Annotated in this window: 47 protein-coding genes (2 of these 47 running past the window's edge); 28 read left to right on the plus strand and 19 right to left on the minus strand. The window is 62.5% G+C overall.

The genetic code is table 11. The annotated features are described in order from the left end of the window. On the minus strand, positions 1-730 hold the 5' portion of the coding sequence (locus tag QMG80_RS11350; RefSeq protein ID WP_158658855.1) for a rhomboid family intramembrane serine protease. Its footprint begins 77 nt before the window's first position; 730 of the gene's 807 nt are visible here — the first part of the coding sequence; the start codon lies at positions 728-730; the stop codon falls past the left edge of the window. A 159-nt stretch (positions 731-889) separates the two neighbouring features. Between QMG80_RS11350 and QMG80_RS11355 the strand changes: the two genes are divergently transcribed. Further along, complete coding sequence (locus tag QMG80_RS11355) at positions 890-1,513, plus strand: PAS domain-containing protein (RefSeq protein ID WP_158658856.1); 624 nt, start codon at positions 890-892, stop codon at positions 1,511-1,513. Positions 1,514-1,726: 213 nt separating this feature from the next. On the opposite strand, the gene QMG80_RS11360 is transcribed toward QMG80_RS11355, so the two are convergent. Further along, on the minus strand, positions 1,727-2,134 hold the full coding sequence (locus QMG80_RS11360) for a winged helix-turn-helix transcriptional regulator (protein ID WP_085772924.1): 408 nt from the start codon (positions 2,132-2,134) through the stop codon (positions 1,727-1,729). A 97-nt stretch (positions 2,135-2,231) separates the two neighbouring features. Here QMG80_RS11360 and QMG80_RS11365 point away from each other — a divergent pair, with 97 nt between their 5' ends. The 8 genes from QMG80_RS11365 to QMG80_RS11400 all read left to right on the plus strand — a co-directional run bounded on the left by QMG80_RS11365 (position 2,232) and on the right by QMG80_RS11400 (position 11,938). Next, entirely contained in the window at positions 2,232-2,840 is a 609-nt protein-coding gene (locus tag QMG80_RS11365) for an FMN-dependent NADH-azoreductase (RefSeq protein ID WP_085772925.1), read from the plus strand. Positions 2,841-2,855: 15 nt separating this feature from the next. Next, positions 2,856-3,218, plus strand: coding sequence for a DoxX family protein (locus tag QMG80_RS11370; RefSeq protein WP_085772926.1), 363 nt, complete (start codon positions 2,856-2,858; stop codon positions 3,216-3,218). A gap of 479 nt (positions 3,219-3,697) precedes the next feature. Then, positions 3,698-5,986, plus strand: a complete 2,289-nt coding sequence (locus QMG80_RS11375) for a transglycosylase domain-containing protein (protein WP_085772927.1) — start codon at positions 3,698-3,700, stop codon at positions 5,984-5,986. Between the two features lie 761 nt (positions 5,987-6,747). Further along, entirely contained in the window at positions 6,748-7,614 is an 867-nt protein-coding gene (gene coxB, locus QMG80_RS11380) for a cytochrome c oxidase subunit II (protein WP_085772928.1), read from the plus strand. A gap of 56 nt (positions 7,615-7,670) precedes the next feature. After that, positions 7,671-9,347: a cytochrome c oxidase subunit I gene (gene ctaD, locus QMG80_RS11385; protein ID WP_085772929.1), complete on the plus strand. Its 1,677-nt coding sequence runs from the start codon at positions 7,671-7,673 to the stop codon at positions 9,345-9,347. A gap of 131 nt (positions 9,348-9,478) precedes the next feature. Then, complete coding sequence (locus QMG80_RS11390) at positions 9,479-10,078, plus strand: cytochrome c oxidase assembly protein (RefSeq protein WP_085772930.1); 600 nt, start codon at positions 9,479-9,481, stop codon at positions 10,076-10,078. A 34-nt stretch (positions 10,079-10,112) separates the two neighbouring features. Continuing rightward, a complete protein-coding gene (locus QMG80_RS11395; RefSeq protein WP_085772931.1) occupies positions 10,113-11,021 on the plus strand; it encodes a cytochrome c oxidase subunit 3 in 909 nt (302 codons plus the stop codon). Positions 11,022-11,194: 173 nt separating this feature from the next. Then, on the plus strand, positions 11,195-11,938 hold the full coding sequence (locus QMG80_RS11400) for an SDR family oxidoreductase (protein WP_085772932.1): 744 nt from the start codon (positions 11,195-11,197) through the stop codon (positions 11,936-11,938). Between the two features lie 70 nt (positions 11,939-12,008). On the opposite strand, the gene QMG80_RS11405 is transcribed toward QMG80_RS11400, so the two are convergent. The 6 genes from QMG80_RS11405 to QMG80_RS11430 all read right to left on the minus strand — a co-directional run bounded on the left by QMG80_RS11405 (position 12,009) and on the right by QMG80_RS11430 (position 18,167). Further along, positions 12,009-12,239 carry a hypothetical protein gene (locus QMG80_RS11405; protein WP_158658857.1) on the minus strand — a complete coding sequence of 77 codons (231 nt, stop codon included), beginning with the start codon at positions 12,237-12,239 and terminating at the stop codon, positions 12,009-12,011. A gap of 66 nt (positions 12,240-12,305) precedes the next feature. Further along, positions 12,306-12,929, minus strand: coding sequence for a molybdenum cofactor guanylyltransferase MobA (mobA, locus tag QMG80_RS11410; protein WP_085772933.1), 624 nt, complete (start codon positions 12,927-12,929; stop codon positions 12,306-12,308). Positions 12,930-13,016: 87 nt separating this feature from the next. Then, positions 13,017-13,667, minus strand: a complete 651-nt coding sequence (locus tag QMG80_RS11415; RefSeq protein ID WP_085772934.1) for a hypothetical protein — start codon at positions 13,665-13,667, stop codon at positions 13,017-13,019. 628 nt (positions 13,668-14,295) lie between these two features. Beyond that, positions 14,296-14,670 (minus strand): transposase, encoded by a 375-nt coding sequence (locus tag QMG80_RS11420; RefSeq protein ID WP_085772935.1) that lies wholly within the window; start codon positions 14,668-14,670, stop codon positions 14,296-14,298. Between the two features lie 541 nt (positions 14,671-15,211). Next, on the minus strand, positions 15,212-16,312 hold the full coding sequence (locus tag QMG80_RS11425) for a GNAT family N-acetyltransferase (RefSeq protein WP_085772936.1): 1,101 nt from the start codon (positions 16,310-16,312) through the stop codon (positions 15,212-15,214). Positions 16,313-16,964: 652 nt separating this feature from the next. Continuing rightward, the gene (locus QMG80_RS11430) at positions 16,965-18,167 is read right to left on the minus strand and encodes a pyridoxal phosphate-dependent aminotransferase (RefSeq protein ID WP_085772938.1); all 1,203 of its coding nucleotides are present in this window, start codon (positions 18,165-18,167) and stop codon (positions 16,965-16,967) included. Positions 18,168-18,707: 540 nt separating this feature from the next. Here QMG80_RS11430 and QMG80_RS11435 point away from each other — a divergent pair. Beyond that, positions 18,708-18,947 carry a hypothetical protein gene (locus tag QMG80_RS11435; RefSeq protein ID WP_085772939.1) on the plus strand — a complete coding sequence of 80 codons (240 nt, stop codon included), beginning with the start codon at positions 18,708-18,710 and terminating at the stop codon, positions 18,945-18,947. A gap of 685 nt (positions 18,948-19,632) precedes the next feature. Next, positions 19,633-19,902, plus strand: coding sequence for a hypothetical protein (locus tag QMG80_RS11440; protein ID WP_245299977.1), 270 nt, complete (start codon positions 19,633-19,635; stop codon positions 19,900-19,902). Positions 19,903-20,078: 176 nt separating this feature from the next. Here QMG80_RS11440 and QMG80_RS11445 read toward each other — a convergent pair whose 3' ends face one another. After that, positions 20,079-20,690 (minus strand): L,D-transpeptidase, encoded by a 612-nt coding sequence (locus tag QMG80_RS11445; protein WP_085772940.1) that lies wholly within the window; start codon positions 20,688-20,690, stop codon positions 20,079-20,081. Between the two features lie 112 nt (positions 20,691-20,802). Continuing rightward, complete coding sequence (locus QMG80_RS11450; protein WP_245299978.1) at positions 20,803-22,293, minus strand: SGNH/GDSL hydrolase family protein; 1,491 nt, start codon at positions 22,291-22,293, stop codon at positions 20,803-20,805. Positions 22,294-22,316: 23 nt separating this feature from the next. Between QMG80_RS11450 and QMG80_RS11455 the strand changes: the two genes are divergently transcribed. The 4 genes from QMG80_RS11455 (at position 22,317) to QMG80_RS11470 (ending at position 26,862) form a co-directional block, all read left to right on the plus strand. Then, positions 22,317-22,799 carry a hypothetical protein gene (locus tag QMG80_RS11455; protein ID WP_085772941.1) on the plus strand — a complete coding sequence of 161 codons (483 nt, stop codon included), beginning with the start codon at positions 22,317-22,319 and terminating at the stop codon, positions 22,797-22,799. Positions 22,800-22,819: 20 nt separating this feature from the next. Continuing rightward, positions 22,820-23,647 (plus strand): 23S rRNA (adenine(2030)-N(6))-methyltransferase RlmJ, encoded by an 828-nt coding sequence (locus QMG80_RS11460; RefSeq protein WP_085772942.1) that lies wholly within the window; start codon positions 22,820-22,822, stop codon positions 23,645-23,647. Between the two features lie 378 nt (positions 23,648-24,025). Beyond that, positions 24,026-25,810, plus strand: a complete 1,785-nt coding sequence (locus QMG80_RS11465; protein WP_158658858.1) for a ribonuclease H-like domain-containing protein — start codon at positions 24,026-24,028, stop codon at positions 25,808-25,810. Next, entirely contained in the window at positions 25,792-26,862 is a 1,071-nt protein-coding gene (locus tag QMG80_RS11470; RefSeq protein ID WP_085772944.1) for an adenylosuccinate synthetase, read from the plus strand. The genes QMG80_RS11465 and QMG80_RS11470 overlap by 19 nt, the downstream gene beginning before the upstream one ends. A 7-nt stretch (positions 26,863-26,869) precedes the next feature. Here QMG80_RS11470 and QMG80_RS11475 read toward each other — a convergent pair whose 3' ends face one another. After that, complete coding sequence (locus QMG80_RS11475) at positions 26,870-28,006, minus strand: dCTP deaminase/dUTPase family protein (protein ID WP_158658859.1); 1,137 nt, start codon at positions 28,004-28,006, stop codon at positions 26,870-26,872. Between the two features lie 123 nt (positions 28,007-28,129). Here QMG80_RS11475 and rlmJ point away from each other — a divergent pair, with 123 nt between their 5' ends. Then, on the plus strand, positions 28,130-28,297 hold the full coding sequence (rlmJ, locus tag QMG80_RS11480) for a 23S rRNA (adenine(2030)-N(6))-methyltransferase RlmJ (RefSeq protein ID WP_085772945.1): 168 nt from the start codon (positions 28,130-28,132) through the stop codon (positions 28,295-28,297). Positions 28,298-28,378: 81 nt separating this feature from the next. Here rlmJ and ppa read toward each other — a convergent pair whose 3' ends face one another. Beyond that, on the minus strand, positions 28,379-28,921 hold the full coding sequence (gene ppa, locus QMG80_RS11485) for an inorganic diphosphatase (RefSeq protein ID WP_085772946.1): 543 nt from the start codon (positions 28,919-28,921) through the stop codon (positions 28,379-28,381). A gap of 107 nt (positions 28,922-29,028) precedes the next feature. Then, on the minus strand, positions 29,029-29,961 hold the full coding sequence (epsC, locus tag QMG80_RS11490) for a serine O-acetyltransferase EpsC (protein ID WP_085772947.1): 933 nt from the start codon (positions 29,959-29,961) through the stop codon (positions 29,029-29,031). A 475-nt stretch (positions 29,962-30,436) separates the two neighbouring features. Here epsC and QMG80_RS11495 point away from each other — a divergent pair, with 475 nt between their 5' ends. From QMG80_RS11495 to QMG80_RS11525, 7 genes are all read left to right on the plus strand, one after another. Beyond that, positions 30,437-30,994, plus strand: a complete 558-nt coding sequence (locus QMG80_RS11495) for a helix-turn-helix domain-containing protein (protein WP_245299980.1) — start codon at positions 30,437-30,439, stop codon at positions 30,992-30,994. A 242-nt stretch (positions 30,995-31,236) separates the two neighbouring features. Beyond that, entirely contained in the window at positions 31,237-32,184 is a 948-nt protein-coding gene (locus QMG80_RS11500) for a family 2A encapsulin nanocompartment shell protein (protein WP_085772949.1), read from the plus strand. Between the two features lie 166 nt (positions 32,185-32,350). Next, a complete protein-coding gene (locus QMG80_RS11505) occupies positions 32,351-34,624 on the plus strand; it encodes a family 2A encapsulin nanocompartment cargo protein cysteine desulfurase (RefSeq protein ID WP_085772950.1) in 2,274 nt (757 codons plus the stop codon). A 605-nt stretch (positions 34,625-35,229) separates the two neighbouring features. Then, entirely contained in the window at positions 35,230-36,207 is a 978-nt protein-coding gene (gene cysK / locus QMG80_RS11510; RefSeq protein WP_085772951.1) for a cysteine synthase A, read from the plus strand. Between the two features lie 70 nt (positions 36,208-36,277). After that, on the plus strand, positions 36,278-37,465 hold the full coding sequence (locus tag QMG80_RS11515) for a 3-phosphoglycerate dehydrogenase family protein (RefSeq protein WP_085772952.1): 1,188 nt from the start codon (positions 36,278-36,280) through the stop codon (positions 37,463-37,465). 90 nt (positions 37,466-37,555) lie between these two features. Then, a complete protein-coding gene (locus QMG80_RS11520; RefSeq protein WP_085772953.1) occupies positions 37,556-38,041 on the plus strand; it encodes an RrF2 family transcriptional regulator in 486 nt (161 codons plus the stop codon). A 39-nt stretch (positions 38,042-38,080) separates the two neighbouring features. After that, positions 38,081-38,677 (plus strand): glutathione S-transferase, encoded by a 597-nt coding sequence (locus tag QMG80_RS11525; RefSeq protein WP_085772954.1) that lies wholly within the window; start codon positions 38,081-38,083, stop codon positions 38,675-38,677. Positions 38,678-38,723: 46 nt separating this feature from the next. Here the strand turns inward: QMG80_RS11525 and lysM are convergent, their stop codons facing one another. Together lysM and QMG80_RS11535 are read right to left on the minus strand one after the other, a co-directional pair. Then, positions 38,724-39,287, minus strand: a complete 564-nt coding sequence (lysM, locus tag QMG80_RS11530) for a peptidoglycan-binding protein LysM (RefSeq protein ID WP_085773835.1) — start codon at positions 39,285-39,287, stop codon at positions 38,724-38,726. 229 nt (positions 39,288-39,516) lie between these two features. After that, complete coding sequence (locus QMG80_RS11535; RefSeq protein ID WP_085773836.1) at positions 39,517-40,197, minus strand: outer membrane beta-barrel protein; 681 nt, start codon at positions 40,195-40,197, stop codon at positions 39,517-39,519. A gap of 326 nt (positions 40,198-40,523) precedes the next feature. Between QMG80_RS11535 and QMG80_RS11540 the strand changes: the two genes are divergently transcribed. The 4 genes from QMG80_RS11540 to lexA all read left to right on the plus strand — a co-directional run bounded on the left by QMG80_RS11540 (position 40,524) and on the right by lexA (position 43,524). After that, the gene (locus QMG80_RS11540) at positions 40,524-41,291 is read left to right on the plus strand and encodes an SDR family oxidoreductase (RefSeq protein ID WP_085772955.1); all 768 of its coding nucleotides are present in this window, start codon (positions 40,524-40,526) and stop codon (positions 41,289-41,291) included. A gap of 56 nt (positions 41,292-41,347) precedes the next feature. After that, on the plus strand, positions 41,348-41,899 hold the full coding sequence (locus QMG80_RS11545; RefSeq protein WP_085772956.1) for an NADPH-dependent FMN reductase: 552 nt from the start codon (positions 41,348-41,350) through the stop codon (positions 41,897-41,899). 133 nt (positions 41,900-42,032) lie between these two features. Then, complete coding sequence (locus tag QMG80_RS11550) at positions 42,033-42,572, plus strand: restriction endonuclease (RefSeq protein WP_085772957.1); 540 nt, start codon at positions 42,033-42,035, stop codon at positions 42,570-42,572. Between the two features lie 244 nt (positions 42,573-42,816). Next, positions 42,817-43,524, plus strand: a complete 708-nt coding sequence (gene lexA / locus QMG80_RS11555) for a transcriptional repressor LexA (RefSeq protein ID WP_085772958.1) — start codon at positions 42,817-42,819, stop codon at positions 43,522-43,524. A 28-nt stretch (positions 43,525-43,552) separates the two neighbouring features. On the opposite strand, the gene QMG80_RS11560 is transcribed toward lexA, so the two are convergent. Next, positions 43,553-44,473, minus strand: a complete 921-nt coding sequence (locus tag QMG80_RS11560) for a hypothetical protein (RefSeq protein WP_158658860.1) — start codon at positions 44,471-44,473, stop codon at positions 43,553-43,555. A gap of 392 nt (positions 44,474-44,865) precedes the next feature. Here QMG80_RS11560 and QMG80_RS11565 point away from each other — a divergent pair, with 392 nt between their 5' ends. Beyond that, complete coding sequence (locus QMG80_RS11565; RefSeq protein ID WP_158658861.1) at positions 44,866-48,405, plus strand: YhdP family protein; 3,540 nt, start codon at positions 44,866-44,868, stop codon at positions 48,403-48,405. Between the two features lie 119 nt (positions 48,406-48,524). Here QMG80_RS11565 and tyrS read toward each other — a convergent pair whose 3' ends face one another. The 3 genes from tyrS to QMG80_RS11580 form a co-directional block, all read right to left on the minus strand. Next, positions 48,525-49,787 (minus strand): tyrosine--tRNA ligase, encoded by a 1,263-nt coding sequence (gene tyrS / locus QMG80_RS11570; protein WP_085772961.1) that lies wholly within the window; start codon positions 49,785-49,787, stop codon positions 48,525-48,527. A gap of 66 nt (positions 49,788-49,853) precedes the next feature. After that, positions 49,854-50,798, minus strand: coding sequence for a hypothetical protein (locus QMG80_RS11575; RefSeq protein WP_085772962.1), 945 nt, complete (start codon positions 50,796-50,798; stop codon positions 49,854-49,856). A gap of 7 nt (positions 50,799-50,805) precedes the next feature. Further along, positions 50,806-51,010, minus strand: the end of a protein-coding gene (locus QMG80_RS11580) for a class I SAM-dependent methyltransferase (RefSeq protein ID WP_085773837.1). The gene runs 533 nt beyond the window's last position; 205 of the gene's 738 nt are visible here — the last part of the coding sequence; its start codon lies beyond the right edge, outside the window; the stop codon is at positions 50,806-50,808.

Below are 51,010 nucleotides of genomic sequence, written 5' to 3' on the forward strand. Positions count from 1 at the left end.
GGTGCGCCTCCCAGGCGATGGGGCCTGCGCCGCCGGGCGCCGTCGAGAGCGTTCCGAACAGAACATTGGCGAGGAGCCAGGTCGCAACGAAGATCGCCGCCCGCCGATTGTCGAGAAGCCCTTGCAGCGGTTGTGTGTCGCCGCCGGCGCCCGCGCGCCCCCAATCCTCATGGAGCGCGCCGCCCGGCGCGAAGGCGAAGCGCGCGATCGCCCCGATCGCGCCAGAAATCCCCGCCGAGGCGCCGACCACGGCCTCTAGCGAGAAAGGATGCGTCGCAAGATGCGCGAGCGCGCCGCCGACGGCGGTCGCTATGAAAAACAAGAAGAAGCGCCGCGATCCGAGCCTTTTCGCCACCGGCGATCCAAAGGCCAAGAGAGACACTGCGTTCACGCCGACATGCGTCCAATTGGCGTGAAGAAACGCGTAGCTCGCCATGGTCGAGGTCACGAGAGGGCCGCGATCGAAAAGCCCCGTCAACTCGTCCGCATCGAGGTCTGCGAGGTCGCGAAGCGTCGCGGCCGGCGCGAGGAGAAAGCTCACGCGCGCGGGGATGAAGGCGAATTCTCCAAACAGCCACAGCCCGAAGGGCTGCGGCAGGAGCTCGGCGGCGAGCTGAACGGCGACGATGACGGCGACGATCGCGACGATCACCGAAGGGATGTTGAAAATCGGCTCCCGCTTCACCACGCCTCCTTGCGCGACGGCCGCGTCGTTCCCTGCGCTCCGCACGCGCCGCCGCCTTACCACATTATGTTTGGAATGCGAGCTTTTGAGCAGAGCGGAACTCTGGCGCGCCAACTGCAGCTTTAGAGCCGAAGCGCCCCTCTGGCGCTTCCGTCGTGCCGAAACGATGCGACTTTGTTTCAAATTTCGGAACGGGGACCGCGCATGAGACATTCGATCAGCAAAGATCTTTATGCTTATTGGGACAGGCTGCGCGGGGCGCGCGCCGCTCCCGATCGCAACGACATTGATCCCGCCGCCATTCGTCATCTGCTGGCTGACTGCTTCATCGTCGAGATCGATCAGGCCTGCCTCTTGCCGCTCAGGCTCTCGGGGACACGACTCAACGCGCTTTGGGGCGGCGAGGGCAGGGGGGCTCCCTTCCTCGGCATGTGGCGGGAGGCGGATCAGCGCGAGCTTGCGGCGGCGGTGTTGACGGTCATTGACGGCGCGACGCCGATCGTCGGAGGCGTCAAAGCGCGCGCGCGGGCGGCTGACTCCGAGGAGGCCGACCCGTCGCGCCGCGCGCTCGACCTCGAGCTGCTGCTCCTGCCGCTGCGCCATTTCGGCAAGACGCGCTCGCGTGTTCTCGGCTCGCTCTCCCCCCTCGGCGAGGTCGATTGGTTTGGCCGCGTCCCGGCCGCCAAGATCGAGATCGTCTCGCTGCGCACGATGAACGCCAGGGAGCGCGAAGGCTTCGGCGCGCGCCCGGAAAGGCCCCCGTTCCCGCCAGTCGAGATCGGCGGCCGCCGCTTCATCGTCTACGAAGGCGGAAAAGCCCGCGCTTAGCGGGCGTCCCGATCGCATGGAATCACGTGATCGCAAGGGACGCGCTCCAAATCAACGCCCACCTCGACGCCTTTCGCATCATTCCGACTGACATCGGCATTGACCAGCAACGGCGTCTCGAGGAAGGGCGTTCTATTCGAGGGCTTGGCGAGCTTCCCGCGCTGCGACACGGCCGAGAGGCGGCTTGCTTTTCAAAGACCTTGAGAAGCGGCGTTATTTCGGGAGAGGCGGTGGGACGCCTTTGCGGTCGTCCTGCGCGTCGAACGCCTCTCTGGCCGCATCAATGTCGGCAATATGCATTTGCGCCCAGGAGCCGAGCGCGATGACGGGCTCGGTGAGCGAGCGCCCTAAGGCGGTGAGCTCATATTCCACCCGAGGCGGCATGACTGAATAAACCGTTCTCTTGATCAGCCCGTCGCGCTCCAATCCACGTAGGCATAGTGTAAGCATTCTCTGCGAAATTCCGTTAATTGTTCGCTTAAGTTCTGAAAAACGGCGGGGCCCATCCGCAAGAATCATAATAATCAAAACGCTCCATTTCTCGCCTACGCGAGCTAATACCTGTCCAATTTTTTGGCAGTCAGCGTGTTTGAGGTGTTCCCGTGTTTTAGTTACATCCATAATACCAGGTTACCTCAATGTGCCGTATTGCGTGGAGCCGGACCCTTGGTTACCTTGATAGCCAAGGTAACAATCTTATACCACGGAGCCCCGAGCCATGACACTCCTGCATATCGATTCCAGCATCTTGTCCGAGCAGTCGGTCAGTCGTCAGCTCACGGCGGCGATCGTCCAGCGATTGACCCATGCAAACCCCGGCCTCGCTGTCGTGCACAGCGACCTTGCGGCCGAGGCGATCGACCATCTTTCTTCCGCCGAGTTTCTCGCCTTCCAAGGCGTGGAGCCCCAGGATGACGCCGCCAAGCAGGCGGTTGCCCGAAACGCCAAAACCCTGGCCGATTTCCTCGCTGCGGATGTCATCGTCGTTGGCGCGCCGATGTACAATCTTTCCCTGCCTTCGCAACTCAAGGCCTGGCTCGACCGCCTTGCGGTTGCCGGTAAAACTTTCCGCTACACGGAAAATGGCGTCGAGGGACTGGCTGGCGGCAAGCGGGTGATCGTGGCCTCCACCCGTGGCGGCCTATACAGCACAGGCGCGCCAGCGGCTTTCCTCGACCATCAGGAAACCTACCTGCGCGGCTTTTTCGGCTTCCTGGGCATCACGGATATCACCTTCGTCCGGGCCGAAGGCCTGGCGCTCGGCCCGCAAAGCCGCACGGCGGCCGTCGATGCGGCCCTCTCCGACGTCCAGAAGCTCGCCGCCTAACGCCGGGAGGATAGAATGAACCTGTCTTTTTCCGCCGCCCCAAACAAAATGACCCTGTTTCTGTCTTGGGGGTTGAGGCTTGTCGCCGCCGCCGCCTTCCTCGCAGCAGGGGGGGCCAAGCTCGCGGGCGTCCCGATGATGGTCGAGAGTTTCGATCACATCGGCATAGGCCAATGGTTCCGGCTGGTCACGGGCCTCATCGAAGTCGTGGGCGCGATCGGCCTATTTTTTACGGCGACAGCCGCATTCAGCGGCTTGCTGCTCGCTGTCACCATGTTTTTTGCCGCGCTCGTCCATTTGTTCGTTATCGGCGGCAGCCCGATTCCGGCCGTCGTATTGCTGGCGATCACCGCCTCGATCGCCTGGCTGCACCGCTAGCGTGGATGAAATCAGGATGACGGCTGCCGGGCGCGGCCCCAGCCCGGGGGGGGGGGGGGCGGTGCGCTAGATCACGCTGCGTTCAGGCGGAATCGCCTGAACGCAAGACGCAAATTGAAACGGTAAAAGACGCTAATGCTAAATTTCCTGCTCTTATTTATTTTATGAGCGGTCGCCCTCGCGCGGACGGCGCGCGCGTTCCTAGCCGCCGCCCCACGCCGCATTTCCGTAACCAGCCCTTAAAGCGCCTGGGTTAACCCTTAGAACGCGCGATACGAAAAGCGGAAACCGGTTTTTCGCGCGAACCGCGCCGTAAAACTTTGGAATCGACCATGGTATCTGCGTTTGAGGGATTCCGCTCGAACGCAGCGAGATCTATCCGCTCTATCGCCGCAAGGCTCGGGAGGCGGTAGCGAATTCTGGTCGCAATAGTCTGGCGCCTGTTGCGGAATTCGCTCGAAGCGGCGCAGGGGAGGCCAATGGCGCGTAAGGACAACCGCCGCGAACCCTATTTCGAGGAGGCGCGGCGCGGGGAGCTTAGAGCCGATCCGCGCGATCGTCCCGACGCGCCGCGTTCCCGCAGCCGTTCCGCGTCGCCGCCAAAGGAGCCGCCGTGCAGGGAGCCTCCGAAGCCGCCGCGTGGGCGGGGGCGGGGGCCGTCGCGGTCTTCCTCCTCCTTGCTTGGGCGGCTCTTCTATTGGGCTTTCGTGCTCGGCATTTGGGGCGCGATCGGCCTCGCCGCGCTCGTGCTGTTCTATGGCGCGCGGCTGCCGCCCATCGACCAGCTCGCTGTGCCGAAACGTCCGCCCAATGTCGCAATTCTTTCACTCGACGGCGATCTCATCGCCAATCGCGGCGACATGGGCGGCGCGGCGATCAAGATTTCCGAGCTGCCGCCCTATCTGCCGAAGGCCTTCGTCGCGATCGAGGATCGCCGTTTTTATTCGCATTGGGGCCTCGACCCGCAGGGGCTCGCGCGCGCTCTCCTGCGCGATGTGCTCCATCGTGGCGGCATGCAGGGCGGCTCGACGCTCACCCAGCAGCTCGCCAAGAATCTCTTCCTGACCCAGGAGCGCACGCTCTCCCGCAAGATCCAGGAGGCGATTCTCGCGCTCTGGCTCGAGCGCAAATACAGCAAGGACCTAATTCTCGAGCTCTATCTGAACAGGGTCTATTTCGGTGGGGGCGCCTATGGCGTCGAGGCGGCGGCGCACCGCTATTACGGCCATGGCGCGCGCGAGATCACGCTTCCCGAGGCGGCCGTGCTCGCCGGGCTCATGAAGGCCCCGAGCAAGCTTGCGCCCGACCGCAATCCGCAAGGCGCTCAGGAGCGAGCGGAGCAGGTCCTGAATGCGATGCGCGAGGAGGGCTTTATCACCCCGGCCCAGCTGAAGGGGGCGCTCGCGAAGCCCGCGCGGGCCAAGCGCGACGACGGCGCTGGCACGATCAACTACGCCGCCGACTATGTGATGGACGCGCTCGCCGACAAGCTCGGCTCGATCGACGAAGATCTCGTCGTGACCACGACCATCGACAAGCGCTTGCAAAGACTGGCTGAGCAGGCGCTCACGGAGGAGCTCGACAAGAAGGGCGAGAAGTTCGGCGTCACGCAAGGCGCCGTGGTCGCGCTCGATCCCACGGGCGCGGTTCGCGCACTCGTCGGCGGCCGGGACTATGGCGAGAGCCAGTTCGACCGGGCCGCCTCGGCCAAGCGCCAGCCGGGCTCGGCCTTCAAGCCTTTCGTCTATCTGGCCGGCGTCGAGCACGGCCTGACGCCCGACACGGTGCGCGAGGACGGCCCCCTCAATGTGAAAGGCTGGCAGCCCGAGAACTACAGCCGCGAGTATTTCGGGCCGGTCACCCTGACGCGCGCGCTCTCGCTCTCCTTGAACACGGTGGCCGTGCGCGTCGGGCTCGAGGTCGGCCCCAAGGCGGTCGTCAGCACTGCGCATCGTCTGGGCGTCGCCTCGGATCTCCAGACCAACGCCTCGATCGCGCTCGGCACCTCCGAGGTGACTCCGCTCGAGCTGGTCTCGGCCTACACGCCTTTCGCGAATGGCGGAATTGGCGTGCAGCCGCACGTGGTCGCCAAGGTTCTCCGCGCAACCGATGGGCGCGTGCTCTATCAGTGGAAGAACGCCAGCAATGGCCGCGTCATCGAGCCGCGCCACGTCGCGATGATGAACACGATGATGCGGGAGACGCTCGTCACGGGAACGGCGCGAAAGGCCGAGCTGCCGGGCTGGCCGGCCGCCGGCAAGACGGGCACGAGCCAGGATTTCCGCGACGCCTGGTTCGTCGGCTATACGAGCCGCCTCGTGGCCGGCGTCTGGCTCGGCAATGACGACAACTCGCCAACCAAGCATGTCACGGGCGGCAATCTGCCCGTCGAGGTCTGGAGCCGTTTCATGCGGGAGGCCTTGCGCGGCGCGCCGCCGGCCGATCTCCCCGGCGGCTATTGGAACGCGTCCCAGGGCCTGTCCGCACCCGATCTCGTCGAGAACGTCTTGGACTTCCTGCGCGGCGGCGCGCCGCCGCCTAATCCCCCGCCGCCGATTCGGACGCGGGCGCTGTCGCCCGCGCCGGCCGAGAACCCGCCGTCGCCCGCGCCGGCCGAGGACCCGCCGCCGCCAAGCCCCGCGCCCAACGGCCTAACGCCCCCGGCGGACATCCCCTCCGCGCCTCCCAGTGGCGTTGCTCCCCGAAGGCCTCCGCAGACGCGACGCGAATCTGGCCAGGATTTTTTCGAAAGTCTGTTCGGCCGCTGAGGCTGTCCCGAAAGAAGTCTTGGCATGGAACAGGCCCCGCGCCGCCGTGTTGCTCGAAGAGGAAAACGCCGTCTGCTCAAGCTTTTTCCACGCATTCCGACTTTTCATTCCCTTCAGGGCTTGACAAGGACCCGTCCCTCGGAGGACTCTGCGCCCTGCGGCTCCGCTGCAAAAGAAGAAAGTCGCCACCTCAGTGGCGCATAAAACGGGAGGTTATAATGGGTTGGCTGATCCCCGGCTGCATGGTCGCCATGGTCGTGATTCTGGCCGTCACTCTGACGCGCCTTTGATCCGCAAGTTTCGCTAGGTATTGGCCCGCCGCTGCGAAACGAAAGTTTCGCGGCGCGGGATCTCTTGTTGAGAGAGTGTGCGGGACAGCGTTTACACTCGGTCTGGACGGCGTTGTTCACCACGGCCGTTTCTCGTAGCAGCGACGTGTCTTTATATTAAGTTACCGGATATTGCTGACGTCAACGCATGATGCGTGCGGCTGTTGATTTCTACGTATTTTTTTCTGGACTCGACCCGCGTTTGAGCCTATTCGGCGGCGCACTCTCGGCGCGACGATTTGTCCCCCCCAGTGCGACCTCGCGTCGATTGCGCCCCACTAAGGCTTGTGGTTTGAAGGGGGCCGGCACAAAGGTTGCGTCGCGCCGAACCATCTGGATCGCTTCAGCGTTTCGGCCGCCCGGGGGGAACGGGCGGCAGGTTCTGCGCGTAAAACCGCCACGATGGGCGGACCATCGACAACGGGGAACGACATGTCGAAAAAGACTTTGGCTTGCCTTTACGGCAAGGCCTTTTGCTGTGTCATTGCGGCCCTTGCCGCCAGTCAATCCGCATATGCTCAAGACGACATAGGGCGCCCGACGCCTGGCGGCATCGGTCTGCCGGCGATGGCGACGCCCGCCGGCCACGAGACCCAGGCCTTCTACAACGACGTGCTGCTGCCGATCATCACGCTGATCCCGATCTTTGTGCTGGGGCTTTTGATTTATGTGATGTGGCGTTTCAATGAGAAGGCCAACCCGGTCGCCTCGAAATACTCTCACAACCACTTGCTCGAGATCGTCTGGACCGCAATCCCCTGTCTCATCCTGATCGGCATCGCTTTTCCCTCGATGCATCTTCTGACGACGCAGGTCGTCGTCCCCGAGCCCTCGGTGACAATCAAGGTCACGGGCAATCAGTGGTACTGGAAATATGATTATCCGAAGGAGCAGGGCGGCGGCTTCTCCTTCGAGCAGCGGGGTAAGCCCGATTCCGATCTCCAGCCCGGCGAGTTGCGCATGCTGGCTGTCGACAACGAAGCCGTCGTTCCCGTCAACGAGGTGGTGAAGGTGCAGGTGACGTCCTCCGACGTGATCCACGCCTTCGGCATTCCCTCTTTCGCCGTGCGCATGGATGCGATCCCCGGTCGTCTGAACGAGACCTGGTTCAAGATCGACAAGCCGGGGGTTTATTACGGCGAATGCTACTTCATCTGCGGCAAGGACCACGCCTATATGCCGATCGCTATTCGCGCTGTCAGCCGGCCCGAATATGAAAAATGGCTCGCGGAAGCGAAGGAGAAATTCGCTAGCGGGGATGGCGCCGGGGCCACGGCCCGGGTCGCGGTCAATCCCTAATCCTTCCCCCCCCCCCGCAATACTCAGACAAGCCCATCCCGCAAGGACGACTCACAATGGCTCACTTGGACGGTCTGGTCGCGACCGCGACGCACGAACATCACGAAACGCCGACGGGGCTCAAGCGCTTCCTTTTCTCGACCAATCACAAGGACATCGGCACGCTCTACATCTGGTTGGGCGCGATCGGCGGCGTGATCGCCTTCCTTCTGTCGCTGGCGATGCGCCTTGAGCTCGCCCAGCCGGGCGTGCAGATCTTTCCGGCGCTTGCGCAGGTGATGCATGGCGCCGACGCCGACAGCGCGCTCGACGCCGGCAAGAACCTCTACAACATGTTCATCACCGTCCATGGCGTGCTGATGATCTTCTTCATGGCCATGCCGATTCTGATCGGCGGCTTCGGAAACTGGTTCGTGCCGATCATGATCGGCGCGCCGGACATGGCCTTTCCGCGCCTCAACAACATTTCCTTCTGGCTGCTCGTCACGGCGCTCATGCTCGCCGTGTTCTCGATGTTCGTCGAGGGAGCTCCGGGCATGAGGGGCTTCGCGGGCGGCTGGACGTTCTACCCGCCGTTGTCGAGCAACGCCGGCACGCCGGGCCCTGCGATGGATTTCGTGATCCTCTCCCTGCACGCCGCGGGCGCTTCGTCGATCCTTGGCGCCATCAACCTCATCACGACGATCTTCAACATGCGCACGCCGGGCATGGGTCTGATGAAGATGCCGCTCTTCGTCTGGTCGTTGCTCGTCACCGCCTTCCTCTTGATCATGGTGCTGCCGGTGCTCGCGGGCTGCGTGACGATGCTGCTGACCGACCGCAACTTCGGCACGAGCTTCTATGATCCGGCCGGCGGCGGCGATCTGCTGCTGTTCCAGCACCTGCTGTGGTTCTTCGGCCATCCCGAGGTCTACATCATCATTCTGCCGGCCTTCGGCATCGTCAGCCAAGTCATCTCGACCTTCTCCAAGAAGGCGGTGTTCGGCTATCACGGCATGGTTTACGCGATGCTCGCCATTGCGGTGATCGGCTCGGTGGTCTGGGCGCATCACATGTATACGGTGAACCTGTCGCTCACCGCCCAGCGCTACTTCGTGCTCGCGACGATGGTCGTCGGCGTGCCGACGGGCATCAAGGTGTTCTCCTGGATCGCGACGATGTGGGGCGGGTCGATCTCGTTCCGCACGCCAATGCTCTGGGCGATCGGCTTCATCTTCGTCTTCACGATCGGCGGCGTGACGGGCATCGTGCTCTCCAACGCCGGCGCCGACAGGCAGTTCCACGAGGGCTACTATCTCGTCGCGCACTTCCACTACACGCTGTCGCTCGGCGCGGTGTTTGGCATCTTCGCCGGCTTCTACTACTGGTGGCCGAAGATGACGGGCTACCTCTACAACGAGCGTGTCGCCGATCTGAACTTCTGGCTGATGTTCATCGGCGTGAACGTGGTCTTCTTCCCGCAGCACTTCCTCGGCCTCGCCGGGCAGCCCCGCCGCTACATCGATTATCCGGACGCCTATGCGCTCTGGAACCTGGTGTCGTCGACCGGCATGCTCTTCGTGACCGGCGCCCTCCTGGCCTGGGCCTATGTGATGATCGAGTCGCTCATCAAGAAGCGCGCGGCCGGCGACAATCCTTGGGGCGAAGGCGCGAACACGCTGGAGTGGACGCTCACCTCGCCGCCGCCGTTCCATCAGTTTCTCACGCCGCCGGCCCTGCCGGTGGTCGAGTAAGGCTGGACGGGCGAGAGAAAGAGCTGAACGGGTTTCGCCTTCGAATCCGAGCGCGAGACCCGTCTCTCCGAAAAGGCGCAAAATAGCAGCGAAGGCGCCTTGCGCGCCTAGCCAATTGAAAGGTCGCTCCCATGGAGCAACAGCGCGGGTACTCAACGCAATGGCGAACATGGCGCACGGCGATCGGCCTCGTGGCCTTTACCGTCGGGATGCTCGCGCTGTCCTTCATCGCAGCGCCGGCCTACCGCGCCTTCTGCACGGCGACGGGCATTGCGGGAGCGACTAAAAGGGCCTCGGTGGCGCCGACGGAAAGCATCGACCGGACGATCGTCGTGCGTTTCGACTCCAACACCTCTCCTGGCTTGACTTGGCGCTTCGAGCCGGAAGTCACCAAGGTCAAAATCCGCGTCGGAGAAGTGGCGACAGTCTATTACCGGGTCGAGAACCTCTCGGACCAGGAAACGCGGGGACTCGCCTCGTTCAACGTCAGCCCCGGCCAGGCGGGTCCCTATTTTAACAAGCTCGCCTGCTTTTGTTTCCAGGAGCAGACGCTCGGGCCGCATGAGAAGGCGGAGTGGCCGGTCGTCTTCTTCCTCGATCCGAAGCTGCAGGAGGAGCCGCTCATGGACGGAGTCGAGGAAGTCACGCTCTCTTACACTTTCTTCGCCGCGAAGGGGAAAACGGCGCAGGGCGGCGAAGGTGCTCAAGGCAAGAACGTCGGCTTGAATTAGCGAAAGCGCATTGACGCGCTAGAGGGGAACGCAAATGACGCATGAAGTGACGACAGGTCCTTCCGATAAAGACCGCAATTATTGTCTCGTCGATCCGAGCCCGTGGCCGATCGTCATGTCGTTCGCGGTGCTGATCCTTGCGACCGGCGCAGTGATCTGGCTCTCGGGTCATAAGGGCGAAGCGATCTTCCCTCATTCGAAGGAGATTGGCGCGGGCGGCTTTTTCCTGGGTCTCGCCGCCGTGCTCGCGACGATGTTCGTCTGGTGGCGCGACGTGATCAACGAGGCTAACCGGCCTGGCTGGCACACGCCCGGCGTGCAGAACGGCTTGCGCTGGGGCATGGCGCTCTTCATCTTTTCCGAGGTGATGTTCTTCGTCGCCTGGTTCTGGGCCTTCTTCGACTCCGCGACCTTCCCGAACGACGCCGTGCAATATATGCGCACGGAAGTTTTCGGGGGCCTCTGGCCGCCGAAGGGCACCATGGTCATCGACCCCTGGCACCTGCCCATCATCAACACGATTATTCTCGTGAGCTCGGGCGGAACGCTGATGTGGGGGCTGAAGGGCCTCAAGGAAAACAACCGCGGCCAGCTGATCAAAGGCCTGATGTTCACGATCGGCCTCGGCCTGCTGTTCACGACTCTCCAGGTCTACGAGTTCATCCACGCGCCCTTCGTCTTTGGCTACGATCCGCGTCACCCGACAGCCAACAATTACGGCTCGACCTTCTTCATGGCGACCGGGTTCCACGGCTTTCACGTGGTCGTCGGCACGATCTTTCTGTTTGTGTGCCTGCTGCGCGCGCGCGCCGGCGCCTTCTCGGCGCATAATCATCTCGGCTTGGAATTCGCGGAGTGGTATTGGCACTTCGTGGACGCGGTCTGGATCTTCCTCTTCATCTGCATCTACGTCTGGGGCAATTGGGGCGGCGTGATGGAGTGAGGGTGCGCGCCCCGCGACGGTTGCGTCGCGGCGCTTTCTCATGACGCAAGTGAACAGGGACTGGCGGACGCGGCTCATCGTCTTCCAGTCCCTTTGTTATTTGGACCGACGCAAGCCGTTCGGCTGATCGGGCAGGCGGTCGCAACCGGCTCTTTTGCGGAAGCGAGGCTTGGATGGATCTTCGGATCGATGGCAAAAGCGCGATCGTCTGCGGAGCTTCCCGCGGGCTGGGTCGGGCCTGCGCCGAAGCGCTCGCCGGCGAGGGCGCTCTTGTGACGCTCGTCGCGCGGCGGCTTCAGCCATTGCAAATAGTGGCTGACCGGATTGCGGGCGCGGGTGGAAGGCGGCCCGCCATCGTCGCGGCCGATGTCGCCACCGCGGAGGGGCGGGCCGCCGTAAAGGCGGCGAGCGCCGAGACCGACATTCTCGTAACCAACGCCGGTGGCCCGCCCGCAAAAGATTTCACGGAGTTGACGCTCGGGGACTGGGAGCGCGCGCTCGAAACCAATTTTCTTTCCGCTGTCGAGATGATCCGAGTCTTCGCGCCGAGCATGAGTAAGCGGCGCTGGGGGCGAATCGTCAATATCACCTCGGCGACGGTCAGAATGCCGGTGGAGAGACTCGATCTCTCCACGTCCGCGCGCCTCGCGCTGACAGGATATGTGGCGGGCGTTGCTCGGCAGATCGCCAAGGACGGCGTGACGATCAACAATCTGCTGCCGGGGACTGTCATGACCGAACGACTCGCGGAACTCGGCGCGACCGCGCAGGCCCTGATCGCTCGCGTGCCCGCAGGAAGGGCGGGGAAGCCGGAGGAGGTCGGAGCCGCTTGCGCGTTCCTGTGCAGCGAGCAGGCCGGGTTCATCACCGGTCAGAGCCTTCTCGTCGATGGAGGGTTATGCGCGCTGACGATCTGACCGCCGCTCGAAAATCTCCTTCGCGAATCGCATCGTTTCGCAAGAAAGCGCGGGGCGAGAAAAATGAAACTCACTCGTCGCTTGGCGTATAGGCGGCCCAGTAGATCACGCACCATCCCGCGGTGATGAGGCCGGAGCCCAAAAGCGTCGCGCTGACTCCCTCGTTCCTGACGTAGAAGCTCGCCACCGCCGCGAGCAGGCCGACGATCGCCACGACAAGAGGAGCCGGGCTGCGCTCTGAAGTCTCTTTGCGGGTGCGGTCTCTACGCATGAGTTTTGCGATCCGTCGAGGTCTCGTCATTCTCAACGATTTCTTGATTTATGGCCCGCGCGGGCGGCGTCGAGGGCCGAGCGGCAGGTTTTGCTATTATTGGAATAATACGTCCGCCTCGCGGGCCAGTGCTTCCGCCTCGGCCAAGTCCTCCGGTCGATTGACGTTGAAGAAGGGATCATAAGGCGTGGTCGGCCACTGCGCCGCAACATTCTCATAGCGCGCGATGAATCCGGAGACACGCCGCTCGCCGTCGGCGAGCGCCTGCCGGAGATCCCCGGCGAGAGACACAGGCCAGAGCGCCACGGCGTGGTGCGCGCGTCCAGCCGATGCGGCGACCGCGATTCGGGCGCCGGCGTCGGCGCGCGCCTCGATGAGCCGCGCCGCGAGATCGTTAGGGATGAAAGGCGTGTCGGCCGGAACGCTCAGCAGGTCGCAAGTCGATGGGAAGTGCGAGGCGGCATGCTCCATGCCCGCGAGCACACCCGCGAGCGGGCCGGCGAATTCCTCCCTCTCATCGGCGATGACAGAAAGGCCGAAGCGGGCGAAACGCGACGCGTCGCCATTGGCGTTGAGGAAGAGAGCAGCGCATTGGGGTCCAAGCCGCTCGATCAGACGCGCGAGGATCGGCCGGCCGCCGATCTCGATCAGCCCCTTGTCACCGCCGCCGAGCCGGCGCGCCAAGCCTCCGGCCAGGATGAGTCCGACTGGCTTCGTCATGAGAAAAGCCCCCGGAGCGATTTACGCTCCAGGGGCCCAGCGTTCAAGAGTAGGCGGCTGCGCGGCCGCAGACTCGCAGGTCTTAAATCAGCGAGCCGCCATCCGGTCACGCAATCTGAGCGCGGCGGCGCAGATCAGGAGGCCGGCGAGGCCAAGCAAGCCAGCGGCAGGCTTGGGACCAGCGGCCGGTGCGTCGATGAGGATAGCCGTTCCCTGGGAGACGATGGTGTGGTTGGATGTGTCGAGCGACTCGACATCGAGGACGACATTGCGTGAGTTGTTCGGCTGCTTGACGAACAGATCGATGACGGTATTGTCCGCGAGCTTGACGGCAAAGCCGCCCGAACCAAACCAAGTGGTGTAATCGTCCGAGGTCGGAAGAGTTGCCGGCACGTCGGGAGTGAATGTCTTAAGAACGTTGTCGTTCTGCTGGTTGGCGACGTTGCTGAAGCTTCCAGCCGGGACGATGCTGACAACGCTTTCCTTTACGCCGCTGTCGTTAAATTTGGAGGCATTGGTGATCACGTAGCTGTCCGTGACCGAGACGCTGCTGATCTCGCCCGGCAGACCCTGCTTGGTCCAGTCCGGAGCGGTGAAATTGATCACCCCCGATTGGGTCGCCGTCTTGAACTCGAGGGTATAGAGCATCGCCGCAGCCGGCGAGGCCGAGAGTAGAAGAGCAGCGGCGCTGACTGTGCCGACCAGAAGCTCTCTCGAGCGGGAAAAAATTAGGTTCATCGCAGCCTCACTTGTGTCAAGCTCCGATCGCATTGCGATCGACGCTCCGCCTCGCGGAGACTTTTGGACGCGGGGAGTAAAACACGGCCTCGAACCTATGTAAACTTACGTACGCGAAGATCCTTAAAAATACCTCAGCTATGGCAAAAATGACACAGCATGGGCTCAATATTGCCTAAAGCCAGCTTGTTCGTGTGAGCCACCACGATGCTTGCTGCCGGTTGGGAGGCGCTCGCGCAGTAATCAGACTTTCTCGGGCGACGTTCTTGGCTTCTCCGTCCGGCTACCAAAGAAGCAGCGACCGCCGGCCGGGCTGCCCCGGCTTAAGAGAGGTTTCGCGCATGCTCCGGACAGCCCTAACCTCGACGGCTGCGGCTGCAGCCGTTGGCGAAAGGCTCAGCGGAGGAGACCCTGCGCCGCTCGCCTGAGCAAGTAGCCTGCGTTAGCTGCGGAGTTCGCGCAGGAAAACAGAGATTATTTAAGCGGGGAGTGGTTTGCCCATCAGCAAATGGAAGCATTTTTGGGGTTTTTATGAAAACGACAATTTACGGTTGCGATGCCCAAGTCACACTGAGGGTCGCTGGCCCAATCGCATTGAGGCGCAATCCTGAAGCCCGGTATGGACGGCTCAGGCCGCCTTCTTGCTCGATCGCGCGGCCGAGACCGCGGCCGAGGCTTCCTCCGGCGTGAGCGGATGTTTCGCCGCATGGCGAATTGCATCCCCCTCGAAAAAATACTCGCAGGTTCCATGGGCCGCCAGCGCGTGCAAGACGCCGGGCCAGATCCCCCTTTGTGTCCAACGGCGATACCGGGTGTAGTTGGTGTACCATTTACCGAAATGCGGCGGAAGGGCGCGCCAGGGAGAGCCAGTCCGGGCGATCCAGAACACGGCTTCAACGAACAGGCGGTTATCACGGCCATGGCAGCCGGGGTCGCCCGCTTTGCCGGGCAGGCGGGAAGCGATCAGCGTCCAGCGCTCGTCGGTGAGATAACAGCTCATCATCCCAAGCTCCTGTGCGGATGAAACGCGCCGGCGGCAACCCGCCACGTCAGTGGAGGAGCGTGGCGGGTTGCGCCTGGCTTCAGCCTCGACGAAGAACCTTGCCCATGCGCCAGGCAGATCCCGCATCGGCGGCTGCAGGCCTCGGCGATCGGCTTTGGCGGGAAGGCCGCCGCCGTGCGCCAATGTGGAAAGGCGAAAACTACCCCTTGAAGGGAGCAGATCACGCAAACGAAGGTTAACGGTATTAAAGTCGATCGGATCCGCCAATTCGCAAATGTACTTGGTTTGATGTTTTTGCTCCAGCTTAGCAGATCTGAAATGCTCTACTCAGCGAAAAAACCGACGATACAGCGAAAATATAGCTGAGGCTCAGCGAGCCGCAGGCAGAATTATGTAAAAATAGCAATCGCGGATGGTGACGAGAGCTTGGCAGTCTCACGCTTGGACTGCGCCGTGGTCGGCTGCTCCCGCTCAAAGGAGCGCAGAACATAGAGGTGGCGATTCGCTGGAACTCGCTGGCGGCGAAAAGGGGGAATTCGGATTATCGCCGCAGGGGAGACATCTGCCGCGTCAATTTCTTCGTCAGTCGGAAGCCGGCGTACGCCACCGTCGTCAAGGCGTCCATGCGGCGATATTCGGAGCCCAGGCTCACATATCGGCCGCCCAGTGTTTTCTTGAAACTGTAAATGGGGTCGCTCGGGTCCGTCGTCGCCGCTCCACCGAGATCGTACCATCTAAAGTCTCGATTTTGGAGCCATTTGATGCCTTCCCACCTTAGGAGGTGGCCGGCGCCATTTATTCGATTGTTGGAGCTCGCTCCCCAGACATCATAGGCGTAGGGCGGACAGAGGTAGATCAGATTGACGGCGACAACCGTGGAGTCCGACGCCACCGCGGCGGCGCTGATCATGTCGCCCGCATCTATCATTCTCTCCACAAGCGGCTGCGAGGGGACATCCAGATTGGCTCGCTTCGCCAACGGTCGATAGAAATCGAAAAAGCTGCGGAGATCTTCTTCGTGGCGCCGTGCGGAGATGCGAACCTGGACGCCCTCCTTGGCCGCTCGACGGACTTTCGTTCTAGAGTTCGGATCAAAATTCTTCCAAAGCTCTTCCTCTGGCTTATCAAGCTCTATCAAGAGAGTTCCGATATTCAACGTCCTGTCGTTTTGACAATGCTCGAAATGACGCCCCCCCAGAGATACGCCTGCCGGGCTTGCGGGTCGCGAGAAGTCATGGACGATCTGTATGATCGTCGGGCCGCCAAAGCGCCGGTCCTTCACCAATTGCGACAATCGCTCGTCGTCGACGTTCTGGCACAGGAAGAGGATCTTTGAAAAAATCCCGAGTTGTTTTCTGAGGATGCGCAGTCCCGGCTCTTCATGCAGGCAGCGCCAACCGTAGTATTTCTCGGACGGGCAATGGGGATCGAAAAAAATGGGCCTGTACTCGGCAGGCGCGGCTGGCGCGCTCCCAACCGACGCAAGCTCCGCCATTCCCAACAGCGTCTCTTCGCGCAAGCCGCCGAAGCGCTCGCCTGCAAGCAAGTCGCCGAATTTGCGAACGCTGGCTTCCGAGACGAGGGCCGCGTCTCGAGAAACCGAGCTCGCAGTCACTCCGCTGCTGGCGTCATACCCGCACATGCTTCCAGCTCTCAATCGGAGGATTAGGATCCGCAATATGAAGCGATCATATCGGAGTCGGCAATTACGGTCGATTAGGGAAGATACTTATCATTGTCCACTCTATCTGGCGTGGATCTTTTGCTGAGCAAAACTACTATACTGAAATATTCCTTGCGCTGTTCGAAGTCGTGATTTCGTGGCCTGGTCGCGGACGGCGCAGATGATCGCTCATTCGTCGACATCAAGAGCGAGTTCTTCGTGAAACGGATGGAGTTTTACGATCAGAGCTCGGCCCCAATGTCGATCGCTTCACTTTGTCCGCGGCTCAGGCGGCGCCGGCGCCTTGCAGGGCGCGAAGGGATGGGAGGGATCCTCCGCCGCGCCGGAAGGGCAAAAATGGTAGTTTGTCGCGCAGCCGCCAAGCAGCGGCGCCAGGCAAAGAATCGCCGCTAGAGCGCGACGCGAAAAACTGAAAACCGGCTTTTCGCACAATGCGCGCTCTACGCTTTCAGAATTGATCACGTTTTCTGCATTCAGGCGATGTCGCCTGAGCGCCGCGTGATCTAGGCCAGACGCGCGCGACCAGATTGAAACGGGCGAGAAGGCTTTCATCGTCTGCCCCCGAGGTGGAATCGCCGAGACGCTTTGGACAGCTGAAGCGCGCTTGGGTTCAGCGCAGGCTCGCGCAAAAACGCTGGATCTTGGCGCAGGCCCTCTCCAACAGCTCGGTCGAGGCGGCGTAAGAGACCCGGAAGTTGGGGCCCGTTCCGAACGCAGAACCTTGGACGACGGCGACGCCCTCGGCCTCCAAAAGCTCGGCTACGAAATCCGCGTCGCTTGCGATCTGCTTGCCAGCGGCGGTCGTCTTGCCGATTGCCGCCGCGCAGGAAGGGAAGACGTAAAAGGCGCCTTCGGGCGTCGGGCAGTTCAGATGCGCCGCCTGGTTCAGCATCGAGACGACGAGGTCACGCCGCTCCTCGAAAGCCTTGCGGAAGCTCGCCAAATGATCCTGAGGGCCTTCGAGCGCGGCGACCGCGGCCCATTGGGCGATCGAGCAGGCGCCCGAGGTCTGCTGACCCTGCAGCAGATCCATCGCCTTGATCAAAGGCGCCGGCCCGGCTGCATAACCGATCCGCCATCCCGTCATGGCATAGGCCTTGGAGACGCCGTTCATCGTGAGCGTCCGCTCGAAGAGCCCGGGCTCGACCTCGGCCGGAGTCACGAATTTGAAGCCGCCATAGACCAGGTGCTCGTAGATGTCGTCGGTCAGCACATGCACCTGGGGGTGGCGCATGAGCACGTCGGTGACCTTCTTCATCTCGTCACGGCTGTACGCTGCGCCCGAAGGGTTCGAGGGCGAATTGAGAACGAGCCATTTGGTCTTCGGGGTGATCGCCCGCTCCAGGGCTTCCGGCTGCAGCTTGAAGCCCTGCTCCATCTGCGTCTCGACCGGAACAGCGGTTCCGCCGCAGATCGCGACCATCTCCGGATAGCTGACCCAATAGGGGGCGGGCACGATCACCTCATCGCCCGGATTGAGGGTCGCGAGAAAGGCGTTGAAGAGGATGTGCTTGCCGCCGGTCGCCACGATCGTGTCCGAGGCCCGGTAGTCGAGGCCGTTCTCGCGCTTGAACTTTTTTGCGACCGCGGCGCGCAGCTCGGGGATGCCCAGCACCGGCGTGTAGCGGGTTTCGCCGCGATCGATCGCCGCCTTCGCTGCATCGCAAATATGCCGCGGCGTGTCGAAATCCGGCTCGCCGACCGAAAGGCTGATGACTTCGCGTCCCTGCGCCTTGAGGTCGCGCGCCTTCTGCGTGGCCGCGATCGTCGCGGAGGGTTTGACGCGCGAAAGCGCTGCGGCGAGGAAGCTCATCGGGGAAACCTTATCGGAAGTTGGCGCGTTGTGGGGGATGGCGATCGCAGATCTCGCTGCGCCGCACTCTGGAGCCTGGACCATAAGAGCCGGGGCTGGGGAGGGCAATGAAAATTGCCGAGCCTCTCGAACTCATGGAGCCGCCGGAGCTCCGGGGCGAGACGAAAAAAAATTGCGCGAGAAAAAGGAGCGGAACGTGAGGATTGGGGCGGTAAGGGGACGCCGCGAGCTGCGCCGTAGTCCCCGACGCCGCGCTGCCAAAACGGCAAGATAATGATGTGGAAGCATTTTTTCGATCGCCGCGCCGGCTCGCGGCGGCCGGCTTAACCACGATTTACCCGCGTCGACGACAATCGGGCAAAAACAAGATTTAGAGCGGTTAAAGAAGGATTAAAAAAATCGATCCTTCGATGCAACCAAACCGAGGCTGATCAGTTTAGCCACTGAAGCCGGTCGGGGATCGATCGGAATGGTAGCGCCGCCGAGCAGGGCGCAAGCGATCTAGCGGTCCGGGGAGCTGGCCGCGAGGGGGAAGAAAAGATGTCTTTGGCAGACAAGTTCGAAAACGAGGTGGAGCCGGCGTTCACCCACAGCTTCGATCCGGAAAGCGCGCGTCGTCAGCTGCGCGTATCGATCACGCTGGTCGTGGCGATGGGCTTGGCGGCCTTCGTCCTCGGCTTCTTGTCTCCGCTTGGCGGCCAGAATATGGCGAAGCAGACCAAGATCGCGCCTGATTCGACGTTCTCGGGTCGCCTCGTGTCGCTGGGACCGACGCGCTGAAGCTGGTCGGACTAGCGCGAAGACATGTCGGCGCGCCCGGTTGCAGGATCGAGCAACGGGCGCGAGGCCGTTCCTTGTGAGAGCTTAAGCAGCGGAGATCTCCGTTCCTAGCGGGCGGGGAGGGTCCGGTTGCGTTTCGCTGAGTCGCGAGTTTCTGGTGAGCGCGCCGCCTGTGAGTGCGACGGCTACAATTGCATCGCCTACATCTGCAGAATTTATTTTCGTCGGAAGGTGGGCGTTGGTTTTGACGCATCCACGCAAAAGCCCGTGCCGAGGGGTTTGCAAGAGCAAGACATGACTCTTCAAACGCGTGGCGTGGCGCATGCCTATTTTCGTTAAGCGGGCCCGCCGCCGCGAAGGTTTGAGAGGCCGTTTGGCCAGACGGCTCTCTCCCCTCGCGGAGCGCGTCGCTCCCATGGCCGACGTTCAACATTCGCTTTAGGCTGCGATGAAAGCCACGCTACTCTCGGCGCTTCATAGATCACGCCGCATGCAGTGCTGGCCAAATTCCCTGAAGCAGAAAAGGGAGATCGCCTCAAAAGGTTAGAGCGCGATTGCCGTGAGAGGCCGGCTTCCGCTTTTCACTTTTCGCCTTTGGGCGCGTCCAGATCGGTGGAATCACGCAATCGAAAAGGATCACGCTCCAAATCAAAAACCGAGAGCATGTCCTGACCGGAAACCTTCGATGGAGTGCAAGCTCGTCTGTCGCTGGCGGAGCGTCGAGGCCGACATCTGGGAGCGAGCCTATCTCGACCTTTGTGGGTCGGCGACAATCGTCATCAGCACCCACGGCCGCGGCGAAATCGGCTTTGGCGCGCCGCAGGCGACCCTCGACGTCGAATACGGTCCACCCTCCATCGCCTTCACGCGAATCGGCTCCGACGAAATGGACGAAGTCTCCGGCGACGGGAGCGCTGAACTGCTTGACGATGGCTCGACCGACATCGAGTTCTAATCCGACAGCGGCGACGAAGTCGTCCTCAAAGCCAAGCGCGACGAAGTTTCAACAGCCGAAGCTTGTTGCTGAAATCATGTGAGAAAAAGACGGCGGCGCAAATCCCCGCAAGTAGGATTTACGCCGCCTCCCTTCCACGACTAAACGGTCAGCTTCAGAGCGCAGAGCAACGCTCTTTAGAGCACGTTGACCGTCGCGCCGATTTTCACCCGACTGTAGAGGTCCGTCACATCCGCGTTCAGCATACGGATGCAGCCGCTCGAAACCGCCTGACCGATCGTGTCGGGCTCGTTGGAGCCATGAATGCGAAAGCCCGAGTCTTGATCGCCGTCAAAGAGATACATGGCGCGCGCGCCGAGCGGGTTATCCACGCCGCCGGTCATGTAATGGGGCAAGTCGGGGCGGCGCTTCAACATCTGCGCCGGCGGACGCCACTCGGGCCACGCCTCCTTGCGGCCGATGTGGCGCAGGCCATGCCAAGTGAATCCCGGGCGCCCCACGCCGACCCGATAGCGATAGGCTTGTCCATCGGGAAGCGAGAGATAGAGCGCGCGTTCCGCGGTGATGATGGTGATGGTGCCCGCGCGCGCATGAGTCGGATCGGCGACGAGCTCGCGTGTCCTCTCGGGAACTTCTCTTGCGAGCTGCTGCTCTTCGGTCGGCTGCGCGTATTGCTCTTGCGGCGAGAAGTCGAAGAGCGCGAGAAAGCCTCGATCATCGGCGTGGGCCGGCGTCGCCGTCGCCATCGCGCCGAGCAACATCATGGACAATACTATTGAGCCACGCATTCCGCCACCCCGTCTTAAACGCCCCCTCAGCGTTCGCGGGGATAATGCATAAGCGCGGCTTTGGTTCCTCTCTTCGCGCGTCATTATTCGGCGCGAAGGAAAGCGCGTGCGCTTATTGATTAACGGGCGTGGCCGGCGTCGTCGGATGGAATGCGGAGTCGTCGGCGCGCCCTGTGCGCGCCGGCTGAACGCCGCCTTTAATAAAGACATGAGCCGCAACGGCCCGCTCGATCGATGCGTCCTGAGCCGCCTTCTGCTTGGAGTCCTTGCGGGCAAGATCGTCGGATTTGGAGGCAGCGACGTTGTTGAGCGGCTGCAACTGTCCGATCTCCGCCCGGTCGGCCGGCAGCGTCGGCGGCTTGTCGGGGTTCGGGGTTTCAGCGGGCGGGCGGAAGACGAGCGGCGCGGCGGGCTGCGGGGCCGCCGTTGGCGGAGCGGCCGGCGCCGCCGCTTCGGGAGCGGGTTTGGCGCTATCTGGAATGCGGGCTTCATGCTCTTCGTAGAGACGCTTGATCTCGCCTTCGACGAAGAGCGCGAGCTTGCGCGCGCCCGCATCGGTGAAGTGGATGCCGTCGGTCGAGCGCAAAGCGACGATCTGCCCGTTCTCGTCGGGGCCGAAAGCCGAATATTGGCCGTGCTCGTCGGTGAATTTGTCCCACAAGTCGATGAAGGGGACGCCGGCCTTGGCGGCGCTCGAACGGAAGATCTCGTTGATCTGCGCGATCGCCGCCGAATAGCCTGTCGGCTGCATCACGGGCAGCCCCACCCAGACGACGGGAATGTTCTTCTCCTTGAATATTTGGATCAGCCCGTCGACGCGCTCGCCGTAAATTTCCCGCCATCGCGGCGAGAGCGGTTCTTTCGAGCCCTCGTCCGCGCCGAGCGATTGACGGTCGTTGCCTCCGATCATGATCACCGCCATGTCGGGCTTCTTCGGGTCGTCCGCGATCTCTCCGGCCGCCTTCATCCAGTCGTAATAGTCGCTGCGCACGAGCCCGGAATTGTCGTTGCCTCTCCGCAGCACGGCGATCTTCGGCTCGTTGGCGAAACTCTGCTCGAGGCCGGCCGCGAGGAGTTGTGAAAAAGCGTCGCCGAGCACGGTGACGCGGAACGCCGCGGGGTCTTTCTGTTGCACGGCCGCCTGGGCGGCAGGGGCCGCCGCCGGCGCTCCTCTCTTCGCATTGCGCTGCTGGGGCTGCGCATGCGGCGTCATCCGGCGAACACGGCGCTCCCGCCAAGCGTCATATCGCCGCTCTTCGTAGCCATAATCAGAGTCAGGATCGCGATGGCGATGGTGTCTTCCGCCTCTGTGCTCGCCGCCCCAGCCCCCGCCGCCCCATCCGCCGCCGCCGCCGCCGAACAAGTCAGAAAAGAAATCCTGCGCCAGCGCGTCGGAGATCGGCGCGACGGCAAGAAGCGCAAGGAGCGTCACGAGACGCCACTTGCGCGCGAGGTGGGAAAGGGCTGGCGGCAGGGTCATGAAGATATTATAGCGCAACGTCGCCGATTTCGAAATTCGCGCGGCGGCGTCGAGCGGTCGCGAGGCGAGTGAGATCGCGGCGGCCTGGGCGCGGGCGGGCAGCCTCGACGCTGCGAATGTCATCGATCCGAAAAGGGTGCAGCGCGGTGTCGCGAGAGACCGGCCCATTCATCCCCGAGCTGCGCTCGCGAGCGATCTTTTGCGTGATCGCCTGGCTCATCGCCTCGACCAGCGTGGCGCAGACTCTCTCCTCTTCTGACGATCCGCCGGCCGAAGCGCGGCTCTGGCCCTATTCAAACGATCTCCCCACATGCGCCAGCGAGCGGGTGCTCGCGGAAATCGCGCGGCGATTTTGGAATCGAGAGCGCGAGTACTGGCAGAGCGCGCTGTCGCTCGAGACTTTCGACGCCATTCGCGAGACGAGTTTTCGCCCGCGAGGCTCAAGCTTCATCCCTCGGCGCGGTTGCGAGGCGGCCGCGCGCTTCAACGACGGCGCAACCCGCCGCGTGATTTACAAGATCGGTGAGGGGCTGGGGTTCATTGGCTTGGGTTGGGGCGTGGAATGGTGCGTCGTGGGACTGGACCGGGGCGAGACCTATGGGCCCGCCTGCGCCGGCGTGCGTCCGTAATGCGCTTGATCGACTGAAGAATGAACTATCGTCACGCCTACCACGCGGGGAATCACACCGAGTTGTTCAAGCATGCGGCGCTTGTGGCTCTTATTGAGCATCTTTGCCAGAAGCCGACGCCTTTCATGGTGCTTGATACTCATGCTGGCATCGGTATCTATGATCTTCAATCTCCTGAGGCGCTGAAGACGAAGGAAGCTCAAGCTGGAGTCCTCAGTGTAATTGATAGCGACGCGCCCTCCCTTCAGTCTTACCTCTCCATTGTGAGACAGCTGAATAAATTCGCGCCTCGCTACTATCCTGGCTCACCGGAGATTGTTCGTAGACTCCTGCGTGCGTCGGATCGGCTTATCGCGTGCGAGTTACATCCGATCGACGTAGGCCTTCTAAGGAAGAATCTGCGTGACGATCCTCGCGTCGCTATCCATCATCGCAATGGCTACGAAGCGGTGCGCGCATTTTGTCCTCCGCCAGAAAGACGCGGCCTCGTGTTTATCGACCCACCCTTTGAGCGTCTCGATGAGTTTGACTTGATGCTCAAAGCCGTAACGCAGGGGATGCGCAAATGGCCCACCGGAATTTTTGCGGCGTGGTACCCAATTAAAGGCCAAAAATTAGGAAGGGCCGCAGCCCAGAGGGTTCTATCAGAGCGCGTCAGAACCTGTTTGGTGGCGGAATTTCTCCCTTTCGCCCTGACGCCGGAATCGCTCGCGGGAAGTGGATTGGTGATATGCAACGCCCCATGGAGGTTCGAAGAGAAACTAGCGAATATTTGTGCTGAACTATTTCGCTTGGTCGGTAGCAGCGGCGGAACCTGGTCGGTAGACTCAATTGAGCTTGGCTCCTAGATCGCATGGAATGATTGCGCTAACAGCAGTTCCTCGAAGGCCTCGGCGGCGTGAATCGCCATTTCGGGGTCTCACCTCTGGACGAATAAAATCCCGGGTATCCGCCTCGTCCTCGAACTTTGCCTCAGCGACGGGAAAGGGGCGCTCTCTCGCCTTCGATTTTTGACCTTTCCACCCATGGTTTGATATTCTTCCATCCTCTAACCTAAGATTAGAGCGATCGCTAAGTCGCGCTTCCAACTGGCTCGCGCTCCGGTCGGTTGACCAACCACGTGGCTGCTTTTGTCTGTGTCGCTTAAGAAACCCCGATCGAAAAGCCGCTCTCAAGTCCGATGGCTTGAGCGTGCCTGGTTCTGCGACCCCGAGTCGGTCGTTTTTTTGGACATCGAGACAACCGGGCTGAGCCGTTATTATGATGCCCTCACCCTCGTTGGATACCAAATTGGCGGCCAATACCATGTGCACGTGGCTGGAGACGATCCAGCCGACTTGATATCGGCACTGCGTGACGCCGCGACATTGGTGACCTTCAACGGGACGCTTTTTGATATTCCATTTCTGCGGAAAACTTTTGGAGAAGTTGGATTGCCGAGAAGGCATGTCGATCTTCGCTACGCCGCGAGGCGCATCGGTCTAACCGGCGGACAAAAGGCCATCGAGCAGCAACTCGGTCTGGATCACAGGCTCGGAATCGAGGATCTCGACGGCGCTTCCGCTGTGCTATTGTGGCACGAGTATCTTCGGGGAAGCAAGGCGTCGTTGCGCAAGTTGATCGATTACAACCTAGCCGATATTCGCGGCATGTGCGGTATTCTTGATAGAATTGTCCAAGAATTTAATGACATCGATCTTTTTTTTTCAGTGCGCGCATTCTTCGAACAAGAGCCTGTTCGTCACGGTCATGCCCAACCTGGCGCAAAACTGCCCGACGCGTCCAGGCTGGGCTATCGCTCTGTGTCATTTGATACGCTTTTCGGCAATAACACAGCTGCAACTGCCACGATTGTAGGAATTGATTTGACCGGTTCAGATAAACGGCCGAGTGGAATTTGTACGCTCAAAGGATCGATTGCAGAAACCTCCATGGTCGCCACGGACGAGGAGATGATTTCTATTGTCGTGAAAGCGAACCCCGACATTGTGTCGATAGACTCACCGCTTTCGTTACCGCGCGGTCGCATTCGAGTGACCGATGACGATCCCGGCCGCACCGAGTACGGAATCATGAGGATTTGCGAGCGCACGCTAAAGCGTCGCGGCATTAATGTTTATCCCTGCCTCCTGCCGAGCATGCAGCGATTGACGGCTCGGGGAATAGCTATCGCCAGCTGTCTCCGTAAGCTTGGCTACCCTGTAATCGAGTCGTACCCCGGGGCTGCGCAGGACATCCTCGGGATTCCTCGAAAGGGGGCGGGAAAACACTTTCTACAAGCCGGTCTGGCTGGATTCGGCATTTCCGGCGTTTACCAAGGTGGCAAGGCCACACATGACGAGCTCGACGCAATAACTTCGGCGCTTGTCGGTTCGTTTTTTCTCGCTGGGCAATATGAGGCGCTTAGCGGCGAAGAGGAGGGAGCACTCATCATCCCAGACCTTAATGCAAAGCACACGGGGCGCGTCATCGGCATCAGCGGTCGAATCGCGGCGGGCAAAACCACGGCGGCGCGCATGCTCGAAGACTTGGGCTTTCGCTACGTTCGCTTCAGTCAAATCATCGACGACGTGATCGAGAAGGAGGGCGCGGTCCCTGATCGCAAATTGCGGCAGGAGACGGGGTGGCGATTGCATGTCGAGAAAGGCCAAAGCTGGCTTTGCGAACAGGTAGTTAGAAGGGTCGGAGAAGCCGATAGGATCGTGGTAGACGGACTTCGGTTTCCTGAGGACCACGCTTGGTTCCGCGAACGTTTTGCAGCGCGGTTTTTGCACCTGCATATCGAAGCGTCGACAGACCTCCGGCTGTCGCGAATTCGAGCGACCCTACCGATCTCCGACCTCGTGGAACTTGAGGCTCAGCCAACGGAGACCCAAATCGACGCCTTGAGTCGCAAGGGTTCGATGATAATTCGCAATGACGGATCGCTTGCTGCATTGCAGGAGACGCTTACAATGATTGCGACAGGATTCGATGATCGGGAGGAGCCCGAATGCCAGTCTCCGTCGTAGTTGGCGGCCAATTTGGGTCTGAGGGCAAGGGCAAGGTCGCGCTTTATATCGCTGAGCGAACGCGCGCAGCTGCTGTCGTGCGTGTTGGAGGCACGAATTCCGGACATACTGCAGCAGGGCGGGATGGTGTAACTCGCGCGCTTCGCCAACTCCCTGTGTCGGTCTTAGCTCCTAACGCGGTGGCCGTGCTGCCGGCGGGAGCGATTATCGATCCGAAAATCTTCTTCCAGGAAGTGAAAGAGCTTGGGCTCGGTCCTGACAGGGTTTACGTGAGCCCTTACGCGACGCTAATCACAGAGAGCGACAAGTGTATAGAATCTGAGAGCGGATTGGTCGAACGTGTAGGATCAACGGGGTCAGGTACCGGTGCGGCGCTGATACGACGAATGCGGCGCTGTAGTAACGATGAGCCCGTGCTTGCGTCCCAGCACCCGGAGCTAGCTGCATTTGTGAAGGACACAGACGCGTATTTCGAACATCTCTTATCCACTGGCGAGCGGATCGTAATCGAGGGTTCACAGGGCTTCGGCCTTTCGCTCTTGCACGGAGGGTTCTATCCCTATGCGACTTCTCGTGACACGACTGCCGGCGCTTTCGTGAGCGAAGCGGGTCTTAGTCCACGGGATGTTGACGACATAACCCTCGTTATGAGGGCATTCCCAATTCGAGTTGCGGGCAACTCAGGGCCACTTTTTGGCGAGACAAGCTGGGCCGCTCTCGCAGCAAAGGCAGGTCTTCCCGCCGATTTTCAAGAATTCACAACTTCGACTCGAAGAGTTCGACGTGTTGGACGGTTCGACGCCAATGTCGTCCTTTGTGCGATTAGGGCCAACAAGCCGAATAGAATTGTGCTGAACCACTTCGATTATTTTAACGCAGCAATTAGACAGGGCTTGTTTGACGAGGAATCTCGGAATCTCCTGGTCGAAAAGATCGAGCGGCCGATCTGCCGTCAAGTGGATTGGATAGGTACCGCCCCCGCGTCACTCTTGGATCGGATTGAAGCGTTTCCCAAAAACCAAGCGGCGCGCTCATCCAAAAAATATATGTAGTAGTATATCAGTCTTTCTTACATTTTGGCCCTATACCAGCTTTGCAGAGTTCCTGTTCTAGCAACCTGATGCGCGTCGCTTGTTCCTCAGCCACTTTTCTCGTCGAATCAAGATCGTGTTCAATTCTATCCAGGGATGATGTTGCAGACTTTACTGATTTATCTGTATTGTCTATCGATTCTCTTGCTGCATTCGAGATAGATGTAGAAGCGTTCACGGCGGATACGGCTTGCATAATATTCCCGTCAACCTGATGGAAAAGCTGGTGTAGCGCTATTACCATACCTACGGAGGCTAGAAGCGCTCCCAAAGCGCTTCCCAACACCCATCTCTGCGCCCACTTTCTTGCTTCTTCTGCTGCGTCTAGCGATCCTTTTGCGGCGGCTTTTGATTCTTCTGCACTCTTAATAGCAACTGCAAGGGCTGCCGGAATAGAATTCTGAATGGGAACATTCTTTCCCGCGGCCTTGTCGAGCCAGTACTTTGGAGGCTGGTTAAAGATTCGCTTTTGCGTAGGGACAAATTTCGAATTGATATTGCTATCTTCCTTGATATAAGATGTCTTGGTGAACTCTGCCCATATTAATTTGTCGCCGCCGTATATTACATAGTCGCTTGCCGTGAGATTATGAATTGGAATAACCAAATTTCCCCTATACCCCGGATCAACCAAGGGGCCTGTTCCCAGCAATAGGCCTCGGTGCACGTGTTTTATTCTTAAGTTAAATCGCATAGCGATGTAGTTTGGTAGCCGTATGATCGGCTTTATCTGGACGTACGTGATAGAGTTTGCTGGAAACACGTATGGAACAAGTGGAACTATATTCTTTTCAACGATACTCTTGTCCTCATTCCATCGTATATAGGTTCCTCCCATCTCAATTTCACATGATGCTGCCTTGAAGTTGTCTGCATTTTCTATATCATAGGGATACAGCATCCCGATTTGCTTGATATACTTTTTGACGTGCTCCGATGAGAGAAGAGCGGGGAGAATTTTATGAAAAGGGTCCTCATCTACAAACCTATCGGCTCGGGCATCGGCATCTTCGGCGTCTTTTGGAATAGCGTCAAATACACTAATTGGTGTAGAGCAATCGGAGCGACTATCAGGCATATGATGAGCTGATTTCTTGGCCTGCATCCTGAGACGCCTGCTGAAGGAAGTCCGTACTGTCAGCGCGACATCGGTGTTTTCGACGTCGCTGCCAGTAGTAGCCCGAGCTTTGGCTTCGTCACAAGACAAATCTGATGTGCGCGTGCGGGTATCGCTGCTCGCGGCGACGCGCTGCGTCTCAACGCCTGCGGGCTCGTCGTGATCAATCCGCCCTATGGATTTATCGAGGACGCGCGCGCGATCCTCGACTTCCTTGCCTCGCGCCTCGCGCCAGGGGAGGGGGCCGAGTTCACCGTCGAGCCGTTGACGGGCGAGTGAATGCGAGCGCGTCACGCGCTCGCATTTCATTGTCTGGCGCTCCGTGACACAGCGCCACGGAAGCGCGCGGCCCCCGTCGTTTCACTTCTTCTCGTAATCAGCCTTGGCGCGTTCGATTGCCGCGATGATCAGCGCGCGCGCGTCGGCCGCGTCGCCCCAACCGGCGACCTCGGCCCATTTGCCGGGCTCGAGATCCTTGTAGTGGACGAAGAAGTGCTCGATCCGACGCCAGGTCATCTCCTGCAGATCGGTGTAGTTCTGCACGTCGTTGTATCGCTGCGTGAGCCGCGAGGAGGGCACCGCCACGATCTTCTCGTCGCCGCCGGCCTCGTCGGTCATGCGCAGCACGCCGATCGGGCGCACCGAGATGACCGCCCCGGGAGCAACGGGACGCGTGTTGGCGACGAGCACGTCGCAAGGGTCTCCGTCATCGGAGAGCGTGTGCGGGATGAAGCCGTAATTCCCCGGATAGCGCATGGCTGTGTAGAGGAAGCGGTCGACGAACAGCGTGCCCGACGCTTTGTCGAGTTCGTATTTGATCGGCTCGCCGCCGAGCGGCACCTCGACGATAACATTCACTTCATGCGGGGGGTTCACGCCGATCGGGATGGCGTCGAGACGCATAACTGAGCTCCGGTGATGGTTTTCGAGTGGTCCGACGCGCCTCTGACGCGCGCAAGCGCGCGGCGCGGAACCATCGTCCGGACTTTTAGCCCGCGGCCGGATTTAACTCAAATCCCTGCGCCATCGGAGAAGGATTCGACGCGCGCCTTGGCCTGGGTGATGTTGCTTCCGGGGGGAACGCTGTGCGTGAGCCAGACGTTGCCGCCGATGGAGGATCCGCGGCCCACGGTGATTCGCCCGAGAACCGTGGCGCCGGCGTAGATCGCCACTTCGTCCTCGATGATAGGGTGACGCGGCTGGCCTTTCACGAGGGCGCCGTTTGCATCTGTTTCGAATCGCTTCGCGCCGAGCGTCACCGCCTGATAGAGACGCACGCGCTTGCCAATGCGCGCGGTCTCCCCGATCACGACGCCTGTGCCATGGTCGATGAAGAAGCTTTCGTCGATCTCGGCGCCGGGATGGATGTCGATTCCCGTCTCCGCATGCGCGAGCTCGGCGACGATTCGCGCGAGCATCGGCGCGCCGAGCAGATAAAGCTGATGCGCCAGACGATGCCGGATGACGGCCGCGACGCCGGGATAGCAGAAGATCACCTCGTCGAGGCTTCTCGCGGCCGGATCGCCGTCGAAGGCGGCCCGGACGTCGGTGTCGAGCAGCGCGCGCGTCTTCGGCAGCGTCTGCGCGAAGGCGCGCGTCATCTCTTTCGCCTTCTGCGCCAGCGCCGCGGCGTCCATCCCGTTAGCGAGCTGCAGTTCTCGGCGGATTTGCTCGCGCAGGCTCGCGAGCGCCGAGTCGAGCGTCACATTGAGAAAGCCTTCAAGGTCGGGAAGCGCGTGGGCGGGCGCGAAGTGACGCGGATAGAGCGTCGCGACCAGGTCTTCGACGATCGCTTTGATGGACGCGCGAGACGGCAGCTCGGGTGGCGGGCCGTTGGGATAGCGGCGCTGCGACAGTTTTCGCAGCGCGTTGAGGGAGCGCACGACGCCGCCCACGTCAATGGCGTCGTCTTGAAGGAATGGCGGCTCGACGTGCTTCGTCATCTTCTTCCAGTTCTTCCTGGCGCTTATTTAATAGGCCGGCGCGAGCATGGGCGCAGGGGACTTCCCCCTGCGCCCGGCCCGCCATGCCCGCACTGACCAGCCAAGCTTCGCAATGCTTCAAGGACTGCATGATCCGGCAGAACGGAGGATGGGGTTCCGGCGTGGGGAGAGGGACGCCGGAGGGTCGGACGCATCCTGCTGGCTCATGAGTCCTTGAAGCCTTGGCTACTATATCTATAAATATGATAGAGTAAATTAAAATTTTTGGGCCTATCCCAATGTTGAACATGAGATAGTAAAATCAATTGCTTGAGCGAGCCGATCTCGGTGGGCGGGCGCTTCCGCTCCGTAAGTGGCCTTGACGCGGGTTAGGGTTCGCAAATAGTTTAGTAGCATGATAGATAATATCAACAAAAGCGCGCCCCCTCCGCCGCTCCGAAGCTCACGGAGGCCTCGAGTCGAGCGGCTGGGCGCGATGGTCGCGGAGCGGCTGCAGCGGCTGATCAATCGCAAGGGTCGCAGCTACGAAAAGATCGCCGATCTTAGCGGGCTCGACGTGGCCGAGCTGCGCCGTATCGGCCATGGCGAGGAGGCTCCGACGATCGCGCATCTTTGGCGGATCGCCAATGCGCTGGGCGTGCCTTTCGGCAGCCTGATCGCCTCGAAGGAAAGCTCGGGCCTGCTCGTCATGCGCAAGATCGAAACGCCCGCCCTTCGCTCCGGCGATGGCGGCTTCGTCTCGCGCGCGCTCTATCCTTACGACTCGCAACGTCCGATCGAGTTCTATCACGTCACGATCGGCGCTTCGCATATTGAGCGCTCCGAGGCCCACCCTCCCGGAACGAAGGAGACGCTTGTCGTCGCCAGGGGCTCGATCGAGGTCATCGTCGGGAGAGAGGCGCCCGTGCAGCTCGACGAAGGCGACGCCGTGGATTTTCTAGCCGACGCGCCGCACAGCTATCGCAATCTCGGCGTCGTGCCGGCCATCGTCTATCTCGTGATGTCCTACGAGACGCTCACCGGCGGGGCGTGACGCGCGCTGAGCGAGACCTTTCGTACATCGATTTTATATGAGTTTACACTTTCGCTCGACTAATAAATATCGATATTTGACGCAAATTTCAAATATAAACCGTTGCAGCTCAGCCTAAGAGATAGTAAAGGAGGTGCGTCGACGGCTTGCGCCGCTCGAATTCGCAAAAATCTCCTGCGCAGCCGGCTTCGCAGCCGAGGCCTTCCGCGGCGTAGCCGTTTTCCATGCCCCGAGGGAAATTCATGACGTCCGAACCGGAAATCCGCCGAACCTTGAGCGAGTCAGGGGCGCGCCAGCTCGCCAACGCGACCAAGACGCGCCCGCAGTGGTCGGGCGTCACGCCGCGCTGGCTCGTCTCCTTCCTGCCCTGGGTCCCGGTCGAGGCCGGCATCTACCGCCTGAACCGTGTGGTGGAATCGGTCGCGCTCACGGACGCGGACGTGCAGTGCAGCCCGGCGCGCGATCGCGACGCTGACCTGCCAGAGACCTTCGTTCCCTATGAAGAGGCTCCGCGCGAATATTCGATGAATGCGGTGACGACCGTTCTCGATGTGCAGACGCGCGTCTCCGATCTTTACAACCACCCCTACGACCAGATTCAGGAGCAGGTGCGCCTCCTCACCGAGAAGGTGAAGGAGAAGCAGGAATCGGAGCTCATCAACAATCCGGAATACGGGTTTCTCGCCAACGCCGCGCCATCGATGAAGATCAAGACGCGCACCGGCGCGCCGCAGCCCGACGATCTCGACGAGCTTATCACCAAAGTGTGGAAGGAGCCGGCCTTCTTCCTCGCGCATCCGCGCGCCATCGCCTCTTTCGGCCGCGAATGCACGCGCCGCGGCGTGCCGCCGCCGACGGTGACGCTCTTCGGCAGCCCTTTCATCACCTGGCGCGGCATACCGCTCATCCCGAGCGACAAGCTCTATATCGACGACAACGGCAAGACCAATATTCTGCTGCTGCGCACCGGCGAGAAAAAGCAGGGCGTCATCGGCCTGTTCCAGCCGGGCGTGCCGGGCGAGGTGGCGCCGAGCCTCTCGGTGCGCTTCATGGGCATCAACCGCAAGGCGATCGCCTCCTATCTGATCTCGCTCTATTGCTCGGCCGCGGTGCTCACGCATGACGCGCTCGGCGTGCTCGAGGACGTCGATGTGGGCAAGTATCACGACTACGGCGACAAGTACAAGTGACGATCCCAGGGCGCCAATAACGGAAAGCCGATTTTCGTGAAGCGCGCGCTTTGATCTTTTCTGATCGGTCGCATTTTCCGCCTTCAGGCGTGTTCGCCTGAGGCCGTGTGACCCCGCCGGCGGCCAAGAACCGCCGGCGTCTCGACCTCGTCAAGGAACGCCCAGCATGTCATCTGCGCAGTCGATCCCGGCGTCGCCCCGCCCGCCCGCGACCGACGTTCCCTCCCATGAGACGCTGGAGCATCACGCGCCTGCGCCCGTCGATCCGCAGATGATCGCGCAGATGGCGAACGCCTTCTTCCAGCTGCAGCCGCACCAGGTTCCGCCCGCGCCCATCGTCCCGGGCGTTCCGGTCGCCGCCCCGCTCGCACCGGACGTCCCCGCGCCGTCGGTGGTCACGACCGTCGCGCCTTATGCGCCGGCGAGGGCGTCCTATGGCCCGCCGGACGTTCCGCCGACGACCATTCCTTCGGTCGTGCCGACGCCCAATGTCGCGGCGCCGGCTGCGCCGACCAGTTCGCAGCCCGGCTCGCGTCCGCTCGGCATGCCGGATCCGCCGCGTCCCGGCGCTTCTGTCGGAGCGCTGGAAGCCGAGGTTCCGGACGCCATCGATTACGCGTCGATCCCGCGACTGTTCGGAGAAGCCCTCGCGCTCGCCGCGCAGGAAGACGCCGCGCCGCAGCTCGCGCCCGCCTCGACGCCCATTCCGGGCGGCGGCACGCCACAGGGCGCAGACAATCTCTATTTTCTCCACGAGCGCTCCGCTTTCGGCGCGCCGGGGAGCCTTCCGGCTACGCAACCGGCGCCGGGGCGTTTTGAACAGCCTCCAGCGGGCTATTCGGGCGAGTCCGCAGCCGAGCCGGGGAGGCGCCCAGTCGCCCCGACGACCTATCCGAGCACCCCGTCAAGCAACCCGAATTCAGGCGCGTCGCCCGGCGAAGCCTTCGTTATTCCGACGCCGTCGCAGTCCGATCCGCATCGCCTCTCCGACGCGGCGGCGCTTGCGACTCCGCCCGCGCCGGGGCCGGGATTTGAAGGCTTCGACAGCGCGTTATCGCCCGGCGCCGCCGGGCCTGCGGCGAGCGACGCGCTCTACTTCACGACGCAGGCCGGCGGTCATCCCGGCCTCCTCGAGACGGTCCCCGCAGCGCCCAAAGAGCCGCCGCCCGGCTACTCGCCTCAGCTCACGGAGAGCGCGCCCTCGACGCGACAGCTCTTCGATCCCTATCGCGTAAAGCGCGACTTCCCCATTCTGCAGCAGCAGGTGCACGGCAAGCCGCTGGTGTGGCTCGACAACGCCGCGACGACGCAGAAGCCGCAGGCGGTGATCGACCGTCTCGCGCATTTCTACGAATATGAGAACTCCAATATTCATCGCGCCGCGCATGCGCTCGCGGCGCGCTCCACCGACGCCTATGAAGCGGCGCGCGAGAAGGCGCGGCGATTCCTGCGGGCGCCGTCGTCCAAGGACATCATCTTCGTGCGCGGCGCGACGGAGGGGATCAATCTGGTCGCGCAGGCCTGGGGACGGCGCAACGTCAGGGAGGGCGACGAGATCGTCGTCTCCTGGCTCGAGCACCACGCCAATATCGTGCCCTGGCAGCAGCTTTGCGCCGAGAAGGGCGCGCGGCTGCGCGTCGCCCCGGTCGACGACCGCGGCGAGCTGATTCTCGAGGAATATGAGAAGCTCCTCAATCCCTCGACGCGCATCGTCGCAATGACGCAAGTCTCGAACGCGCTCGGCACGGTGACGCCCGTGCGCGAGATCACCGCGATGGCGCATCGTCATGGCGCGCGCGTGTTGATCGACGGCGCGCAGTCGGTTCCGCACAAGGCCGTCGACGTGCAGGAGATCGACTGCGACTTCTTCGTCTTCTCCGGACACAAGGTGTTCGGCCCGACCGGCATCGGCGTGGTCTATGGCAAGGACGAGGTGCTGAAGGACATGCCGCCCTGGCAGGGGGGCGGCAATATGATCGCCGACGTCACCTTCGAGAAGACGATCTTCCAGGGACCGCCAGAGAGGTTCGAAGCCGGCACCGGCAATATCGCCGACGCGGTGGGGCTGGGCGCGGCGCTCGATTATGTCGAGAGCATCGGCATGGAGGCGATCGCGCGCTACGAGCATGATCTGCTGCTCTACGCGACCGAGAAGATGCTGACCGTTCCCGGCCTGACCTTCATCGGCACGGCGCCGGAAAAGGCGTCGGTGCTGTCCTTCGTCCTGCAGGGACATGAGCCTCTGGATGTCGGCAAGGCGCTCGATCGCGAGGGCATTGCCGTGCGCGCCGGCCATCATTGCGCCCAGCCGATCCTGCGCCGCTTCGGCCTCGAGGCCACCGTGCGCCCCTCGCTCGCCTTCTACAACACTTGCGCCGACGTCGATGCGCTCGTCTCGGCTCTCCGGCGACTGCAGAACGGGCGGAGCTCCGGCATTTAGCGTGGGCGTTGACCCGCAGCGTGCAACCGGCAGCCCTCGGCGTAATCACGCCTGGTGACGAGGAGGACGCTCGTGTGCTTTCTCGTTACGAAACGCCTCCGTCGCCGCCTCGCGTCTCGCCTTCTCCGCCTCCCGATCATAGAGAGGCGTCTCTAAATCCGCCTGGGGCAGATCCAAATCCATAGGCCTCACAGTTGGCCTAGTTTCCTTGGGGCTACGGGGTTCGGTGTTAGGCTGCTTGGACGTAGCCATGATGCGTTTCCTTGCTCACTAGAGCATGTCCCGGAAAAGTGCGAAGCGGTTTTCCGGTCAGGACATGCTCCAACCTTTGATTTGGCGCGATTCCTTATCGCTCGAACGATTCCGTTCGAGCGGGAAACGCGCTAGCGCCGCGCGCTCCTTTTCAGAGGCGCGAACCTTCCGATGCAGGTAGCGGCGCGAGCTTGCACGGCAATGCCGCTGCGACGATCTCCTGCGGAGGCTTCCATTCGCCGGTCAAAGGCAGGGCCGCTCGCAAGAAGACCACGGGCAGAAGTATAAATTATCAATTGACACATTTTATAAATTTAGTAGTCTAACTTCAAATTGGAGCTTTGGAGGTCGGCATGCCGCGCTGGTTTGAGGACAATTCCCTTTCGATCGGCCGCACGCCGCTGGTGCGCCTGAACCGAGTAACGGACGGCGCTCCGGCAACCGTTTTGGCGAAAATCGAGGGCCGCAATCCGGCCTATTCCGTCAAGTGCCGGATCGGCGCCGCCATGGTGCGGGACGCGGAGAAGCGCGGGCTTCTCACCCCCGGCCGCGGGATCGTCGAGCCGACCAGCGGCAATACCGGCATTGCGCTCGCCTTTGTCGCCGCCTCGCGCGGCATTCCGTTGACGCTGACCATGCCCGAGACCATGAGCCTAGAACGGCGCAAGCTCCTGCTCGCCTTCGGGGCCAATTTGATCCTCACCGAAGGCGCGAAAGGCATGGGCGGCGCCGTCGCCAAGGCCGAAGAGATCGCCGCTTCCGATCCCGGCCGCTACCTGCTGCTGCAACAGTTCAAAAACCCCGCCAATCCCGCGATCCACGAAGAGACCACGGGCCCGGAGATCTGGGACGACACCGACGGAGCCGTGGACATTTTCGTCGCCGGCGTGGGCACGGGCGGCACGATCACCGGCGTTTCACGCTTTTTCAAGAACGTTAAAGGCAAGCCCGTGCTTTCGGTCGCCGTCGAGCCTTCGGCAAGCCCTGTTCTCACTCAACAGCGCGCAGGCGAGCTGCTGAAGCCGGGCGCTCATAAGATTCAAGGCATCGGCGCCGGATTCATTCCCAGTGTTTTAGACCTGTCTCTTGTCGACCTCATCGAACAAGTCACCAATGAAGAGGCGATCCTTTTCGCGCGACGCCTGAGCAGCGAGGAAGGGATACTCTCGGGCATATCCTGCGGCGCAGCCGCCGCGGTCGCCGTGAGATTGGCCAATCGTCCAGAGAACCAAGGCAAGACTATCGTCGTGATCCTCCCCGACTCGGGCGAGCGATATTTGAGCACGGTCCTTTTTGAAGGGCTGTTCAACGCGCAGGGCTTGGCGGCGTGACTGTTTGCCTGCTCCGCGCCGACGCACTCTTTGACGAACGCGCAGCTTAGAGACGCTGTAGGGAAAGTTCATGTTCAACGTGCAGACTTACGACAATATTCCGGCCGAGCGCTTGCAGTGGGTTTCGCGGGAAAAGTTCTCGATAGGTCCAGAAGTGTCAAGGCCGGACGCGATCCTATTGCGTTCGCACGACCTGCATGACGCGCCGATACCCGCGACGCTCCTGGCGGTGGGCCGCGCCGGCTCTGGCGTCAACAACATTCCGATCGAGGCGCTTTCGAAGCGCGGGATCCCCGTTTTCAATGCGCCGGGAGCCAACGCCAACGCGGTCAAGGAACTCACGATCGCGGCGCTGTTTCTCGCCTCGCGCAACATCGTCGCCGCAGCCGGCTTCGTCCGCAGCCTGCAAGGCGACGATGCGACGGTTCAAAAGCTCGTGGAAAAAGAGAAAGGGCAATTTGGGGGCTTCGAGCTGGCGGGAAGAAAACTCGGCGTCGTGGGTTTAGGGGCCATCGGCGTCCAAGTCGCCAACACAGCAATTCAATTGGGGATGCGAGTCTACGGCTTCGACCCGCTCCTGACGGTCGAGCACGCTCTGCATCTATCGCCGTCAGTCACGAGCGTTGGCAGTCTCGACGATCTCCTGACGGAAGTGGACTTTTTGACGCTTCACATTCCTCTCGACAATGACACGAGGCGCTTGATCGACGGGCGTCGCTTGTCGAGACTGAATGATGGAGCCGTCTTGATCAACTTTTCCCGCGCCGGCGTCGTCGAGGAGGCGGCAGTCTGCGCGGCGCTGCAATCAGGAAAGCTTCACGCTTACGTCACCGATTTTGCAACTCGGACGATTCTCGATCAACCACGCGCGATCGTGCTGCCGCATCTCGGCGCGTCAACCGCAGAAGCGGAGTCCAACTGCGTCAACTCGGTTGTCGAATCCGTCGTGGATTTCTTGGAGAACGGCGAGATCCGCAACTCGGTGAACTTCCCGAAAGTCACGTTGCCGCGGAGCGGCGGAACTCGTTTGGCGATCGCGAATGAGAACGCCCCCGGCGTCGTAAGTCGAATTTCGTCCGCTTTGGCCGCAGCGGAACTGAACATCGAGAACCTGTCGAACAAATCCCGCGACGACTACGCATTTACGCTTGTTGATTTGAACGCGGACATCGGGCCCGAAACCCTCCAGCTCATTCGCTCGACGAAAGGCGTGTTGTCCGCCCGTCTGATCCCCAAGTCGGCGGGCTTCTTCGAGTGAGCCGCGAGCGCGGCGGGTCACGACGGCGAACATAATCAGTCTATAGGGAGCGCGCGCTATGCCCTCTCGACTTTTCGGTGGACGGATCTGGTGCTGACGAAAAAGGGCAAATACGGGCTCAAGGCGATGGCCCATCTCGCTCAATTCCCTCCGGGCGAATTTGTGCACGCCGTGGATATCGCCGAGGAGCAGAATATCCCCAAGCGATTCCTCAACGGGATTCTTTTCGAGCTGAGAAGCTTCGGCTTCGTGCACTCGAGGATGGGCAAGAACGGCGGCTACACGCTCGCCCGCGAGGCCGACAGAATCATGGTCGGCGAGATCGTGCGCGCCATCGACGGGCCGCTTGCGCCGATCGCCTGCGCAAGCAAGACGCGCTACCAGCGCTGCGAGGACTGCGCGAGCGAGTCCGCCTGTCCGGTGCGCTTCCTGATGGTCGAGGCCCAGCGCGCTCTTTCCCAGCTCCTCGATAATTGCTCGCTCGCGCGCATGTGCCGGCTTGGGCAGTCCGGCGCGATCGACGCCTGTTGCGAGGCGCCCCCATCGCCGCCTCGTTTGGCGGTGGTCGAGAATTAAGACCGTCGCGACCGACCGCGGACGTGCTATGGCTTGGCCATGCTCGTCCTACGCTATCATCCCGCTTCCCCTTACGCCCGAAAGGTCAGGATCGCCGCCTCGGCGCTCGGCCTGACCGAGCGTCTAGAGCTGTCGCCAACCGACACGGCCGATCCGACCGATCCGATCCGCGCCCAAAATCCGCTTGGAAAAATCCCGACGCTGCTCTTCGAGGACGGCTCGGCGCTCTATGACAGCCGCGTGATCGTGGAATATCTCGACCATCTCGCCGGCGGCGGGCGGATCATTCCCTCCGACCCCGCCCGGCGCTTCCCGGCGCTGCGCCTCGAGGCGCTCGGCGACGGAATTTGCGACGCTGCGCTGCTCATTCGCTACGAGCAGACGACGCGCCCTGAAGCACAACGCTCGGCGAGCTGGATGGAGCTGCAGCAGGGCAAGATCGATCGCGCGCTCGCTGTCCTCGACGCCGCGCCGCCGTCCGGGCCGTGCGACATCGGCCATGTGGCGATCGCCTGTGCGCTCGGCTATCTCGATCTGCGCTTCGGCGGCGCCTGGCGCACCGCTGCGCCGAAGCTCGTCGCCTGGCTGGACGCTTTTGCGCGCGAGACGCCCGCCTACGAGGCGACGAGGAGCTGAAGATTACGCGCGGCGACGCCGCGCGTAATCTCGCAGCGGGCGAGCTTCAAGTCGTCGGCGACTTCCAAACGACCTCCTCGCCCTTTTTCTCGGCAGAGGCGATCTCCTGCGGCGGCTTCCACTCGCCGGAAGAGGGGGCCGCGGCGGCCGCGCTCGGGTGAGCGAGATCTGGAATCCGCAGCACCTGACCTGGAAAGATGCGATTGGGATCCGTGAGCAAGGGACGATTGGCTTCAAAGATCTGCTGATACTTCGAACCCTGCCCATGGCCGTAGAATTGCTCTGCGATCGCCCACAAGCTGTCGCCCGATTTTACGGTGTAGAAGCGCGACTCGGCATGCGTCTGCCCCACGACGATGTTGTTGACGACCCGGGTGACCCCTTGCGTGTTTCCCACGGCCAGCGCCAGCTTCTCGGCCGCGGCTGTCGTCGCGGCCGAGCCGGACAGCGTCACCGTCGAGCCGTCGACCGCGATCTCCACGTTGGAGGCGTCGAGGCCGTGCCTCGCGATTTCGCCCTTCAGCGCCTCGGGCGAGGCGGCGCTCGTCTCGGTCGCGCCCGCAGGGGCCGGCGCGTCTTTTTTCTTACCGAAGAAATCAAGAATACCCATCTTGCGCTCCTTCGCTTGAAGACCGCGCGTCGCGGTCGCGAGCCTGCATCTAGAGCGCGCAAGCCTCGCGGCCATGACAAAAGCCAGGGTCGCTCACTTTTTGAGTCCTTCTCGGGCGAGTCGGCGCGCCTTCCTTCCGCTCGAGCTCGAGCGAGGAAGAATCGCGCTGGATCAACATGCCCTAGCGAGTTCCGATCGCAAAAGCCCGTCAACTCTCGAAGAATTCGTTCTAGAAGTGGTAGTTCACGCCAAGGCGCACCTGCGAATTATTGGAGCCGACCTGCAACGCCCAGGGAGAGTAGTTGAAGTAGGAGGTGGAGCCGAGCGACGTGAACAGATATTCGGCTTTCACCGAGATGTTGGGGATGACCAGATATTCAACGCCGGCGCCGAGCGCCCATCCGAGCTGATAGCTGGACTGCTGACCCCAGAAATTTCCCCACCAGACGTTCTGCATGTTTATCTCCGTGCGCCCGCCCGCGAGGCCGCCGGAGATAAAGAACAGCGCACGATCCATGGTGTAGCCGACGCGGCCGCGCAGCGTGAAGAGATCGTTCAAATTGCCCGAGGTCATGCGCCCCGGGTAGGGATAATTCGTCGCGCTGATGCCGGTGAAGTCGAAATCGGCTTCGGCGCCGATGAGAAAGTTCGGCGCGACCATGTAATTGTAGCCGCCCGTGAAGCCGAACTCGCCGCCCGACGGCTGGGCGAAGAGCCAATTCGCGTCGTCGGTGAACGAGCCCCAGCCATAACCGGCGTTGAGGCCCGCGTAAAAGCCTTGCCAGCGCGTGACCGGAACCGGCGCATAATAGTCGGCCGGCGCTTGGCGATAGGGCAGGTCGGCGGCGACGGCAGGGAGGGCTCCGAGCGCCAGGGGCGCCAACAGCGCCGCAAGAAACGCGTGTCTCATTTTGCTCAACTCCATGCTTTGTCTCCAGACGCGCTAGTCCTTGGGCGCGTCGCCCGGCTGAGCCGCAGCTCAGGGAACGAGGCTTCGATGTATAATCGTTCAGCTTAACGAGACCTTTCTGGAGCCGACTCTCATCGTTTGGTTAAAGTAACTATTTAGGAACTATGTAGTAAGAATTGTGTCGATAATGGGGTATATGGGCATGTATTCGTATTTATACTTTGTGCCGCCGCCGGGCGCCAGAATTTTTGGCTTGGTTTTCGGTTGATGATGGCTAATAAAGCGTCAATGTCGGCGAGGGCGCCGGCGGCGATTGCGGAGGATGGATGCAGGCGGCGGAGCAGAGCGGCCCGGTTCTCGTGACGGGGGCGGCGCGACGCATCGGCCTTGCGCTGGCTGAGGGTTTTGCGCGGGCCGGCCGGCCGGTCGTGCTGCACGCCTCTCCCCGATCGCAGGCGGCGGCGCGGGCCGCCGCCGAGAAGCTCGTGGCGCAAGGTTTCAGGGCCGAGGCTCTGGCCTGCGATCTCGCGCGCACAGGCGAGGCGCGCGAGCTGATCCCGCGCGCCGAGGCGCCTTTTGGACCGCTCGCGCTGCTCGTGAACAGCGCGGCGCTTTTTGAGCCCGATTCTGTGCAGAACTTCACGCCCGAGGCGCTCGAGCGGCATTTCGCGGTCAATCTTTTCGCGCCCGTGTTGCTCGGCCAGGCTTTTGCGGCCCGTTTGCCCGAGGGCGCCACGGGCGCCATCATCAACATGATTGATCAGCGGGCGCTTCGCCTCACCCCGCGCGACTTCACCTACACCCTCTCGAAATCCGCGCTGTGGACTGCAACCCGCACGATGGCGCAGGCTCTCGCCCCGCGCATCCGCGTCAACGCCATCGGACCCGGTCCGGCGCTGCCAAATCTCTATGCGGGCGAGGCGGGATTTGCGCGAGAGGCCGCCGGCGTCCCGTTGCAGCAGGCGATCACGCTCGAAAGCCTCGTTGATGCGGCGCTTTATCTGGCGCGAGCGCGGCACGTGACGGGCCAGATGATCGCGGTCGACAGCGGCCAGCACCTCGCCTGGCGCACGCCGGACGTCGAGGAAGACTGAGCCAGCACTACTTTAGGGAGGGGCCGCGGGGCCAACCCGAATAAGGGGCGATCATCATGAGCCAATTCTCGATTCTCGTTCTGATCGGCAGTCTTCGCCGCGATTCATACAACCGTAAGCTCGCGGGCGCCGTCGCGAAGCTCGCGCCGCCAGAATTCTCGTTCACGCAAGCGAAGATCGCCGATCTGCCGCTCTACAATCAGGATGACGACGCGGCGCAGGCAGACCCCGTGAAGCGTCTCAAGGGCGAGATCGCCGCCGCCGCTGGGCTGCTATTCGTCACGCCCGAATACAACCGCTCCATTCCCGGCGTGCTGAAGAATGCGATCGACCATGCCTCCCGCCCCTATGGGCAGAACGCTTTCGCGGGCAAGCCCACAGGGGTCATCGGGATCTCGGTCGGCGCGATCGGCACGGCCATCGCGCAGCAGCAATTGCGCAACGTGCTGGCCTATCTCGACGCGCCGACGCTCGGCCAGCCCGAGGTGTTTTTGCAGATGAAGGAAGGCCTGTTCGATGCAGCCGGCGACATCGGTGAGGGCAGCCGTTCTTTCCTGCAGGGCTGGATGGACCGATATGTCGCCTGGGTGAAAAAGCACGCGGGCTAGCTTGGCGCTTTCCCCAGGGATGCTCGCCAGGGCGCAATCGAAAGCTAACGCCTCCGGGTTTCAATGGCGGAGTTGTTCGCCGCGCCGATTCGCTCGCAAACGGGCGGGTCCCGGCCGCATTCGGTGAAGCTGCGTGAAGAGGGGGAATGAGGCGTCGCCCGAAAAGGGCAGGGAGAGAAGGCTCTGCCTTCTCTGGTTCGTCGTGTTCACCCTTCTCGCAGGCGGCTATTGGCCGAGCCGCCTCGGCCTCGCCTTTATGGCGCTCGCCTATCTCGGCGTTCTTCATCTTGCGATGCTCGTCTTTGACGAGGTGACCTCGCCGCAATTCCATGCGGACATGAGTCCGGAGGAGTTCGAGCGCTATTGCGCTTCGCTTCTGCGGGAGCGCAAATGGGACGCGCGCGTCACGCCGGCGAGCGGCGATCAGGGCGTGGACATCGTCGCCGACAAGCGCGGTCTGCGCATCGTCGTGCAGTGCAAGAAATATTCGAAGCCCGTCGGGAATCGCGCCGTGCAAGAAATCGTCGCCGGCATCGCCCACCGGGACGCGCAAAGGGGCGTCGTGGTCGCCACCGCCGGCTACACGGCCTCGGCCATAAAGCTTGCGGCCTCCAATGAGGTCCTGCTGCTCCATCACTCGGAGCTCCACAGGATTGATAGGCTGCTGCGGTGACGGCGCCGCCAGCGTTTGCCTTTGCGAGATTCTCGCGAGCGCTCAACCCGCGTCGCTTCCGCGCGGAAGGGCTGATCTGGCCGTTGGCGGATTTCAGCAGGGGATGCGGCGACTCATCCGGCTCATTATGCAATTGCGGAACGCAGCGCGAACGGTTATGCTTCGTTCATGATTTGTTTATGGAGGCCGGTTATGCGGAGCGGACGGCGGCGTCACGCTTCGCCGCCTCTGGGGGCCAAACGCAATGCTCACGAGAAAACAGAGCGATCTTCTGCGCTTCATCCATGAGCGTTTGAAGGAGACTGGCGTTCCGCCTTCATTCGACGAAATGAAGGACGCGCTCGATCTGCGCTCGAAGTCGGGGATCCATCGGCTGATCTTGGCGCTCGAGGAGCGCGGCTTCATCCGCAGGCTTCCCAACCGCGCCCGCGCCCTCGAGGTGCTGCGGCTGCCCGAATCGGCGACGCCGCAGAGCGCCATCCGCGCCAAGAAGTTCTCGCCGAGCGTCATCGAAGGGAATCTCGGCCGGGTGCGCGCCTTGCAGGAACGCGAGGATGAGGAGGCGGAGGTGAACGTCGCGATCCCCGTCATGGGCCGAATCGCCGCCGGCACGCCGATCTCCGCCATTCAGTCGCGCAGCCACACGATCAGCCTGCCGCCCGATCTCCTGAGCTCGGGAGAGCATTTTGCGCTCGAGGTGCGCGGCGATTCAATGATCGAGGCGGGCATTCTCGACGGCGACACAGTCGTCATTCGCAAGCAGGAGCAGGCGGAGACCGGCGACATCGTCGTCGCGCTGATCGACGACGAGGAGGCGACGTTGAAGCGACTGCGCAAGCGCGGCGCCTCGATCGCGCTCGAAGCCGCCAATCCCGCCTATGAAACGCGCATCTTCGGCCCTGATCGCGTCCGCATTCAGGGCAAGCTCGTGAGCCTGTTACGAAAATATTGAAGCGAAGGGGGGGGCGCTCAAATCGGCCCTACTCGCGCGTGGCGCGCAAGACGTTTCTCGTGAAGGCCGGTCCGATGCGGTTGTCGACGATTTCCTCGGCGTAGGTCGCGGAGCCGTCGTCGAGCGAGAGGCGCACCGTCGTCGTGATCGTCAGGCTGGCGCGCGAATATTCGGCGAGCGTTTCCGCGGAAGCTTCGGGGCGCCTGGCCGCGAGCTCCTTTGTCTCGCGGTCGATGACCTCCCGCCAGGCTTCGGTCAAGGCGTTGGAGTCGAAGACCTTGGTCGAGGTGAAGGTGACGAAGCCGTGGGCTTCGTCCTTGTCGTAGCGCGTTGTGAGCTTGATGGGCACGCTGGCCCCGTTGCTGTGGCCTTCAGCGTTGGCGGTCTGGGGCATGCCGAGATCGGCTTCGCGTTCTTCGGGTGTCTGCGCTTCGGCGAAAAGGCGGGCCGCTGGCGCGATCACATCCATCGGGAAGAGGGAGCCCGGCTGCAACCGCGGCAGGAGGGACTGCAGCCGTTCCTTGGCGGGGTCGTCGCTTTTCAGCCCCTCGATGCGCGTCTCGACGGCCTTGCGCATCGCGTCGAGATTGTCGATCTTCTTCGCCGCGCCGCGCGGATCGGTCTCGACCTCGATCATGTCGGCGCCGAAGGCCTGGATGCGGTCACGAAAGATCTCGGTGAGACTGGGCTGTCCCGGCGGCGGTTCCTTGGGCGTGAGCCGCCAGCGCATCTTGAAGCCGCTGAGCGTGGGTTCGAGCACGGTCAGGCTGTTGGTGAACTCTCCCCGCACGCTTTTCTCGCCGGCCCTCGTCAGACCGTGCGAATCGGCGCTTGTCTCGATCTCGACGCGGTAGACGCGCTCCACGCCGATCTTGGGGCGATAGGCCGGAAGGCGCGTCGTCAGCTCCACGGCCAAGGCTGAATGCCCGCCGGCAAGGGCGAGCGCCACGAGAGAGAATCCCGCCAAACTTGAGAGGCTTTTGCGATGGAAGTCCGCTCGAGCGCCTTGATTCTGGCGCGCCTTCCCGCCCCCTGCGCAGCTGCGTTCGAGGGACAGACGCGCGAGGAGGGCGTAGCAGCTTCTTCTGGGGAGCTTGACCATATTCTCATTCGGACGTCGGGCCGCCGCCTTCAGACCTATCCCATTCAGCGCGCGGACGCTACAAGCGGGGGCGGCCTTCGGCGGAAGACGAAACGCCGCGACTGGCGCGTTTTTTCATTTGGGCGCCTTGGTTTCGGCCAAGCGCGCGGCCATGATGGGGATCGGGGAGAGCTCCGGCGGTGGCGTCCCGGACGAATCGGGGCGCAGCCCGCAACGCGCGGGGAACGAAGGCGGCTTTTTTGAGCGAGAACGACGCCGCGGACCATGAATTCCGTCGCAGAGGCATCTGCGCCCTCTGCGACGCGTTGCCCACGCCGCGTCTTTCGCACGGGCTCCGCCGAACGGCGCGCTTTTACTGCGGCGTCGGGCTCCTCATCGTGCTCCTGATGAGCCTCGGGGTCGGCGCTTTCCTGTTCTCGCTGGCGCGCGGTCCGATCGCTCTTTCCTGGCTCGCGCCGGTCATCGTCGAGTCGCTCGATGAACTCTACGGCCGACGCTACGAGTTTGGCCTGAGGAATGTGGCGCTCGCCGACACGTCGCATGGACCGACGCTCTTCGCGGAAGGACTCACGGTCAAATCCGCGGGTCGGACCGTGGTCGCCGCCCCGCGTGCGGAATTCTCCGTCGATTTCCTGGGCCTTCTTGCCGGCCGCGTGACGCCGAAGAGGATCGAGGCGCTCGACCTCGAGTTGCGACTCGTCATGCTTCCCGACGGCTCGCTCACGATCTCGGCCGGCGCCGATCCCAAGGAGGCCGTCGTGATCGGGCCGGCGGCCGCGAAGCCCACCCCCGCAGAGGCGGCGGGGCCGCACCCGAGGCTCCTGCATTTCGCCGGCGCGGCTGTTCGTGGGCTTCTGGATTTTGCGACCAACCCGGAGAGCGCCATAGGCGGCGTCGACCATGTTGGAGTCGTGCATGGACGGCTCGTCATCGACGACCGCGCGCTCGGCCGCACGATCCGTTACTCCGACCTGACTTTGATCGTGCAACGAGAGGCCGGCGGCTCGAAATTCGAGCTCGCCGCGACCGGCGCGGCCCGCCGCTGGTCTCTGGTCGGGACCACCCACGGGGCGCCGGGCACGCAGCGCGAGTTCGAAGCCCGGGCGCAGGAGTTCACGATCGACGAGCTGACTCTGCTCAGCGGTTGGCGCAACCAGCAATTCGACACCGACGCTGCGCTTTCGGCGCATCTGCATTTCGCGCTAGACGCCGGGGATCATGTCATCGACGCCTCGGGCGGCTTCCTTGTCGGCCCCGGCTATTTCCGCCTCGACGAGCCCGATTACGAGCCGATACTGATCGAGCAGGCCTTGGGCGAGGCCCGATGGGATCGGAAGAACCGGCAGTTTCTTTTTCCGGTGCTGAAGCTCAAGACGAAGGAGGTCGAACTCGTCGGCGAGGGGACGCTCGCGCCGCCCGCTCCGCTCGACGCCCTCGCCCAATCGGCGGCGGATCGGGGCGATGTCTGGAGGGGCTCGGCCCACTTGGCCAAACCTGCGAAGTTCGCGCCTGAACGTCCCGGCGAAGAGCCGCTGCTTATCGACCGCGGCGCGCTACGCTTCAGCTTCCAACCGGCCGCGAAAAAGATCTTCATCGAACGCTTCGAGGCCTCGGGACCGCAGCTCGACGGAACCGGCGCCCTCGCTTTCGACTGGATCAACGGGCGGCACCTCGTCTTTAATCTGACGCTGAACAACACCGACGTGACTGCCGCGGCGCGCTTGACGCCGACCCATGTCGGGGCGCCGGCGCGACTTTGGCTGCTCGAGCATGTGACGGCTGGAGCCTTCAAGCACGCGGAGCTGCACAGCGACTTGTCGGAGGCTGATTTCGTCGCGATGCGCTATGAGCAGCCGGCGCCCGACGCTGCACTCCAGGGCGAGGGCGACATCGTCAATGGCGAGTTGATCAACGTCATGCCGGATTTACCGGCGATCCGCGGAATCTCCGCGCATTTGCGCCTGACGGGACGCACGGTCGTCGTGGATCGAGCCAGCGGCGTGATGGACACGGCGCATGAGCGTCGGCTGACGTTGAGCGAAGGCTCCTTCGTCATTCCCGACAACGCGCCGGTGCCCGCGCCAGCGACGTTAGAGCTGCGCTTTGCCGGCAGCGTCGAGGCTGTCTCCGAGATCCTGACGCTGCCGTCGCTCGCGCGATATTCGGCGATGCCGATCGATCCCGCACAGGTCAAAGGTCAGATCGACGGCAGGGCGCGTCTCGCCTTCGAGATCGGCAATGGCGCAAGGCCGGAGCGCGTGAATGTGCAGCTCAGCGCCGATGCGGCCAATCTCTCGGTCGAACGCTTCATCGGCGCGGAAAAGCTCGAATCCGGCGCGCTCACGATCGTTCAGGACCATGGCGGATTGCGTGTCGGCGGCTCGGCGCGCGTGCTCGGCGGGCAAGTCCAGCTCGACATCCGCAAGCCGCTCGGCGAACATGCGCAGAGTCAGGCGCAGATTTCCATGACGCTCGACGAGGCGGCGCGCGCCAAGATGGGCTACGGACTGCCCGGCGTCGGCGGCCCCGTCGTCGCCACCGTCAAGACGCCCATGCCGATCGGCGAGACCGAGGCGCAATTCGAGATCGATCTCACCAAAGCCTCATTGGACAACGCCCTCCCGGGCGTCTCGAAGCCCGTCGGCAAGCCCGCCAAGGCGAGCTTCACGTTGATCAAGCGCCCCGAGGGCATGACGCTCGACCATTTCGTGCTGGAGGCCGGCGCGACGCTCATGCAAGGCGTGGTCGAGCTTGCGCGCGATGGGTCGTTTCGTTCGGCGAAGTTCTCGCAGTTTCGAATTTCGGAAGGCGACGATGTGAAGCTCGAGGCCACGCGCGGCGCCGACGCGTTGAAGCTCGTCGTGCGCGCGGCCAATTTGGATGCGCGGCCGATCCTGCGTTCTCTCGGCGCTGCGGGCGTCGAGCGCTCGGCCGCGGGAAGCACGGCCGCGGCGAGCATGACCAAAGGCTCTGTGTCCTTCGACGACGTCGACGTCGATTTGAAATCCTCGCTCGTCTCGGGATTCGGCAAGCAGATTCTGACGAATGTCGAGCTCAAATGGGAGCGGCGCAACAATCATCCGCGACGCTTCGCGCTTTCCGGACGCTTCGGCCGCGAGTCCCTGTCCGCCACGCTCGAGCCGGGCGATGGCGGCGCGGCGCGCGTCGGGTTCGTCTGCGCTGACGCAGGCGCGCTTTTCGCTTTCCTCGATCTCTACAGCCGCATGGATTCTGGTACGATCACCGCCAACATGCTGCTCGCGCCGTCAGGGCGCGCCGATGGCGAGCTGCAAGTGCGCGAGTTCTATCTCAAGAGCGAGCCGGCGATGCGCAGCCTGATGGAGCAGGGGGCGCATCGTTACGACGAGAAGGGCCGCGTGCGTTACGAGCCCGATTCGGTCAAGGTGCAGCGCCTGCAGGCGCAATTCGTCTGGATGGGCGGCAAGCTGCATCTGCGTGAAGGCGTTATGTCGGGTCCTGAGATGGGCCTTTCCTTCGACGGCTCTGTGGATTTCGCGCATGAGGCCTTCGACCTCGGCGGCTCCTACGTGCCATTCTACGGCTTGAACAATCTTTTCAGCAACATTCCGGTCTTTGGCCCGATTGTCACGGGCGGCGCGAATGAAGGCCTGTTCGCGCTCAATTACAGCGTCGTCGGCCGGATCGATTCCCCGACGATCAATGTCTCGCCGCTGTCCATGCTGACGCCCGGACTGTTTCGCAAGATTTTCGGCGTGATGGACGGCACCGCGCGTGGCCTGGAGCCGCCGGGGCGGTAGAGCGCTTTCCGCTCGAAGGAATATTCGGGGAATAGCGAATCGCGCAGGCTAACGCGCCGCATCGCCTTCGTCATGCGGGCGCTCCCGCGCAGTGTTCGGCGGGCGGCGCTCCGCGCCGCTCAGCTGCGCTCCAGCAGCACGTGCTTCTTCTTGCCGAGCGAGAGCTTCGCGACGCCGTCACTGGCGAAATCCTTTTCGCCGAGCGCGGCTTTTTCATCGGTCACGGGCGCGTCGTTGACGCGCAGTCCGCCGCCTTTGATCTGGCGACGCGCTTCTCCCGTGGAGGCGACGAGCCCGGCCTTGACGAAGGCCGTGAGCACGCCGATCCCCTCGGCGACCTCCGCGGCTGACACGGCGACCTTGGGCAGGCTGAGGGCCAGCGCGCCTTCCTCGAAGGTGGCTTTGGCGGTCGCCGCGGCTTCTTCGGCGGCCGCGCGGCCGTGCAGCAGCGCGGTGACCTCCGTGGCGAGCGTCTTCTTCGCCTCGTTGATCTCGGCGCCTTGCAGCGCCGAGAGGCGCGCGATCTCGTCCAAGGGCAGGAAGGTGAAGAGCTTGAGGAAGCGGGAGACGTCGGCGTCCTCGGCGTTGCGCCAATATTGCCAATAATCGTAAGGGCTGAGCAGCGCGGCGTCGAGCCAGACGGCGCCCGCCGCCGTCTTGCCCATCTTGGCGCCCGAGGCCGTTGTCAGCAGCGGCGAGGTCAGACCGTAGAGCTGCGGGCAGCCGAGGCGCCGGCCGAGATCGATCCCCATGACGATATTGCCCCATTGATCGGAGCCGCCCATCTGCAGCACCGCGCCGTGGCGCTTGTTGATCTCGGCAAAGTCATAGGCCTGCAGGCACATATAGTTGAACTCGATGAAGGAGAGCTCATGCTCGCGCTCGAGGCGCAGCTTGACGCTGTCCATCGTCAGCATGCGGTTCACCGAGAAATGCCGGCCGATGTCGCGCAGGAACTCGATGTAATTGAGCGACGCGAGCCACTCCGCGTTGTCGAGGAGCTTGGCGTCCGTCGCGCCGTCGCCGAAGGTGAGGAATTTCGCGAAGGTTTTCGTGATAGACGCCTTGTTGGCGTCGATCTCCGCGATCGTCAGCAGCTTGCGGCTCTCATCCTTGCCCGAGGGGTCGCCGACGCGCGTCGTGCCGCCGCCGACGAGGGGCAGGGGCTTGCCGCCGCTGCGCTGCAGATGCGCGAGCAGCATGATCGGCAAGAGGCTGCCGACATGCAGCGAGGATGCCGTGCAGTCGAAGCCGATATAGGCGGAGAGCCCTCCCTCCAGCGCCTTCGCGTCTAGCCCCGAGAGATCGGAACATTGGTGCACGAAGCCGCGCTCATTGAGCGTTGCAAGAAATTCGGATTTGGGAGCGGCGGGGTCGGACATGGGCGGGTGTTAACGGCAAGCGGGCAGGGGCGCAAGGGCGCGGAGCCCTGCGACTCTCGCGTCTTCTCAGTTCCCGAAGGTCAAATGCGACAGGCGGAAAAAAGCGCCAAGGAGTCGGATAGCGAGACCGACCAGCCCCGACCCTCCGTAAAGATTCGAGCGATTGAGCTGGATGAAGACGAAGGCGGGACTTCTCGAATAATTCGTCATCTCGCAGACGAAAAACCCCTCCCGGGCGCGCAGCGACTCCAGGAGTATGCGCGCTGAAGGCCAGAGGCCGCGCGTCGGCTCCGCCTCTTGCGCCGTATCGGCCCTGTTTTCTCCGACGATCTCGGCTCGGAAATCATCTGGGTGGCATTGACTCGTCGGGCGCAGGCGCGAGGACACATTGAGGGTCGCGGCGATGACATTGCCGAGCGCGAAGTCGCGGCTGTCCCCGGGCTCGAGCCTCTCGCTCCAGACCAAAGTCCGCCCCGAAAGGCAGAGGATCGCCGGCCGAGAGAGGTCTTGAGGAGGCTCGGCGCGATAGACATAGAGCGCGCGCGCCCAGCTCATCGTCGACGCGTCGCAAGCGGCGGAGGCCATGCTTATCTCGGCGCCGCTGCACAGGTAGGAAGGCTGCAGCAGGAGCAGCGGCGGCGCGCCCTCGCGCGCATATTCGTTCAGATCGAGCTTTTCCGCCACGGCGCCGTCGCCGGCCGAAAGCAGTGTCTCGCGCTGCTTGCCGAGCGTCTTGATCATGCTGAGCTTCACGTCGCCGCCGCCAAACGCGACGCGTTTGAATGTGTCGAGCTCGCGCGCGAGCCAGCCTCGCCGAGGCGTGGGGTGCGGCGTTTGCCGCGCCAGAATCTTCGCGCCGGGCCAGCGGCTGACCGTCGCGCCCGGGCGCGCGAAGACCGCGGTGTCGGGACCGAGGGTGACGACGACGCCTTGCGCGGCCTCCTGCAGCGCAAAATCGCTCTCGCCGCGGCGCAGAACCAGGTGCGTCAGATTGAAGAAGGGATGCCGCATAGCTGCTTCAGGCTTTCCGAATGGAAGGCTTCATCGCGGCGACGAGCGTGTCGACCCCCTCGCGAAAGCCCACTTCGATCGGGGCGAAGCCGAGCGCGCCGAGCTCTTCGAGCGCCGGCGTGAACACCATGATGCGATCGGACGTTTCATCGCTGAAGAAGTGGATCACCCATTCCTCGAGGAGATCGAGGCGGCCAAGGCCGGTAAAGGTC

This window comes from Methylocystis bryophila, from assembly GCF_027925445.1.
GTDB lineage: Bacteria > Pseudomonadota > Alphaproteobacteria > Rhizobiales > Beijerinckiaceae > Methylocystis > Methylocystis bryophila.

Bases quoted from the DNA above. Each gene is read 5' to 3' on its own strand.
- ctaD (WP_085772929.1), top strand. From the start codon at position 7,671: ATGGCTCACTTGGACGGTCTGGTCGCGACCGCGACGCACGAACATCAC.
- QMG80_RS11425 (WP_085772936.1), bottom strand. From the start codon at position 16,312: ATGTGCGGGTATGACGCCAGCAGCGGAGTGACTGCGAGCTCGGTTTCT.
- QMG80_RS11400 (WP_085772932.1), top strand. From the start codon at position 11,195: ATGGATCTTCGGATCGATGGCAAAAGCGCGATCGTCTGCGGAGCTTCC.
- coxB (WP_085772928.1), top strand. From the start codon at position 6,748: ATGTCGAAAAAGACTTTGGCTTGCCTTTACGGCAAGGCCTTTTGCTGT.
- QMG80_RS11460 (WP_085772942.1), top strand. From the start codon at position 22,820: ATGAACTATCGTCACGCCTACCACGCGGGGAATCACACCGAGTTGTTC.
- QMG80_RS11420 (WP_085772935.1), bottom strand. From the start codon at position 14,670: ATGATGAGCTGTTATCTCACCGACGAGCGCTGGACGCTGATCGCTTCC.
- cysK (WP_085772951.1), top strand. From the start codon at position 35,230: ATGCCGCGCTGGTTTGAGGACAATTCCCTTTCGATCGGCCGCACGCCG.
- lexA (WP_085772958.1), top strand. From the start codon at position 42,817: ATGCTCACGAGAAAACAGAGCGATCTTCTGCGCTTCATCCATGAGCGT.
- QMG80_RS11505 (WP_085772950.1), top strand. From the start codon at position 32,351: ATGTCATCTGCGCAGTCGATCCCGGCGTCGCCCCGCCCGCCCGCGACC.
- lysM (WP_085773835.1), bottom strand. From the start codon at position 39,287: ATGGGTATTCTTGATTTCTTCGGTAAGAAAAAAGACGCGCCGGCCCCT.
- QMG80_RS11470 (WP_085772944.1), top strand. From the start codon at position 25,792: ATGCCAGTCTCCGTCGTAGTTGGCGGCCAATTTGGGTCTGAGGGCAAG.
- QMG80_RS11355 (WP_158658856.1), top strand. From the start codon at position 890: ATGAGACATTCGATCAGCAAAGATCTTTATGCTTATTGGGACAGGCTG.
- QMG80_RS11575 (WP_085772962.1), bottom strand. From the start codon at position 50,798: ATGCGGCATCCCTTCTTCAATCTGACGCACCTGGTTCTGCGCCGCGGC.
- QMG80_RS11360 (WP_085772924.1), bottom strand. From the start codon at position 2,134: ATGGATGTAACTAAAACACGGGAACACCTCAAACACGCTGACTGCCAA.
- QMG80_RS11495 (WP_245299980.1), top strand. From the start codon at position 30,437: ATGGTCGCGGAGCGGCTGCAGCGGCTGATCAATCGCAAGGGTCGCAGC.
- QMG80_RS11515 (WP_085772952.1), top strand. From the start codon at position 36,278: ATGTTCAACGTGCAGACTTACGACAATATTCCGGCCGAGCGCTTGCAG.
- QMG80_RS11540 (WP_085772955.1), top strand. From the start codon at position 40,524: ATGCAGGCGGCGGAGCAGAGCGGCCCGGTTCTCGTGACGGGGGCGGCG.
- QMG80_RS11545 (WP_085772956.1), top strand. From the start codon at position 41,348: ATGAGCCAATTCTCGATTCTCGTTCTGATCGGCAGTCTTCGCCGCGAT.
- QMG80_RS11525 (WP_085772954.1), top strand. From the start codon at position 38,081: ATGCTCGTCCTACGCTATCATCCCGCTTCCCCTTACGCCCGAAAGGTC.
- tyrS (WP_085772961.1), bottom strand. From the start codon at position 49,787: ATGTCCGACCCCGCCGCTCCCAAATCCGAATTTCTTGCAACGCTCAAT.
- QMG80_RS11370 (WP_085772926.1), top strand. From the start codon at position 2,856: ATGAACCTGTCTTTTTCCGCCGCCCCAAACAAAATGACCCTGTTTCTG.
- QMG80_RS11405 (WP_158658857.1), bottom strand. From the start codon at position 12,239: ATGACGAGACCTCGACGGATCGCAAAACTCATGCGTAGAGACCGCACC.
- QMG80_RS11430 (WP_085772938.1), bottom strand. From the start codon at position 18,167: ATGAGCTTCCTCGCCGCAGCGCTTTCGCGCGTCAAACCCTCCGCGACG.
- QMG80_RS11435 (WP_085772939.1), top strand. From the start codon at position 18,708: ATGTCTTTGGCAGACAAGTTCGAAAACGAGGTGGAGCCGGCGTTCACC.
- epsC (WP_085772947.1), bottom strand. From the start codon at position 29,961: ATGACGAAGCACGTCGAGCCGCCATTCCTTCAAGACGACGCCATTGAC.
- QMG80_RS11445 (WP_085772940.1), bottom strand. From the start codon at position 20,690: ATGCGTGGCTCAATAGTATTGTCCATGATGTTGCTCGGCGCGATGGCG.
- QMG80_RS11375 (WP_085772927.1), top strand. From the start codon at position 3,698: ATGGCGCGTAAGGACAACCGCCGCGAACCCTATTTCGAGGAGGCGCGG.
- QMG80_RS11475 (WP_158658859.1), bottom strand. From the start codon at position 28,006: ATGCAGGCCAAGAAATCAGCTCATCATATGCCTGATAGTCGCTCCGAT.
- QMG80_RS11395 (WP_085772931.1), top strand. From the start codon at position 10,113: ATGACGCATGAAGTGACGACAGGTCCTTCCGATAAAGACCGCAATTAT.
- QMG80_RS11415 (WP_085772934.1), bottom strand. From the start codon at position 13,667: ATGAACCTAATTTTTTCCCGCTCGAGAGAGCTTCTGGTCGGCACAGTC.
- QMG80_RS11500 (WP_085772949.1), top strand. From the start codon at position 31,237: ATGACGTCCGAACCGGAAATCCGCCGAACCTTGAGCGAGTCAGGGGCG.
- ppa (WP_085772946.1), bottom strand. From the start codon at position 28,921: ATGCGTCTCGACGCCATCCCGATCGGCGTGAACCCCCCGCATGAAGTG.
- mobA (WP_085772933.1), bottom strand. From the start codon at position 12,929: ATGACGAAGCCAGTCGGACTCATCCTGGCCGGAGGCTTGGCGCGCCGG.
- QMG80_RS11535 (WP_085773836.1), bottom strand. From the start codon at position 40,197: ATGAGACACGCGTTTCTTGCGGCGCTGTTGGCGCCCCTGGCGCTCGGA.
- QMG80_RS11440 (WP_245299977.1), top strand. From the start codon at position 19,633: ATGGAGTGCAAGCTCGTCTGTCGCTGGCGGAGCGTCGAGGCCGACATC.
- QMG80_RS11450 (WP_245299978.1), bottom strand. From the start codon at position 22,293: ATGACATTCGCAGCGTCGAGGCTGCCCGCCCGCGCCCAGGCCGCCGCG.
- QMG80_RS11390 (WP_085772930.1), top strand. From the start codon at position 9,479: ATGGAGCAACAGCGCGGGTACTCAACGCAATGGCGAACATGGCGCACG.
- QMG80_RS11365 (WP_085772925.1), top strand. From the start codon at position 2,232: ATGACACTCCTGCATATCGATTCCAGCATCTTGTCCGAGCAGTCGGTC.